The 57,671-nt window shown below is 61.6% G+C and carries 41 protein-coding genes (2 of these 41 cut by a window edge); 16 read left to right on the top strand and 25 right to left on the bottom strand.

Annotation, left to right across the window (positions count from 1 at the left end; translation table 11 throughout):
• From B195_RS08980 to B195_RS08995, 4 genes are all read left to right on the top strand, one after another.
• A protein-coding gene (locus B195_RS08980) for an amidohydrolase (protein ID WP_003447483.1) crosses the window boundary here: on the top strand, positions 1 to 927 show its 3' portion. Its footprint begins 915 nt before the window's first position; the window shows 927 of its 1,842 coding nt (coding positions 916-1,842); its start codon lies off the left edge, out of view; it ends in the stop codon at positions 925 to 927.
• Between the two features lie 66 nt (positions 928 to 993).
• Positions 994 to 2,400 carry a cytosine permease gene (locus B195_RS08985; RefSeq protein WP_003447489.1) on the top strand — a complete coding sequence of 469 codons (1,407 nt, stop codon included), beginning with the start codon at positions 994 to 996 and terminating at the stop codon, positions 2,398 to 2,400.
• Positions 2,401 to 2,583: 183 nt separating this feature from the next.
• Complete coding sequence (locus B195_RS08990) at positions 2,584 to 3,333, top strand: hypothetical protein (protein ID WP_238143954.1); 750 nt, start codon at positions 2,584 to 2,586, stop codon at positions 3,331 to 3,333.
• Positions 3,334 to 3,356: 23 nt separating this feature from the next.
• Positions 3,357 to 4,415 carry a linear amide C-N hydrolase gene (locus tag B195_RS08995; RefSeq protein ID WP_003447493.1) on the top strand — a complete coding sequence of 353 codons (1,059 nt, stop codon included), beginning with the start codon at positions 3,357 to 3,359 and terminating at the stop codon, positions 4,413 to 4,415.
• A 730-nt stretch (positions 4,416 to 5,145) separates the two neighbouring features.
• On the opposite strand, the gene B195_RS09000 is transcribed toward B195_RS08995, so the two are convergent.
• The 4 genes from B195_RS09000 to araD1 form a co-directional block, all read right to left on the bottom strand.
• A complete protein-coding gene (locus tag B195_RS09000; RefSeq protein WP_003447495.1) occupies positions 5,146 to 6,705 on the bottom strand; it encodes an aldehyde dehydrogenase (NADP(+)) in 1,560 nt (519 codons plus the stop codon).
• A 46-nt stretch (positions 6,706 to 6,751) separates the two neighbouring features.
• On the bottom strand, positions 6,752 to 8,308 hold the full coding sequence (locus B195_RS09005) for a UxaA family hydrolase (protein WP_003447496.1): 1,557 nt from the start codon (positions 8,306 to 8,308) through the stop codon (positions 6,752 to 6,754).
• A gap of 28 nt (positions 8,309 to 8,336) precedes the next feature.
• On the bottom strand, positions 8,337 to 9,656 hold the full coding sequence (locus B195_RS09010) for an MFS transporter (protein WP_003447498.1): 1,320 nt from the start codon (positions 9,654 to 9,656) through the stop codon (positions 8,337 to 8,339).
• 65 nt (positions 9,657 to 9,721) lie between these two features.
• Positions 9,722 to 10,720 carry an AraD1 family protein gene (gene araD1 / locus B195_RS09015; RefSeq protein WP_003447509.1) on the bottom strand — a complete coding sequence of 333 codons (999 nt, stop codon included), beginning with the start codon at positions 10,718 to 10,720 and terminating at the stop codon, positions 9,722 to 9,724.
• Positions 10,721 to 10,848: 128 nt separating this feature from the next.
• On the opposite strand from araD1, the gene B195_RS09020 reads away from it, so the two are divergent.
• A complete protein-coding gene (locus tag B195_RS09020; protein ID WP_003447511.1) occupies positions 10,849 to 11,766 on the top strand; it encodes a LysR family transcriptional regulator in 918 nt (305 codons plus the stop codon).
• A gap of 256 nt (positions 11,767 to 12,022) precedes the next feature.
• Here B195_RS09020 and B195_RS09025 read toward each other — a convergent pair whose 3' ends face one another.
• On the bottom strand, positions 12,023 to 12,646 hold the full coding sequence (locus B195_RS09025) for a TetR/AcrR family transcriptional regulator (protein ID WP_003447513.1): 624 nt from the start codon (positions 12,644 to 12,646) through the stop codon (positions 12,023 to 12,025).
• 119 nt (positions 12,647 to 12,765) lie between these two features.
• Here B195_RS09025 and B195_RS09030 point away from each other — a divergent pair, with 119 nt between their 5' ends.
• A complete protein-coding gene (locus tag B195_RS09030) occupies positions 12,766 to 13,962 on the top strand; it encodes an MFS transporter (protein ID WP_037001980.1) in 1,197 nt (398 codons plus the stop codon).
• A gap of 180 nt (positions 13,963 to 14,142) precedes the next feature.
• Here B195_RS09030 and B195_RS09035 read toward each other — a convergent pair whose 3' ends face one another.
• Positions 14,143 to 15,003, bottom strand: a complete 861-nt coding sequence (locus tag B195_RS09035; protein ID WP_238143955.1) for an IclR family transcriptional regulator — start codon at positions 15,001 to 15,003, stop codon at positions 14,143 to 14,145.
• Positions 15,004 to 15,482: 479 nt separating this feature from the next.
• Between B195_RS09035 and B195_RS09040 the strand changes: the two genes are divergently transcribed.
• The 6 genes from B195_RS09040 (at position 15,483) to B195_RS09065 (ending at position 23,298) form a co-directional block, all read left to right on the top strand.
• Positions 15,483 to 16,535 carry an NADP(H)-dependent aldo-keto reductase gene (locus B195_RS09040; protein ID WP_003447519.1) on the top strand — a complete coding sequence of 351 codons (1,053 nt, stop codon included), beginning with the start codon at positions 15,483 to 15,485 and terminating at the stop codon, positions 16,533 to 16,535.
• A gap of 281 nt (positions 16,536 to 16,816) precedes the next feature.
• Positions 16,817 to 18,502, top strand: a complete 1,686-nt coding sequence (locus B195_RS09045; protein ID WP_003447521.1) for an ABC transporter substrate-binding protein — start codon at positions 16,817 to 16,819, stop codon at positions 18,500 to 18,502.
• A gap of 13 nt (positions 18,503 to 18,515) precedes the next feature.
• Positions 18,516 to 19,496 carry an ABC transporter permease gene (locus B195_RS09050; RefSeq protein ID WP_003447522.1) on the top strand — a complete coding sequence of 327 codons (981 nt, stop codon included), beginning with the start codon at positions 18,516 to 18,518 and terminating at the stop codon, positions 19,494 to 19,496.
• Positions 19,493 to 20,356, top strand: coding sequence for an ABC transporter permease (locus tag B195_RS09055; RefSeq protein WP_003447523.1), 864 nt, complete (start codon positions 19,493 to 19,495; stop codon positions 20,354 to 20,356). The genes B195_RS09050 and B195_RS09055 overlap by 4 nt, the downstream gene beginning before the upstream one ends.
• Positions 20,353 to 22,065: an ABC transporter ATP-binding protein gene (locus B195_RS09060; protein WP_003447525.1), complete on the top strand. Its 1,713-nt coding sequence runs from the start codon at positions 20,353 to 20,355 to the stop codon at positions 22,063 to 22,065. Before B195_RS09055 ends, B195_RS09060 begins: the two co-directional genes overlap by 4 nt.
• A 24-nt stretch (positions 22,066 to 22,089) precedes the next feature.
• The gene (locus B195_RS09065) at positions 22,090 to 23,298 is read left to right on the top strand and encodes an acyl-CoA dehydrogenase family protein (protein ID WP_003447527.1); all 1,209 of its coding nucleotides are present in this window, start codon (positions 22,090 to 22,092) and stop codon (positions 23,296 to 23,298) included.
• A gap of 58 nt (positions 23,299 to 23,356) precedes the next feature.
• Here the strand turns inward: B195_RS09065 and B195_RS09070 are convergent, their stop codons facing one another.
• The 3 genes from B195_RS09070 to B195_RS09080 are packed head-to-tail and all read right to left on the bottom strand — an operon-like array spanning position 23,357 to position 29,130.
• Positions 23,357 to 24,769 carry an efflux transporter outer membrane subunit gene (locus B195_RS09070; RefSeq protein ID WP_003447530.1) on the bottom strand — a complete coding sequence of 471 codons (1,413 nt, stop codon included), beginning with the start codon at positions 24,767 to 24,769 and terminating at the stop codon, positions 23,357 to 23,359.
• Positions 24,753 to 25,919, bottom strand: a complete 1,167-nt coding sequence (locus B195_RS09075; protein WP_003447532.1) for an efflux RND transporter periplasmic adaptor subunit — start codon at positions 25,917 to 25,919, stop codon at positions 24,753 to 24,755. The genes B195_RS09070 and B195_RS09075 overlap by 17 nt, the downstream gene beginning before the upstream one ends.
• Entirely contained in the window at positions 25,909 to 29,130 is a 3,222-nt protein-coding gene (locus tag B195_RS09080; protein ID WP_003447534.1) for an efflux RND transporter permease subunit, read from the bottom strand. The genes B195_RS09075 and B195_RS09080 overlap by 11 nt, the downstream gene beginning before the upstream one ends.
• A 217-nt stretch (positions 29,131 to 29,347) precedes the next feature.
• Here B195_RS09080 and B195_RS09085 point away from each other — a divergent pair, with 217 nt between their 5' ends.
• Positions 29,348 to 29,758 carry a hypothetical protein gene (locus B195_RS09085; protein ID WP_003447536.1) on the top strand — a complete coding sequence of 137 codons (411 nt, stop codon included), beginning with the start codon at positions 29,348 to 29,350 and terminating at the stop codon, positions 29,756 to 29,758.
• 531 nt (positions 29,759 to 30,289) lie between these two features.
• Here B195_RS09085 and mapR read toward each other — a convergent pair.
• From mapR to B195_RS22985, 4 genes are all read right to left on the bottom strand, one after another.
• Positions 30,290 to 31,699, bottom strand: a complete 1,410-nt coding sequence (gene mapR / locus B195_RS09090) for a GntR family transcriptional regulator MpaR (RefSeq protein WP_003447539.1) — start codon at positions 31,697 to 31,699, stop codon at positions 30,290 to 30,292.
• 118 nt (positions 31,700 to 31,817) lie between these two features.
• Complete coding sequence (gene ccoG / locus B195_RS09095) at positions 31,818 to 33,239, bottom strand: cytochrome c oxidase accessory protein CcoG (RefSeq protein WP_003447541.1); 1,422 nt, start codon at positions 33,237 to 33,239, stop codon at positions 31,818 to 31,820.
• Positions 33,240 to 33,504: 265 nt separating this feature from the next.
• Entirely contained in the window at positions 33,505 to 33,741 is a 237-nt protein-coding gene (locus B195_RS09100; RefSeq protein WP_003447543.1) for a DUF3203 family protein, read from the bottom strand.
• A 157-nt stretch (positions 33,742 to 33,898) separates the two neighbouring features.
• Positions 33,899 to 34,057, bottom strand: coding sequence for a hypothetical protein (locus B195_RS22985; RefSeq protein WP_003447545.1), 159 nt, complete (start codon positions 34,055 to 34,057; stop codon positions 33,899 to 33,901).
• Between the two features lie 214 nt (positions 34,058 to 34,271).
• Between B195_RS22985 and B195_RS09105 the strand changes: the two genes are divergently transcribed.
• From B195_RS09105 to glgB, 3 genes are read left to right on the top strand one after another with little or no spacing between them, the layout of a single operon-like run.
• Positions 34,272 to 36,269, top strand: coding sequence for an alpha-1,4-glucan--maltose-1-phosphate maltosyltransferase (locus B195_RS09105; RefSeq protein WP_003447547.1), 1,998 nt, complete (start codon positions 34,272 to 34,274; stop codon positions 36,267 to 36,269).
• Positions 36,270 to 36,329: 60 nt separating this feature from the next.
• On the top strand, positions 36,330 to 39,677 hold the full coding sequence (gene treS, locus B195_RS09110) for a maltose alpha-D-glucosyltransferase (protein WP_003447554.1): 3,348 nt from the start codon (positions 36,330 to 36,332) through the stop codon (positions 39,675 to 39,677).
• A complete protein-coding gene (glgB, locus tag B195_RS09115; RefSeq protein WP_003447556.1) occupies positions 39,677 to 41,902 on the top strand; it encodes a 1,4-alpha-glucan branching protein GlgB in 2,226 nt (741 codons plus the stop codon). The genes treS and glgB overlap by 1 nt, the downstream gene beginning before the upstream one ends.
• Positions 41,903 to 42,137: 235 nt before the next feature.
• On the opposite strand, the gene B195_RS09120 is transcribed toward glgB, so the two are convergent.
• The 12 genes from B195_RS09120 to B195_RS09175 all read right to left on the bottom strand — a co-directional run.
• Positions 42,138 to 42,938: an endonuclease/exonuclease/phosphatase family protein gene (locus B195_RS09120; protein WP_003447558.1), complete on the bottom strand. Its 801-nt coding sequence runs from the start codon at positions 42,936 to 42,938 to the stop codon at positions 42,138 to 42,140.
• Positions 42,939 to 42,999: 61 nt separating this feature from the next.
• Positions 43,000 to 43,701 carry a glycosyltransferase family 2 protein gene (locus B195_RS09125; protein ID WP_003447560.1) on the bottom strand — a complete coding sequence of 234 codons (702 nt, stop codon included), beginning with the start codon at positions 43,699 to 43,701 and terminating at the stop codon, positions 43,000 to 43,002.
• Positions 43,698 to 44,297 carry a class I SAM-dependent methyltransferase gene (locus tag B195_RS09130; protein WP_003447562.1) on the bottom strand — a complete coding sequence of 200 codons (600 nt, stop codon included), beginning with the start codon at positions 44,295 to 44,297 and terminating at the stop codon, positions 43,698 to 43,700. The genes B195_RS09125 and B195_RS09130 overlap by 4 nt, the downstream gene beginning before the upstream one ends.
• Positions 44,298 to 44,300: 3 nt before the next feature.
• Complete coding sequence (locus B195_RS09135) at positions 44,301 to 45,065, bottom strand: PIG-L deacetylase family protein (RefSeq protein WP_003447564.1); 765 nt, start codon at positions 45,063 to 45,065, stop codon at positions 44,301 to 44,303.
• Positions 45,062 to 46,063 carry an acyl-CoA dehydrogenase family protein gene (locus B195_RS09140; RefSeq protein WP_003447566.1) on the bottom strand — a complete coding sequence of 334 codons (1,002 nt, stop codon included), beginning with the start codon at positions 46,061 to 46,063 and terminating at the stop codon, positions 45,062 to 45,064. Before B195_RS09140 ends, B195_RS09135 begins: the two co-directional genes overlap by 4 nt.
• 2 nt (positions 46,064 to 46,065) lie before the next feature.
• On the bottom strand, positions 46,066 to 48,228 hold the full coding sequence (glgX, locus tag B195_RS09145) for a glycogen debranching protein GlgX (protein ID WP_003447568.1): 2,163 nt from the start codon (positions 48,226 to 48,228) through the stop codon (positions 46,066 to 46,068).
• 164 nt (positions 48,229 to 48,392) lie between these two features.
• Positions 48,393 to 48,644 (bottom strand): DUF2934 domain-containing protein, encoded by a 252-nt coding sequence (locus B195_RS09150; protein ID WP_003447570.1) that lies wholly within the window; start codon positions 48,642 to 48,644, stop codon positions 48,393 to 48,395.
• Between the two features lie 16 nt (positions 48,645 to 48,660).
• Positions 48,661 to 51,429, bottom strand: coding sequence for a malto-oligosyltrehalose synthase (locus B195_RS09155; protein WP_003447572.1), 2,769 nt, complete (start codon positions 51,427 to 51,429; stop codon positions 48,661 to 48,663).
• Entirely contained in the window at positions 51,426 to 53,507 is a 2,082-nt protein-coding gene (malQ, locus tag B195_RS09160; RefSeq protein ID WP_003447574.1) for a 4-alpha-glucanotransferase, read from the bottom strand. Before malQ ends, B195_RS09155 begins: the two co-directional genes overlap by 4 nt.
• On the bottom strand, positions 53,500 to 55,311 hold the full coding sequence (gene treZ, locus B195_RS09165; protein WP_003447577.1) for a malto-oligosyltrehalose trehalohydrolase: 1,812 nt from the start codon (positions 55,309 to 55,311) through the stop codon (positions 53,500 to 53,502). Before treZ ends, malQ begins: the two co-directional genes overlap by 8 nt.
• Before the next feature lie 14 nt (positions 55,312 to 55,325).
• Positions 55,326 to 56,894 (bottom strand): glycogen synthase GlgA, encoded by a 1,569-nt coding sequence (glgA, locus tag B195_RS09170; protein ID WP_003447579.1) that lies wholly within the window; start codon positions 56,892 to 56,894, stop codon positions 55,326 to 55,328.
• A gap of 397 nt (positions 56,895 to 57,291) precedes the next feature.
• A protein-coding gene (locus B195_RS09175; protein ID WP_003447581.1) for a DUF411 domain-containing protein crosses the window boundary here: on the bottom strand, positions 57,292 to 57,671 show its 3' portion. It continues 67 nt past the right edge of the window; only the last 380 of its 447 coding nucleotides appear in the window; its start codon lies beyond the right edge, outside the window; the stop codon is at positions 57,292 to 57,294.

Raw genomic sequence — 57,671 nt, forward strand, 5'->3', positions numbered from 1 at the left:
TACGATCAGGGTGAAACCAAAGTGACGCCGGGGGTGAGCCTGCGTCATGTCAAACTGTTCATGGATGGCATCATCAACGCTCCCGCAGACACCGGTGCCTTGCTGACCCCTTACTTGCATAACGCCGGCTCCGATACGGCACCAGAATGGACACCCGGTAAAAACCTGGGGGAACTGTACTTCCCCAGGCAAGTGCTCGACCCCTTACTGTTGCAGGCGGCCCGGGCCGGCCTCGACCCGCACTTGCATGCCACTGGCGAGCGCGCCGTACGTGAGGCTCTGAACAGTCTCCAGTACGTGCGCCAGCAGTTGCCGGACAATGCTTTCAGGCCCGCTATCGCCCACGCCGAGACGGTGGATCCTGCGGACTACCCGCGTTTCAAGGCGCTCGACGTGACGGCCACCATGTCTTTGCAGTGGGCCCAGCAGTCGCCGTCGGTGCTCGACAGTACCGGCGATCATCTGGGCCCCGAGCGTCTGGAACGCATGGAGCCCTTCGGCAGTATCCATAATGCCGGCGGGCGTATTGCCTACGGCAGTGACTGGCCGGTAGACCCTCTCGATCCGTTCCTGGCACTCAAGGTCGGGGTCACCCGCTCGGGTGATCCGCTGAACCCCCACAGTTTCGGTCCCGAATACGCGGGCAAGTTAAACGCTGAGCCGGCGCTGTCCCGCGCCGAGGTGATTCGCGCCATTACCTTCAACGCCGCTCAACAGTTGAATCTGGACAAGGTCCTGGGTTCGCTCGAGGTGGGAAAATTCGCCGACCTGATCGTACTGGACAAAAACTTCATGCAAGTGCCCGAGCAGGAGCTGGCGCGTAATCAAGTGCTGATGACCGTTGTCGGCGGCCAGGTGGTGTGGCGCAAGGAACATGCGTCCGGCCTTGATCCGAAAGGGTTGTCCCGGGCTGCACTTGCCCCGTGAGGGCAGCGCCCGGGCGCAGAACATGCAACAAGCGTTTCCAATAAAAAAAATAAAGGAAGTACCCTGATGAGCAATCCCAGTGTCAGTCATCAGCGAAGTCCGCTGATTGAAACCCGCTCGATCAATTTCATTCCCGAGGCCGAGCGCCATGGCAGCCTCTATAGCCAGTTCACCCTCTGGCTCGGCGCCAACCTGCAGATCACCGCAATAGTCACCGGGGCTCTGGCCGTAGTACTCGGCGGGGATGTGTTCTGGTCGTTGATCGGCTTGTTTATCGGTCAGCTGTTTGGCGGAGCCGTGGTTGCTTTGCATGCCGCTCAAGGACCCAGACTGGGCTTGCCACAGATGATCTCCAGCCGGGTGCAGTTCGGGGTCTACGGAGCTGCCATCCCGATAGTGCTGGTGTGCCTGATGTACCTGGGCTTCAGCGCCACTGGCGCGGTACTGTCCGGGCAGGCCATTGCCCAGTTGATCGATGTCAGTGACAGCGCCGGGATCCTGATCTTTTCGGCCTGTATCGCGTTTCTGACCATTTTCGGTTATCGCGTCATCCACATCGTTGGCAAGGTGGCCAGCGTGCTGGGGATCATTGCCTTCGCCTATCTGTTTACCCGGCTGATGACGCTGCACGATATCGGCCTGTTGCTGGAAAATCGCCACTTCAGCTGGGGATCTTTCCTGCTGGCGGTGTCACTTTCGGCCTCCTGGCAGATCGCTTTCGGTCCCTATGTGGCGGACTACTCGCGCTACCTGCCGAGCGCCACGTCGTCCTGGAAAACCTTTGCTGCCGTGGGCCTGGGCACTGTAGTGGGGGCCCAGGCTTCGATGGTGCTCGGCGTGTTCGCCGCAGCACTGGCGGGCAGCAACTTTCGTGGTCATGAAGTGGCCACTATTGTCGGACTGGGCAGTAGCGGTTTGATGGCTTCATTGCTGTACCTGAGCATCGTTTTCGGCAAGGTCACGGTGTCGACTCTCAACGCCTACGGCAGCTTCATGTGCATCGCCACCATCATCAGCGGCTGGCGCAGCCACCTGGAAATAACTGCCCGCCAGCGCATGCTGTTTGTGCTGGTGATTGTCGCGGCGTCGACCACCCTCGCGTTGCTGGGGCAGGACTCGTTTTTAAATACCTTCAAGTACTTCATCCTGTTCCTGCTGACCTTTTTTACCCCCTGGAGCGCCATCAACCTGGTGGATTACTACTTCATCAACAAGGGGCGCTACGACCTCAAGGCGTTGTCCGACCCGCGGGGCCGCTATGGTCGCTGGAACGTTTTGGGCATCAGCGTGTATGTGGCAGGTGTCTTGATCCAGCTGCCCTTTGTCGACAGTCACTTCTACTCGGGGCCGATGGTTGCGCAGCTGGGCGGGGTGGATATTTCCTGGATCGTAGGGCTGGTGGTGCCAGGCATTCTCTATTACCTGCTGGCCAGAACTTCCGTGCGCGCCGTGCCTGCGGTGATCCCTCAATAGCGTCTCTGCCAGCCCCCCGCAGCCCTTGACGCAGGGCACAGGCTGCAGTGAGTTTCTTTGCTATACCTATTGATCAATTCGCTAGCGGGTCAATCGGGACGACAGGCAATGAGGCTCAAACCTTTGACAAGACAGACATTCAAGTCTGCATCAGTGGCTGTGCCGCTGTTGGCTTGCATGCACATGGCCCATGGTGAAGGCCCGGCGGCGACAGCCGCCGGGCCAGAGTGGCTGCTGCTGGCAAGTCCGTTTGTGTGGGCGCCGTCCATGCACGGGCAGGCGGCACTGGGCGGGGTCAACAGCAGGGTCGATGTACCGTTCTCAGAGGTCGTGCACAACCTCAGCTCAGTATTCATGGGCAACCTGGAACTGACCAATCGCACCCTGGGGTTCTACCTTGATGGTGTGTATGCCAAAACCGATCAGTCCGAGAGGGTCTACGGGCGCAAGGTCGGGCTGGCGATCACCCAGACCACCCTTGCCGGCGGTGTGTACTACCGGGTGTATGAACACGCGCTGGGGGGCGCAACGGTCTTTTCCGAGCCGCGCACCTGGCGCCTGGAACCCACTGTCGGCCTGCGCTGGACCAAGCTCTCGACAAAGCTGGACGTCAACGCCCTGGGGTTCAGTATCAGCAAAAAAACCGAGTGGACGGATCCATTTGTGGGCTTGCGCACTCAGGTCGACCTGACTGATCGCTGGGTCCTTTCCGGTGAGGCCGACATCGGCGGCATGGATACAGCCTCGAAGAAAACCTGGAACGCCCAGGGATATCTGGGCTACCGAATGTACGTTGCTGATCACCCCGCCATCATTCGCGTCGGTTACCGGGTGCTGTCCCAGGAGTACCGGACCACCGACTTCACCGGCAACAAGTTCAAATACGATGTGACCCAGCGCGGACCGGTGCTGGGCCTGTCCATGCGGTTTTAGTCCATCTTCAAGGAGGCCAAGGAATGCAGTTGCTCAAACAAACCCGATACCTGGCGCTGGCACTGGCAGGCTTTAGCCTGGCGCTACCGGTGGCCGATGCCTGCACCCGCCTGGTGTACCTGGGCGATAACCAGAATGTGATTACGGCACGCTCCATGGACTGGAAAACCGATGTGGCGACCAATCTGTGGATCTTCCCGCAAGGCATGCAGCGAACTGGAGAAGTGGGCGCCGGCTCACTGAAATGGACCTCTAAATACGGCAGTGTGATTGCCACCGGCTATGACATTTCCACCACCGACGGGGTGAACGAAGCCGGGCTCTCGGCCAACCTGCTGTGGCTGGTGGAGTCCGAGTATCCGCCGGTGCATAAAGGCAAACCCGGGCTGAGCATTGCGGCCTGGGCGCAGTATGTTCTGGATAATTTCAGCAGTGTTGCCGAAGCGGTCGCGGTGCTGGAAACCGAGCCCTTCACCGTGGTCACTGCGCAGGTGCCGGGTGAAAGTCGTCTGGCCACCCTGCATCTTTCGATGTCTGACGCCTCGGGTGACAGTGCAATCATTGAATACATCGATGGCAAGCAGGTGATCCACCATGACCGACGCTATCAAGTGATGACCAACTCTCCAGCATTCGATGCGCAACTGGCAATGAATGCGTACTGGCAAGCCATTGGCGGCACGGTAATGCTCCCCGGCACCAACCGTTCGGCCGACCGTTTTGCGCGGGCATCCTTTTATGTCAATGCCGTGCCCAAATCCGAAGACCCGCGCTCCTCACTGGCCAGCGTATTCAGTGTGATCAGGAACGTTTCGGTGCCTTACGGCATTACCACGCCCGGCGAGCCGAACATCTCGTCGACCCGCTGGCGATCGGTGATCGACCACAAGCGCGGGTTGTACTTCTTTGAATCGGCGATCAGCCCCAACACGTTCTGGGTCGACCTGAACCGGATTGATTTTTCGAAAGCCACGGGAGCGGTAAAAAAACTGGACCTGGGGCCGGACCAGAGCACGATTTACTCGGGTGAAGTTTCAAACCGGTTTCAAGTGACCCCGGCCTTCAAGTTCGAAGGGGCCTGAGGACACCTGACCCTGTAGGAGCGAGCTTGCTCGCGAGCTTTTTATCGAGCCGATATTGATGCCATGTGAACGCGGCAATCTTGAGAAGCTCGCGAGCAAGCTCGCTCCTACAGGAATTTGTGGTGGCCGGCGGATCTTATGGGAGCTGGCTTGCCAGCGATGACATCACTGCGGTCTGTCTGAACGAGCGAGGTGCCAGCGGCTCCGCGAGCAAGCTCGCTCCTACAGGGGTTTGTGGTGGTTGGCAGATCTTGTGGAAGCTGGCTTGCCAGCGATGGCATCTCTGCGGTTTGGCGGAACGACCGAGGTGCCAGTGGATCGCGAGCAAGCTCGCTCCTACAGGGATTTGTGGTGGTTGGCAGCAATCTTGTGGGAGCTGGCTTGCCAGCGATGGCATCACTGCGGTCTGGCGGAACGACCGAGGTGCCAATGGATCGCGAGCAAGCTCGCTCCTACAGGGGTTTGTGGTGGTTGGCGGATCTTGTGGGAGCTGGCTTGCCAGCGATGACATCACTGCGGTCTGGCTGAGCGAGCGAGGTGCCAATGGCTCGCGAGCAAGCTCGCTCCTACAGGGGTTTGTGGTGGCCGGCGGCAATCTTGTGGGAGCTGGCTTGCCAGCGATGGCATCACTGCGGTCTGTCTGAACGAGCGAGGTGCTAGCGGATCGCCAGCAAGCTCGCTCCTGCAAAAAACATCCCTCCCTCAGGTAGCCAGCGGGTTTCGGCTGCTTTCACCGTTGACCAGACTGCTGGATACCCAATGGGTTGGCGTTTTTCAACGCGTCCGGCAGCAGGCTGTCGGGGTAGTTCTGGTAGCACACCGGGCGCAGAAAACGGTCAATGGCCAGGGTGCCGACCGAGGTGCCGCGGGCATCGGAGGTCGCCGGGTACGGCCCGCCGTGGACCATCGCGTCACAGACTTCGACGCCGGTCGGGTAGCCGTTGAGCAGCAGGCGTCCGGCCTTCTGCTCCAGCACCGGCACCACCTCGGCGAACGCCTGCAGGTCCGCAGGTTCGGCAATCAGTGTCGCAGTCAGTTGGCCATGCAGGCTATGCAACGCCTGCAGCAACTGGGCCTTGTCTGCCACTTCGACAATTACGGTGGTCGGTCCGAACACTTCTTCCTGCAACACCTCGGCGCCGTCGATCAACAGGCTGGCATCGGCCTGGAACAGCTGCGGGCTGGCCTGATTGCCGTGTTGCCCGGAGCCTGCGAGATGACGGATGCCAGCCACTTCTGCCAGGCGCTTGATGCCTTTGCTGTAGCTGTGCAAACCGCCTGCATTGAGTAGGGTTTGCGCAGGCTGGTTGGTGAAAAACTGGCTGAGTGCTTCGACAAAGCCACTGAACTCGGGGGAACGGATACCCAGCACCAGACCCGGGCTGGTACAGAACTGGCCGGCACCCTGCATCACGGAAGCGCCCAGCTCCAGGGCCAGTTTCTCGCCGCGTGCAGCCAGGGCCCGGGGCAGCATCAACACCGGGTTGATGCTCGACATCTCGGCAAATACCGGGATTGGCTGCGGCCTGGCCGCTGCCATGTCACACAGGGCACGTCCGCCCGCCAGCGACCCGGTAAAGCCGACGGCCTGAATCGCCGGATGCTTGACCAGGGTGGCGCCGACACCGGCGCCGTAGATCATGTTGAATACCCCGGCCGGCATGTCGGTGCGGGTGGCTGCGCGCTCAATGGCCTGGGCCACCAGATCGGCAGTCGCCATATGCCCGCTGTGGGCCTTGAACACCACCGGGCAACCGGCTGCGAGGGCCGATGCGGTATCGCCGCCGGCAGTGGAGAATGCCAGCGGAAAATTGCTGGCGCCAAACACGGCTACCGGGCCGACCCCGATGCGCCACTGGCGCAGATCTGCCCGGGGCAGGGGCTGGCGGTCGGGCAGGGCCTGATCGATACGGGCACCGTAAAAATCCCCCCGGCGCAGTACGCTGGCGAACAGGCGCATTTGCCCGCTGGTGCGGCCACGCTCGCCCTGGATACGCCCGGCAGGCAAGGCGGTTTCACGACACACGATGGCCACGAAATCATCCCCCAGGGCGTCGATTTCATCGGCGACGGCTTCCAGAAACTCGGCCCGGCGGCTTGCCGGTAAACCACGGAACGCCGGGAATGCGGCGCTGGCAGCCATGGCTGCGGCATCGACTTCGGCCTCGGTGGCCTGGATAAAGGTATAGGGCAATGCTTCGCCGGTGCTGGCATCAAGGCTTTGCAAATGTACGGTGCCGGCAGCGCAGCGCTGCCCGGCGATAAAATTTTGACCGCTGATGTGTGTCATCTGTGTGTCCTCAATAGAATCGGTGAAACCTGTAGGGGGTGTGTACTCAGGTAATAGCCCCGATCTGCCAGGGTACAAATTCGTTCTGACCGTACCCGTGCTGCTCGCTTTTGCTGCGCTCGCCCGAAGCAATGCGCAGCATCATGCGGTAGATGTATTCGCCGCGTTCTTCGATGGTCATGCTGCCATCGGCTATGCCGCCGCAGTTCACGTCCATGTCTTCTTCCTGGGTTTCCCAGAGCCGGGTATTGGTCGCCAGCTTGATCGAAGGCGAGGGCGCACAGCCGTATGCCGAGCCCCGGCCTGTGGTAAAGGCGATCAGGTTGGCGCCGCCAGCGACTTGCCCGGTGGCCGAAATCGGGTCGTAGCCCGGGGTGTCCATAAACACCAGGCCGTGGGCGCGGACTGTTTCGGCATATTCATAAACATCCACCAGATCACTGGAGCCTGCCTTGGCCACCGCACCCAGGGATTTTTCCAGAATGGTGGTCAACCCTCCGGCCTTGTTGCCCGCCGACGGATTGTTGTTGAGCTCGGCGTTCATCCGCTTGCAGTAGTCCTCCCACCAGTGGATGCGCTTGATCAGCTTTTCGCCCACCTCCTGGCTGACGGCGCGGCGGGTGAGCAAATGCTCGGCGCCATAGACTTCCGGGGTTTCGGACAGGATGGCGGTACCGCCTGCCGCCACCAGCCGGTCGACCGCATTGCCCAGCGCCGGGTTGGCGGTGATGCCCGAGTAGCCATCCGAGCCGCCGCATTGCAGGCCGATAATCAAGTGGCTGGCGCTGACGGGCTGGCGTTCTACCTGGTTGGCCCGGGCCAGCAGGGACTTGACCTGCTCGATGCCGCTGGCGATGGTTTTCGAGGTGCCGCCCGTGCCCTGGATGGTAAAGGCGCGCAGGAACTCGCCTTTTTCCAGGCCCTGGGCCGTCAGCAAATCGGCGATCTGGTTGGTTTCGCAACCCAGGCCGATCATCAGCACCGATGCGAAATTGGGGTGCACCGCATAACCGCCCAGGGTGCGGCGCAACATGGCCAGGGCTTCGCCGCCCGGGTCCACGGCACAGCCGAAGCTGTGGGTCAGGGCAACCACCCCGTCAACATTGGGGTAGTCGATCAGGGCCTGGGGATTGATATCACGACGGAAATGATCGGCAATGGCCTTGGCCACGGTTGCCGAGCAGTTAACCGAAGTCAGGATGCCGATGTAGTTGCGGGTGGCGACCCGGCCATCGGCCCGCACTATGCCCATGAAGGTGTCGCTGGTCTGGGGCCCGACCCCGCGCGCGTCGACGCCAAAAGCGTAATCGCGGGAGAAGTCGCCCATCACCAGGTTGTGCACATGCACATGCTCCCCGGCCTTGATCCGCTGGCTGGCGAAGCCAATGATCTGGCCGTAGCGGCGCAGCGGCTGGCCGGGTTCGATAGTGCGGGTCGCAATCTTGTGCCCGGAAGGAATCGGGTTCAACGCCACCAGCCCTTCAGCTTCCAGCACCAGGCCCTGTGGAATGGGCTGCCGGGCAATCAGTACATCGTCCAGCGGATTGAGGCGGATCACGGCATTGGCAGCATTTTCGCTGCCTGTTTTAGTTATCAGTTGCATCACGGTTACCCCAATGGAGCGCAGTGGCTCAGGCCAGTCCGCGTTCACGGTAGTCAATGAGGGAAGAAAACAGCATCAGGCCGAACGCCATGACCACAAAGAAGATCAGCGCCAGGAAATACGAACCGGTGAACTGCACGATCAGGCCGATCAGGATGGGCACGATAACCCCGACCATATTGCCGCAGAAGTTCATGCTGCCACCCAGTACTCCGGCTTTGGATTTGCCCCCCAGAATGGCCGGCAGGCACCAGTACATACCGCACCAGCGGATAAAAAACAGCGCCACACAGAGCAGGGAAATGACGGTGACGGCGTCCGGGGTGTAAGCCACCAGCAGGATGCACAGCGCGGCAATGGCCGCCGAACCGCCGAACATGCAACGCATCACCTTGTTGGGCGCGCCGCCTGCGTCTTTCCATTTGTCCGCCAGCCAGCCGCCAAAGATTTCACCGATAAAACCGCACATGAAAATCAGGAACGTGGCGCCGCCCATGGCCTTGATATCCAGGTTGTGGGCCTTGTGCAGATAGCTCGGCATCCAGGTCAACAGGCCGTAGAACACGCTGTTGTAGCAGGCATACCCGGCAAACATGGCCAGCACCGAGCGGCTTTTGAGCAGGTCCTTGAGAATGGCCTTGCGTTCGCCGTGGGTGCGGGCCGCTTCGGCATTGGCGTCGGTGATGTAAGCCAGTTCGGCCGCGTTGACCTTGGGGTGCTCGGCCGGGCTGTTGCGGATGTACCACCAGGCCCAGACGCCGACGATCATGGTGCCGACCCCGGCAATCACGAACGCAATCCGCCAGGAGTCAAACCAGGTAATCAGCCCGGCGATGATGATGGCGCCGAACGCGGTTCCCAGGGGGGCTCCGCCGTCCACCAGGGTCGCGCCGCGTCCACGTTCGTTAGGCGTTAGCCAAGCGCCGTTCAACTTGGCGCCGGCGGGCATGATCGGTGATTCGGCAACGCCCAGGCCGATACTGGTGGCCAGTAGCGTGATCCAGCTGTGGGCACCACCGGCAATGGCTTGAAAAAAGCCCCAGCCCACGGTGGCAACACCGACGATATTGCGCACTTGAAAGCGGTCCAGCAGCATCCCGCCGGGGATCTGCATTAATGCGTACGACCAAAAAAACGCACTGAGCATCAAGCCTTCCAGGGCCGGCGTCATTTCAAACTCGGCGGAAATCAGCGGCATCGCCACCGACAGCGAAGCGCGGTCGATGTAGTTGATCGCCGACAACAGCAGCAGGATCAGGAATATGCGCCAGCGCACGGTGGTTGGACGCGACGCATCCGCGTGATCGGCCAGCGTGGACGACGCAGGCGCTGAAGTTTTGAGGTTCATACGTGTCTCGATTTTTATATTTTTTATCAAGCGAGGCGGGTCTTTTGGCAGACCCGCAAAGCGATTTACAGTGGTTTTACCTTGCCGGCGGGCAGCTCGGCAGCACCGGCCTGGATACCATTGACCAAAGGCTCGCCAAACTCGGCCATGCTAATTTCGAACCGGTCGCCTTCACGGGTCTGAATCTGGTCGGCAAAGGACAGGGTGGCGGTACCGAAGAAGTGCACATGCACATCGCCGGGGCGCAGGAATTGCGCATATTTGAAGTGATGGTATTCAAGGTTTTCAAGGCTGTGGCACATGTTGTCCTCACCGCTCAGAAACTCTTTTTCCCAGATCACCTCATCGCCCCGCAGGATGCGGCTCATCCCGCTCAGATGACGTGGCAGCTCACCGACCCGCAGTTCCGGGCCGTAGCTGCAGTTACGCAACTTGGAGTGGGCCAGGTACAGGTAATTGCGGCGCTCCATGACGTGGTCGGAAAATTCGTTGCCCAGGGCAAAACCGACGCGGTACGGCTTGGCGTCTTCGCCGATCACATACAGGCCGGTCAACTCGGGCTCTTCGCCGGCATCCTCGGCGAATGGCGGCGTGTCAAAGGCCGCGCCGGGGCGAACCACAATAGATCCGTCGCCCTTGTAGAACCACTCGGGCTGGACCCCCGGGGTGCCCGCAGGCGGGCGTCCGCCTTCGATGCCCCACTGGAAAATCCGTGCGGTATCGGTCATGGCGGCCTGCTCGCCGGCGTTTTTCTGGTGCATTTTGTCGCGGGTCGAAGCGCTGCCCAGATGGGTCAGGCCCGTGCCGCTGACCAGGCAATGGGCCGGGTCCTGGTGATCGAGCGGCGGCAAGACCCGGCCTTCGAGCAAGGTCTGGCGATAACTGTGGGGACTTGGCTCGGTGCCGCGCTCCAGCACCTCTTCCACCAGGCCGTGGCCCTTGGCAATGGCGCTGAGCGCCAGCTCCCGGGTAGTGTCGGTGGCGCGCACCACATGGATTTCATCGCCTTCAATAACACCGACCTGTCGTGTGCCACGGGTGGTTTCAAACTGGATTAAACGCATGGAGTGAGCTCTTCGCAGGTTATTTTTATGGCGAGCCGTAACGGCTCTTCTGGGGCTCACTTTAATTTTTGTCAGAGATGCTGCCTAATGACAGATGCTGATTGAGCGATAACCATTAGTCATCCCCTATGCTGCCATCCCTCACCACCATCATTTCCCGCCTGCGCCTCAAGCAACTGCGTTTGCTGATTGCCCTGGACGAACACGGCTCCCTGCACAAGGCGGCCGAATCCGTGGCGATCACCCAGCCCGGTGCGACCAAGGCGTTGCATGAAATCGAATCGACCCTGGGTTCAACCCTGTTCGAGCGCACGACCAAAGGTCTGACCCCCAACGACCTTGGGCGCTGCGTGATTCGTTATGCGCGGCTGATCCACACTGACGTGGCGCATTTGCGTGAAGAAATGCTCGGCATCATGCAGGGCCACGGGGGTCGCCTGTCGGTGGGGGTGATCATGGGCGCAGTGCCGGCACTGGTGGAGTGCCTGGCGCGTTTGCGGGCCAAACAGCCGCAGCTGTCGGTGGAGATTGTCGAAGACACCAGCGCCCGCTTGCTGCTACTGCTGGATGAAGGGCGGCTGGATCTTGCCCTTTGTCGCACCAGCGTCAGCCGGCACCCGGCGGCATATGACTGCCACCTGCGGGATCAGGAACCGCTGGTGGTGGTCGCCAGCCCCCGCCATCGGTTTGCCGGTCGCGCATCCCTGGAGTTGAGTGATCTGGCTGATTCGGCGTGGGTGGTGTTCCCGGTCAACATGCCGATGCGCCTGACCCTGGAGCGCGAGTTCAGAGAGGCGGGGCTGAACTTCCCGACCTACCCGATTGAAACCTCATCCACCTTCACCACGCTCTCGTTATTGCTGCAAGACCCGGATCTGGTCGCCGTGATGCCGGTGGATGTGGCGCAGATGGCGGTTACCCACGGCATGCTGGTGCATTTGCCGCTAGAGCTGAAATCCCGCAGCGAGCCTTACGAAATCGTCACCCGCCACGGCATCTCGCTCACGCCGGCAGCTCAGTTGCTGGTGGACCAGTTGGCCTTGTAGGAGCGCCATCTGCAGACCAGCCCTGTAGGAGCGAGCTTGCCTCGCGATAGAGCAATGTCAGCGCCGGATGCATAGACTGACTCACCGCCATCGCTGGCAAGCCAGCTCCCACAGGGTGGTAGCGGTTGCATCCCACCCATCCCACCGTAGGAGCGAGCTTGCTCGCGAGCTGTTGGCGATTCGAAATACCGCACTGAAAAGCTCGCGAGCAAGCTCGCTCCTACAGGGTGTCCGGGCCAGAGATGAGCGAGCCCTTTCAATCCGCCATGTCGCTGCGCATGGCATCCCAGGCGCTCATTACCTGAGTAATGGCAGCCTCCATCACGCCATGGGCTACGCCATCTCTGGCCAGGGTTGTAAGCCCCAGCAAAAAGCTTTCAAACACCGTGGCCAGGGCGACGGGACTGGTTTGTGCCAGCAACTCGCCCGAGGCAATGCCGCGCTCCACACAGGCAACAAACCCGGCCCGGTTGCGCGCCCGGGCTGCGGCGAGCGGGGCGCAAATGGCGATGGCTTCAGCCGAGCTGGCACTCATAAGTCCCAACGCCACCAGACAACCTCGGGGGTGGCCATCCTCGCATTGCATTCTGGCGGAACCACGCAATGTTCTTTCAATTGCCTCGCGGGCAGGCAACTGCAGGTCAAACAGGCATTCGGTGACCTGGCCATGGGTGTTCAGGTAGCGCTCCATGACTTCCTTGAACAAGGCTTCCTTGGAGCCGAAGGCCGCGTAAAAACTGGGCGCGGAGATGCCGGAGCCGATGCTCGCCTTGAGCTGGCTGAGTGAAGTCGAGTCGTAGCCGTGCTCCCAGAACAGGTGCATGGCCTGGGTGATTGCCGCATCCCGGTCAAACGTACGCGGGCGTCCCATCTGTGCCATTGGAGTCTCCTCGGTAACAGGACTTAAATACTATTCGATACAAAAGTCGTTGACCATTGTTCTTTCCCGTGACTACATATGTACTCATCGATACATAACTAACAAGGCTGGAACAAGCGATGGCGGCAGCACAACACACCACTGAACGATTACCCATGGGGGCACTGCTCGCGCTGGCCATGACCGGCTTCATTTGTATCGTGACCGAGACCTTGCCAGCGGGTTTGCTGGCACAAATCAGCAGCGGTCTGCAGGTTTCATCTTCTCTGGCAGGGCAGATGGTCACGGTGTATGCGCTGGGATCCCTGCTGGCCGCCATCCCGCTGACCATTGCTACCCAGGGCTGGCATCGGCGCAATGTGCTGCTGTTGACGATTGTCGGCTTTTTGCTGTTCAACTCGATTACCGCCTGGTCTTCCAGCTATGGCGTGACCCTGGTTGCGCGCTTTTTTGCCGGTGCCTCTGCAGGTCTGGCCTGGAGCCTGCTGGCGGGGTATGCCCGGCGCATGGTGGCACCGCACCTGCAGGGGCGGGCGATGGCAGTGGCCATGGTCGGCACGCCGATCGCGCTCTCGCTCGGCGTGCCGTTGGGCACATGGTTGGGGGCAATGGTGGGCTGGCGCACGGCCTTTGGCCTGATGTCGGGTCTGACCCTGGTGCTGATGGTCTGGGTTCTGGTCAAGGTGCCCGATTATCCGGGGCAGTCGGCATCGCAGCGCACCGGTCTGCGGCAGGTGCTGCTGACGCCGGGGGTGCGCTCCGTGCTTGGGGTGGTGATGACCTGGATGCTGGCGCACAACATTCTCTACACCTACATCGCACCTTTCGTGGCGCCGGCAGGTCTGGGCAATGACGTCGATATCGTGCTGCTGGTATTCGGTCTTGCGGCGCTGGTGGGGATCTGGCTCACCGGCAGGCTGGTGGATCGGCACTTGCGCAAAGCGGTGCTGGCAAGCCTTGGAACATTCGCTGCGATCGCGCTGGTATTTGGTTTTTTTGCTCAATCAGTGGCGGTGATATACACCGGCGTGCTGGTGTGGGGCTTATCGTTTGGCGGTGCTGCCACCTTGCTGCAAACCGCATTGGCGGACTCTGCAGGCGAGGGTGCCGATGTTGCGCTGTCATTGAACGTGGTGGTCTGGAACAGCGCCATTGCGATCGGCGCACTGACCGGTGGCGTGTTGCTGGATCAGGTCGGGGTTGGCATCTTTCCCTGGGTATTGCTGGTGCTGTTGCTGGCGGGACTGTGGATTGTATTCAGCGCCCGTAACCACGGCTTTCCCGAAGGTCAGCGGCAATTGCCAGACTTATCGTAGCCCTCCGATGATAATCGCTGCGTGACCGGACGCAGCCTGCGCCAACTGCTACAAAATGCGCGGATTGTGTAGTCGCTGACCATGAACCAGGCTGTGATAAGGGCCCCAGGGCCCTCAGTTGCGGGGCCTGCTGCGCAGTCCATCGCCGCCCCGTGCCTGGTCAGCGACCTCAAGCCCCGATCAGTAAATCCCCAGCATGCCCTCGATGCTGCGCACCATCGATACCAGCCTTGGCCCGATATCGTTTTTAAGTTGCCCCTCATTCAACATAAAGGCCGAAACCCCGCAGTTGAATACCAGGATTTCGCCATCCGGCATGGGCCGCATCGGCACCGCAACCGCATGGATCTCACGCCGTAGATCACCATAGGACACGCAAAATCCGCGCTGGTTATATTCCTGCACACTCTCTTCGATGCGGGTCTGGAACATCTTCCAGTCGTCAGGGGTTTTGACTTTGATTTCGTTGAGCAATGCCGTGCGCTCTTCCCGTGAAGAGGCAGCAATCAATGCCCGCCCCATGGCCGTGCGCACAATCGGATAGCTCAAGCCAACATCCGGTGGATGGCTCATGGGCGCCGCACTGCGGCTGCTCTCCAGATACACCACACTGAGCCGGTCACGCATGCCAAGGGAAACCGAACCGCGAATATGATCGGCCATCTCTTTCATGAAAGGCCGGGCGATTTGCCGGATGTTGAGGCTGGCGAGCAACGGATAGCCCAGGGATAAAACAGCCGAACCCAACTGGTATTTATTGTTCAGCCGATTGATCCGCAAATAGCCTAGGCGCACCAGGGTGTAGGTGAAACGCGAGATTGTCGCTTTCGCCATACCGGTGCGTGACGCCAGTTCGGCATTGCCCAGTTGCGTGTCCCGCGGGGTAAAGCAATGCAGGATCTCCAGGCCGCGGGCCAGGGTCGCGGCAAATTGCCGGTCATCCGCGAACTCATCCGCCACGTTGGTGTATGGCGCGTGCCGCCATCGTCCTCTGCTCAATGGCACCCCGGTGACAGCCCCCGGGGTGCTGGCGGTTGCCACGGTGACAGGAGTTTCGTTGCTGGCCTGTATGGTCGGGGTGACTTCAATGCTGGCGGGTTACCCACCGTAGGAGCGAGCTGGCCTCGCGATAGAGCAATGTCAGCGCCGGATGCATTGACTGACTCACCGCCATCGCTGGCAAGCCAGCTCCCACAGGGTGGTAGCGGTTGCATCCCACCCACCCCACCGTAGGAGCGAGCTTGCCTCGCGATAGAGCAATGTCAGCGCCGGATGCATTGACTGACTCACCGCCATCGCTGGCAAGCCAGCTCCCACAGGGTGGTAGCGGTTGTCCTGAATATCCCGCCGCTCCTCCGTAGGAGCGAGCTTGCTCGCGAGCTGTTGATGTTTAAAAAGCTATCTGTCCGGCCTTCAACCATCCTGGGCGTTCATTGGGCCCGGGGACACGGGCTTGTGCTACGTGGCATGCTAGCTGCAAGGATCCGCCTGCGTTTTAAACCTCAATCAAAGGATTACCCATGCGTTATCGCCAACTGGGCAGAAGTGACATCAAGGTCAGCGTCATCGGGCTTGGGACCATGACCTGGGGCCATCAAAACAGCGAAAGCGATGCCCACCAACAGATAGAGCTGGCGCTGGCTGAAGGCGTCAATCTGATCGACACCGCCGAGATGTATCCCACCCCGACCCATGCCGATACCTGGCGCACCACTGAACGCTACATCGGCAGCTGGCTGGCCCGCAGCGGCCGTCGCGACGATGTGGTCCTGGCGAGTAAAATTGCCGGCCCGGCCCGTGAACCCGGCGGGCAGTTGCACATTCGTGACGGCCTGACCCGGCACGACAGGCGCAATATTGTCGAAGCGCTGGACGGTAGTCTCAAGCGTCTGAACACCGACTATCTGGACCTCTATCAACTGCACTGGCCGGACCGGGCGACCAATTTTTTCGGCCAGCGTGAATACCCCTATGCCGAAGACAACCAGAGCGTGGCCATTGAAGAAACCCTGTCGGTGCTGGCCGAGCAGGTCAAGGCCGGCAAGATCCGCCACATTGGCGTGTCCAATGAAACCCCCTGGGGTGTGGCCGAGTTCATCAAGCAGAGCGAGCGTCTGGGCTTGCCGCGTATTGTCAGCGTGCAAAACCCCTACAGCTTGCTCAGCCGCCTGTATGAGGGCGGGCTCTCGGAGTTCAGCCATCGCGAAGGCGTAGGGCTGCTGGCGTATTCGCCCCTGGCCTTCGGTTCGCTGACCGGCAAATACCTGGGCGGTGCGCGTCCCGAGGGCTCGCGCCTGGCAGCGGTGTACCGCACCTTCAACCGCTATGACGGCCCGGCGGTGGACCAGGCCGTCAATGGCTACCTTGAGATCGCCAGACAACACAACCTGAGCCCGGCGCAACTGGCCCTGGCTTACGTCATCAACAAACCTTTTGTGGCCAGTGCACTGACCGGCCAGACCAGCCTGGCCCAGTTGCGCGAAAACCTCGGCGCGCTGCACCTGACCCTCGATCCAGACATCCTGGCCCAGATCGAGGCCGTCCATCAGCGCACACCCAACCCGGCGCCTTAGAAGTACGGCACCTGCGATGGACAGCGCCGCAGGCCCCATGGATGAAGGGCCTGCGGCCCTTATCGCAGCCTCGTGCGTCGTCAGCGACTGCACAAGAGATATAGGCTTTTCCTGGCCGTTGCCGCAGGTGACGTCCGGCAACTGTTGGCCCACCAACAGTGACCGCACACAGTGTTGGTTTTTACCCCGCATCCCCCCGCGCATTACCCCTGTTTACTGGCCGAAAAACCCGGCATGCCTTGTGCAATAGCCCTGTTCCCGGACTTTAGGCAGTAAGCCCCATGCTCGAACGCTCACCCCATCTGCGATCTCAAGGCAGACGATCCAGGTCGCTGCTCAAATGCACACCCCTCATCGGTTTTGCTGCACTGTGCAGTCTGCTGGTCGGCTGCGGCCCGGATACCTCCACGGTCGCGCGCAGTGACAAGCCGGTCAGCGGCGGCACGCTGGTGTACGCCACTGACCGCGAACCCACTTGTCTGGACCCCCATGTCAGCGGGGACATGCCTCAGGTGTTTATCGGCCAGCAGTATCTCGACTCGCTGGTATCGATGGACGAGCAGGGGCAAATAGGTCCGTGGCTGGCCAAGGGCTGGGAGGTGTCGGCCGACGGCCTGGTGTACACCTTCCATCTGCGCAATGACGTGCACTTCACCGACGGCACGCCGTTCAACGCGGCAGCGGTCAAGGCCAACCTGGACCACATGGCCAATCCGAAAACCCAGTCCAGTACCGCCGGTGGTTATATCCGCCAGTACCGCAGCACCGAGGTGCTCGATGACTACACGGCAGTGGTGCATCTGGCCACACCTTATGCCGCGTTTCTGGAGGTGCTGGCCCAAGGCTTTCTGGGCATTGAATCGCCTACGGCATTGCTGCGCTCCCGTGACCAGAACTGTGAAAGCCCGGTGGGCAGCGGCCCGTTCAAGATCGTCAAATGGGACCGCCAGAGCCAGGTCGAACTGGTACGCAACCCGGATTACAACTGGGCGCCACCCACCGCCAGGCATCAGGGCCCGGCATGGCTGGAGCGCATTGTGTGGAAGTTCATCCAGGAGCCATCGGTGCGTTTTGCCTCGTTGCAGGCAGGCGAGGTCGACGTGATCGAGGCGCTGCCGCCCGAGTCCCACGAGGCGGCGCGGCGCAATCCGGACCTGACCATGCTGGTCGCCCTGCGTCCGGGCAACCCCACCAACGGCACGCTGAATATCACCCGCGCACCCTTCGATAACCTGAAGGTGCGTGAAGCCTTTGTGCGCAGCGCCGATGTCGAGGGCGCGCTGAAAAGCGTTTACTTCAATGAATTCCCCCGGGCCGGTGGCGCGCTGAGTTCGGCCACGCGCTTTTACAGTCCGGACTTCGAACATGCCCAGGATTACGATCAGGGCCGGGCCGCGCAGCTGCTGGATGAAAGTGGCTGGACCGGGCGCGACGCCGAGGGTTATCGCACCCGTGACGGCAAGCGCCTGCAGGTGCATGTGGTGATTGGCAACCGCACGCCACCCTCGGAACTGACGCTGTGGGAGCAGGTCCAGGCCACCACACGCAAGGCCGGGTTCGAGTTGCTGGTGGAGCAGATGAGCGATGTCCAGGCCACCCAGCGTCAGGCCGACTGGGACTACGACATCCGGGTGGGCTACTGGAACACCAACAGCGCAGACGTGCTGCGCATTGTGTTCGGCTCGGAGTTCGTGCAGCCGGCAGGCGTCGGTGGCTACCACCAGAACACCGCAGGGTTCTCCAGCCCGGAGTTTGACGCAATCAACCAGCAAGCCCTGGCCACCCAGGACCCCGAGCAGCGTCGAGCCCTGTACTACCAGACCCAGCAGATTGCTTCGCAGCAATACCTGCAACTGACCACCTACCCGCAAAGCTCGCGTCTGGGGATCTACAAGACCACCCAGGGCGTGCGCCTGGAGCCTTCGCTGGCGGTGACTTACCTGTATGACGCCTGGGTGAACAAATGAGAGGGGTAAACCAATGAGCGCAATCACATACTCCAATGCGCGGCACGAACGTCTGGCCCGGCTGGCCCGTCGCGCAACATGGCGTCTGGCAGGCGGGGTGCTGGTGCTGTGGGCCGTCGCGACCCTGACCTTCTTCGCCTTGCACCTGATGCCGGGTGATCCGGTGCTGGCCATTCTTGGCGGCGCCAGTGGCAACCCGACCGCAGAGACCATTGCTCAAGCCACCCGTGAGTTTGGTCTGGACAAGCCGTTGGCGGTTCAATATGCGCTGTACCTGGGGCGTCTGTTGCAAGGCGACCTGGGGATGTCCTACTCCCAGCACTTACCGGTCACGCAGGTGCTCGCCGAGCAATCCTGGGCGACCTTGCAGCTTACCTTCAGCGCCCTGGCGCTGGCCTGGCTGCTGGTCCTGGCGCTGACCGTGCTCACCGCCGGCCGTGGCCGCTGGGTGTCCAGCCTGGCCTCGCTGGCCGAAACCCTGGCCGCTGCCTTGCCGCACTTCTGGCTGGGTATTTTGCTGCTGGCGGTGTTCGCCTTCGGCCTGCGCTGGTTCCCCCCGGCCGGTAGCGATGGCTGGCGCACCCTGGTATTGCCGGCGGTGGCACTGGCCATTCCGCTGGCCGGTTTTATCGCCCAGGTCACCCGTGAATCCCTTGAACTGACACTGGAACAACCCTTTGTCCTGACTGCCCGCACCCGGGGTCTGAGCGACACCGCCGTGCGCTTCAAGCACGCCCTGCGCCATGCGGTGTTGCCCGGTATTTCATTGTCTGGCTGGGCCATCGGCGCGCTGATCAGCGGCGCGGTGGTGATTGAAGTGATCTTTTCGCGCAAGGGCCTGGGCCGCCAGTTGTATCAGGCAGTGCAGGCGCAGGACTTGCCGCTGACCATCGGCATCAGTCTGGCGGTGGCCGCCGTCTATGTGCTGGCCAACATTGTGATCGATCTGCTGTACCTGTGGATCGATCCCCGGCAACAGGGGAAAACAGCATGAGTGAACTGACTTTCGAAACCACGCTGCCCGCTGTCCGGGTTCAGCGCACAGCGTCCCGGCTGCGTCCCGGCCCCTTGCTGGCCGTAACCTTCCTGGCCTTTCTGATCATCGCGGCGCTGGCGCCGCAACTGTTTGCCCACAGCGATCCATTGGCGATTGTTCCCCACGATGCCTTTCACCCGCCGGGCTGGGCGCACTGGTTCGGCACCGATCAATCGGGGCGGGATATTTTCTCGCGGGTTATCTACGGCACCCGCCAGTCCTTGTTCATCGGCCTGGCCGCCACGGCACTGGCCATGGGCATTGCGATTGTCCTGGGTTTGCTGGGTGGCCTGGGCGGCGCCTATCTGGATCGCGGTGTCGGCTGGCTGCTGGAGATTCTGTTTGCCTTCCCCAGTCTGGTGCTGGCGCTGCTGTTCGTGGCGATCTTTGGCAGTGGCGTCGGTCCGTTGATCGTCGCCACCGGGCTGGGCGGGGCACCGGGCTATGCGCGCATGGTGCGCGGTCAAGTACTGGCGGTGCGTAACGCCGGCTACATCGAAGCCGCCGTGGCCCTGGGGCATCCGACACGGCGGATCATCCTGCGCCAGCTGTTGCCCAATGCCATGCGCCCACTGATCGTGACCCTGACCATGGGCGTCGGTCAGGCCATTGTCTGGGCCTCGGCCCTGAGCTTTCTGGGGCTGGGCGCGCCGCCGCCCGCGCCGGAGTGGGGGACCATGCTGTCGATGGGGCGTGACTTTGTTGCCAATGCCTGGTGGCTGACCTTCTTCCCCGGGCTGTTCATCGTACTGACCACGCTCTCGACCACGGTCGCGGGCCGCTATCTGCAACAACGTCTGGAGGGACGCCTGTCATGAGTGACAAACACTTGATCGTTGAAGGCCTGTCCATCGAATTCGACGGCCAGACCGTGGTGCACAACCTGTCGTTTACCCTGGCCCCGGGCAAGACCCTGGCCCTGGTCGGTGAGTCCGGTTCCGGCAAGAGCGTGACTGCCCGCAGCCTGATTGGCCTGGCGGGCGCCGGTGCGCGGGTGACTGCGCGCACTCTGAGTTATGGCGGGCAGGATCTGCTGGGGTTGTCCGAGCGCGGCTGGCGTCGACTGCGGGGCAAGGGCATCGGTTTCGTGCTGCAGGATGCGCTGGTGTCCCTTGACCCCTTGCGGCCAGTGGGCAAGGAAATCCTTGAAGTGCTCAAGGCCCACAACTGGGGCGATCGTCGCAGCCGCGCCGAGCGGGTGATCGAGTTGCTGGATAAAGTCGGAGTGCCGCAGCCCCGGTTGCGTGCCCGGCAACGTCCCGATCAACTGTCCGGTGGCCTGCGTCAGCGGGCGCTGATTGCCAGTGCGCTGGCGCTGAGTCCGGGGCTGGTAATCGCCGATGAACCGACCACCGCACTGGATGCCACGGTGCAGGCGCAGATCCTTGAAGTGCTGCAGGAAATCAAGGCCCGGGGCGACTCGTTGCTGATCATCAGCCATGACCTTGCGGTGGTGGCGCAGCTGGCGGATGAAGTGCTGGTGCTGCGCCACGGCGTAACGGTGGAGCAGGGGCCAATGCAGCAGGTGTTGCGCAACCCGCGCCACCCTTACACCCGCGCCTTGCTGGATGCGGTACCTGCCGAACATGCGCGGGGTACGCGCCTGTCGCCGGGGCAGCCGGCAGTGGGCGGGCAGCCCCGTCCGGCGGCTGACTCGCCGTTGCTGCTCAGGGCCAGCGGGCTGGGCAAGGCTTATGTCGGCCCCGATCATCAATCGCGGCAAGTGGTTGATGGCGTCAGTTTTGAACTGCGGGCCGGGCGTACTCTGGGCATCGTCGGCGAGTCCGGCTCGGGCAAGACCACTGTCGCACGCATGGTGCTGGGCCTGCTGGAACCGGATGCGGGACGGGTCGAGTTTCTCGGTCAGCCGTGGACGGCGGCGGGCAGCCAGCGGGTCACGGAAAAACAGCGGCGCCTGCATCGACGGGATATCAGCGTCATTTATCAGGACCCCCTCAGCTCGTTCGACCCGCGCTGGAGTGTTGCCCGGATCCTTGCCGACGCCCTGGATGTAGCAGGGTACGAGGCCGGGCAACAGGCTGTGCGCATCCGCCAGTTGCTGGAGCAGGTGCGCTTGCCGGCCGACCTGGCCACCCGCCGCCCGTTGCAATTGTCGGGTGGTCAGCGCCAGCGGGTGGCGATCGCCCGGGCCATTGCCAGCAACCCGAAAGTGATTATCTGCGATGAACCGGTATCGGCCCTGGACGTATCGGTACAGGCCCAGGTGCTCGACCTGCTGGCGGACCTGCAGGCCAGCCTGGGGCTGGCGTATCTGTTTATCTCCCACGACCTGGGGGTGATCCGCCATGTCAGCGACGAAGTGCTGGTGATGCGTCACGGCAAGGTCGTGGAAAGCGCCCCAGTCGAGGCGCTGTTTGACAACCCGCAGCATGAATACACCCGTCGCCTGCTGGGGGCCGTACCGCGTCTGCCCGGTGCCCAGGTGCAACTGGTGGTGCCGCCGCTGGAAGCAGAGAACAGCGCGTGGCTGTTTGATGAATCACAGCTTTGGAAAATCGCCATTTAAGCGTCATCAACCCAAGGAATTGCCATGAGTAAGCTGTTTGCTGTAACCGAACGTCCCGTTGCTACGGTGGCAGAACTCAATGCCCGTGCCGACCGCCTGTTGCCGGAGATCGGCCAGGGCGCGGCGTTGCGCGACCGCGACCGGCTGCTGCCGTTTGAGGCGGTGGCGCAGATTGCCAAAGCCGGCTTTTTTAGCGCCAGAATTCCGGTCCGCTATGGCGGCAGTGGCGGCTCGGTGAAAGAGGTCATCGGTTTATTGATCCGTATCGCGGCGGTGGACTCCAACGTTGCCCAGGCATTGCGTCCCGGCTTCGGTTTTGTCGAAGGGTTGCTGGCGTCCCGGGCGGATGATGCCGAAGGCGAGCGCGAACGCTGGTTCGAGCGCTACCTGCAGGGCGCGGTGATCGGCAATGCGGGCTGGGAAGTCGGTGGCGCCAACGGCTCGATCAGCGCCCGGATAGTGCGTGACGGCGAGCATTACCGGGCCACGGGCAACAAGTACTACAGCACCGGTTCGTTGTATGCCGACTGGGTCAGCGCGGTGGCGCTGGACGAAAACGATCAGCCGGTGTCGTTCATCTTGCCGCGTAACCGTCAGGGGCTTGAGCTGCTGGACGATTTTGACGCCATGGGCCAGCGCCTGACGGCCAGCGGTACTACCCGCCTGAACAACGTACAGGTGCTGGCGCAAGAGATTCGCACCCGGACCGTGGAGGAGGGCAAGCGCACCATCGTCACGCCATTTTTGCAATTGTTCCTGGCGGCCGTGCAGGCGGGTATTGCGCGCAATGCCTTGAATGATGCGGTGGCGTTTGCCAATGAGCATGCGCGGCCGATCAAGCACAGCAGCGCCAACCGTTCGGTGGACGACCCTTACGTGGAGCTGAGCGTGGGGGACATCTCGGCCCGGGCATTCACGGCCGAGGCGGTGGTGCTGCGTGCGGCTGAGGCCATAGACCGGGCGTGGGCAGGGGATCTTGATCCGCTGTTGGTAGACCGGGCGGCGGTGGACGTGGCGCAGGCGCAATATATTGCTGCGGAGTCTGCGCTCAAGGCGGCGGAGCTGGTATTCGACGTGGGCGGGGCCTCGACCACGGGGCGGGCGCACAACCTTGACCGGCACTGGCGCAATGCCCGCACTGTGGCCAACCACAACCCCCGGCAGTGGAAAGCCGCGGCGGTGGGGGCCTGGCAACTCAAAGGCACCCCACCCCCGACCTCCGGGTTGTTCTGATCAAGGTCTGTGGGCAGGGCCGTGGGCTGTTACGCCGACTGCGTCGTCGAGCGCAGGCTCAGCCTGCCCAGCCCCCTCCCAGTGCCGTCAACAATCCCACGCTGGCCTGCAACTGCCGGGTGCGCAGGGCTTGTACCGCGCGCTGGGCCTGCAACGCCGCGGTCTGCGCCGTGACTACATCCAGGTAACTCACGGCTCCGGCTTCATAACTGTTGGTGGCCAGCGCCCGGGTGTGCTCGGCGGCATTGGCCGCCGCCTGTTGGTCCAGACCTTGCTGCCTCAGGTCGCGCAACTGCGCCAGGTTGTCTTCGACCTCGCGCACCGCATGCAGCACCTGGCTGCGGTAGTGTGCCGAGGCTTCTTCGAATTCGGACCTGGCCTGGCGCTCCTCGGCATTCAGTCGCCCGCCATCAAAAATCGGCAGGTTGACCAGCGGCCCCAAGGCCCAGAAACGATTGCTCGCGGCCAGTAAATTACCGCTGCCCTGGGTTTGCCCACCCAGTAGTCCAGTCAGGCTGAAGTCAGGGTACCAGGCGGCTTTGGCCACGCCGATTTGCGCATTGGCGGCAAACATCCGCCGTTCCGCCGCGGCGATATCGGGCCGGCGCTGCAACAGGGTGCTGGGCAAGACGCCAGGTTGCGCCGGCAGGCTCAGGGTCTGCTTGCCGGCCGGCAATTCAAAGTTGCTGGCCGGTTCGCCCAGCAGTTCGCCAATGGCGTGTTCGGTGAGGTTGCGCTGGCCGCGCACATCGTCCAGTTGGGCCTCGGCTTCGGCCAGCTGGCTCTGGGCGCGGGTCAGGTCAAGCTCGGATGAAATCTGCCCCTGATAGCGGGCGCGGGTCAGTTGCAGGGCCTGGCTGTAATCATCCAGCGAACTGGAGAGAATGCGCTGCTGCGCATCCAGCCCGTCAAGCTGCACATACAGGCTGGCAAGCTGGCGCTGCAAGCTCAGGCGAGCCACGGCCAGGTCATCTGCCGAGGCCTGAGCCCGGGCATCGCCCGCCGCCACCTGGTTGCGGATTTTACCCCACAGGTCGAGATCGAAATTCAGCGCAAAGCCTGCGGTATTGCTGTTGTATACCGCTGGCTGGTCGGAACCGCGCAGAGGCCGACTGTCCGACTGGCGCTGGCGCAGCGGTTGCCCGCTGGCGGTTATTTGCGGCAATAGCCCGGCATGCAGCTGGCTGGCATAGGCCTGGGCACCCTGGTAATGGGCCAGGGCTGCCGCCAGGTCCGGGTTGGTCTTGAGCAGGCGCTGCTGCAGTGCATTCAGGCGCTCGTCGTGATACAGCCGCCACCACTGGGGTGACAGTTGATCGGCCGGTTGCGCGCAGTGCCACGGGTTGTCGCTGCTCTGTTCGCGATAGTGCTGTGGCAGGTTCAGTTGCGGCGGCCTGTAGGCCGGTGCCAGCGAGCAGCCCTGCAACGCCAGGGCCAGCAACAGAGCGCCGCGTTTAAGCTTTGGCTGCATGGGTGGCTCCTGCATCGGCAAGTTTCACCGGGTCACCTTCGCGCAGGGCGTCGGGCGGGTTGTCGATCACGGTGTCGGCAGGTTTGAGCCCTTGATCAATCACCAGCCGGTCACCCAGATCCAGGCCGATATGGATGTTTTGCATATGCACATGCCGGGCGCTGTCGAGCACCGCCACCTGGGTGCCCTGGGCACGGAAGATCAAGGCACTGGCCGGAATGCTGACGCCATGGGTGTCGGGCGGGATCGCCAGGGTTGCCTCGGCGTAATCCCCGGGCATCAGCACATCGCCGGGGTTTGGCGCGACAAACTGTGCCATCAGGGTGCCCGAGCGCTGATCAATGGCGGCCGAATTGCCGATCAGTTTCGCGCTGAAAGTCTGCCCCGGATGCTCCGGCACGCTGAGCTGCACCGGCATGCCCGGACGAATCACGCTGGCGTAGTTCTGTGGCACCGGCACGTACAGGCGCAGCTGATGGGTATCGGCGATGTCGAACAGCTCGGTGTCGCTGTCGGTATCGGCCTTGATCAGTTGGCCGATGTCGGTATGGCGCGCGGTGATGGTCCCGGCAAAGGGCGCGCGAATGGTCTTGTAGGCTTCCAGGCTGGACAGGCGCGCGTAGTCGGCTTCGGCGGCCTGGGCACTGGCCCTGGCGGCGGCAGCGTTGGAGGTTTTCTCGTCCGCCTCCTGGCGTGAGACCGAGTGGCTGGCCAGCAGGTTTTGCCAGCGCGACGCGGTGGTGGCAGCCAGTCTGGCATTGGCCTGCTCTTGCAGCATGTGGGCCCGGGTCTGCGCCAGTTGCTGATCCAGGTCGGGGCTATCAATGACCGCCAGCACCTGTCCGGCGGTGACCTTGCTGCCAATATCGGTGTGCCAGCTTTTCAGGTAGCCGCTGACCCGGGCATGGATCGAGGCCTTGCTCCAGGCTTCCAGATGCGCGGGCAAACGCAGGGTGTCGCCATGGGCGTTCTGCAGCGGCTGGAACACGCTGACCACTGGCAGGGCGGCGACTTCGGTCCAGTTGGCAACCTCATGCTCGTGGCGGCTGCGGGCCGCCAGACCATTGGCCACCAGCAACGCGGCCAGGGTCAGGCCACCGATACCCAGGTACATCAAGCGCTTGGGCGAAGGTTTTGGATCAGACGACATGGGTGGTTTCTCCAGCTGCAGAGCGATTTTTTTCACGACCGTGCACCAGGCTGAACACCACGGGCACGAACAACAAAGTGGCAACAGTGGCCAGCATCAGCCCGCCAATCACAGCGCGGCCCAGCGGGGCGTTCTGTTCTTCGGAGAGGGCCAGCGGCAGCATGCCGATCATCATTGCCAGGGCAGTCATGCACACCGGTCGGAACCGGGTGTAGCCCGCTTCGAGCGCAGCCTTGAGGGCGTCGCCATGTTCCGCCAGGCGCTCGCGGCAGAAACTCACCACCAGAATCGAGTTGGCAGTGGCCACCCCCATGCACAGGATGGCCCCGGTCAGGGCCGGCACCGATAAGGAGGTGCCACTGAGGAACAGCATCCAGACGATCCCGGCCAGGGCGGCGGGCAGAGCGGTGATGATCACGAACGGGTCCAGCCACGACTGGAAGTTGACCACGATCAGCAGGTAGATCAGCACCACCGCCCCCAGCAGGCCCAGGCTCAAACCGCTGAAGGCTTCATGCAGCGCGTCGATCTGGCCGTGCAGGGTGATGGTGGCGCCTTTGGGCCGCAGGTCCGAGGCGCCATCAATCACTTTTTGCACATCGGCGGCCACCGAGCCCAAATCGCGGCCCTGAATGTTGGCGTACAGATCCAGGGTTGGCTCGATGTTGTAATGGGTGACCACCGCCGGGCTCTCGCCCCGGGTGATGGTCGCCAGCCCGCCAAGGATTTGTGACTGGCCGCTGCTGCCGGTGACCGGCAAGGCTTCCAGCGAGGGCAGGCTGTCCAGCCGGTATTGCGGGGTCGCGGCCACTACCCCGTAAGACACGCCGTTCTGCGGGTTGAGCCAGAAAGTCGGTGCCACCTGGGAACTGCCCGCCAGTGAGGCCACCATGCTGTTGGTAACGTCACGTTCGGTGATCCCCAGGCCATTGGCCCGTAGCCGGTCGACCTTGACTTGCAGGGACGGGTAGCCGACCGATTGCTGAATCCGCAGATCGGCTATCCCCGGCACATGTTGCAGGCGCCGTTGCAGCTCCAGGGCATAGGTGCGATTGGCGGCGTCGTCGCGGCCGGAGATTTTCACGTCCAGCGCAGCCGGAGCACCGAAGTTGAGGATCTGGGTGCTGATATCGGCCGGCATAAAGGCAAACTGGCTGCCGGGGAAACTCTCGGGCAGGGCTTCACGCAAGCGTTTCACATAGTCGGCGGTCGGGCTGTGGTCGGCTTTGAGGGTGACTTGAATATCGCCATCCTGGGGGCCGATGGTGCCGCTGCTGCTGTAGGCCATGTCGATGCCGCTCAACGGAATCCCGATGTTGTCGATGATGGTGTCCAGCTGGTCGGCGGGGATGATTTCACGAATGCGCGATTCGATCCGGTCGAAGGCCGCCGCGCTTTCTTCAATGCGCGTACCCAGCGGCAGGCGCACATGCAGGGCCAGTGCCCCGGCATCGGTGGCCGGGAAGAAGTCCTGGCCCAGACTCGGCAGCAACACGAATGACGCCAGCACACAGGCCATGAAACCGGACAAAAAGCCTTTGCGATGGGCCAAAGCCAATTCCAGCACGCCGTAGTACCCATCGCGCACGGCCGAGAAGCGCCGTTCGAACCCTTGCTGAAAACTCAGCAGCGCCCGCACCGCTGCGCAATGTTGTGGGGTGTGTCGGTCGCCCTCGTGATGGTTGATGTAGCCATCTTCGGGGTGATGGCCCGGGCCTTGCTCCGCAACATGGGGTTTGAGCAGGAACATCGCCAGGGTTGGCACCAGGGTGCGCGACAGAATGAAGGACGAGCCCATGGCGAAAATCACCGACAGCGCCATCGGCCGGAACAGGTAGCCGGCAATTCCCTGCAACATGAACATCGGCACAAACACGATGCAGATACACAGCAGCGAAACAAATGCCGGGCCGACGATCTGCCTGGCGCCATCGAGAATCGCATCACGTACCGACTTGCCTTGTTCAAGGTGCCAGTTGATGTTCTCGATGGTCACCGTGGCATCGTCCACCAGAATCCCCACCGCCAACGCCAGCCCCCCGAGGGTCATGACGTTCAGGGTTTGCCCGCTGAGGGCCAGCAGGGCAATGGCCGAGAGCACCGCCAGCGGGATCGACACGGCAATGATCAGGGTCGAGCGCCAGCTGCCGAGGAACAGCAGAATCATCGCACTGGTGAGCAGGGCGGCGATGATCCCTTCCTGGGCCACACTGCCCACCGACTGTTTGACGAATACCGAAGCATCGCCCAGCAGGGATGTCTTGAGTGAAGGTGGCAAGGTTTCGTTGATTCGCGGCAGCATCGAGCGGATGCCGTCGACAATCGACAGGGTCGAGATATTGCCGTTCTTCAAGGCCGGCATCAGTACTGCCCGTTGCCCGTCCACCCGCACGATGTTGGTTTGTGGCGGCGAACCGTCACGCACGTGGGCCACCTGGCCGATGGTAATCAGGGCGCCATTGACGGTCTTGATCGGCAAGTCATTGAGTTCGTCGATGGCTTTGGGGCTGTTGTTCAGCAACACCGTGTATTCATAGGTGCCGAGCTTGGCGGTGCCCACCGGGATGATCTGGTTCTGCGCCGCCAGTGCGTTGCCCACGTCCTGGGCCGACAAGCCCTTGGCTGCCAGAGCCTGGGGGTCGAGGTCGAGGGTGATCTGCCGCTGTTTACCGCCCATGGGGGTCGGCATGGCCAGACCGGGCAGTGAGCTCAGGGGCAGGCGGATGTTGTTCTGCACCAGATCGCGGATTTTGGCTTCCGAGAGCGTGGAGCTGGAAAACGCCAATTGCAGGATCGGTACCGTGGAGGCGCTGTAGTTCAGAATCAGCGGCGGGGTGATCCCCGGCGGCATCTGTTTGAGTACGGTTTGAGATACCGCGGTCACCTGGGCATTGGCGGTGCGGATATCGACGCCGGGCTGGAAGAAAATCTTCACGATGCCCATGCCGGGCAAAGACTGCGACTCGATGTGTTCGATGTCGTTGACCGTGGTACTGAGCGAGCGCTCGTAGGTGTAAATCACCCGGCCGGCCATATCTGCCGGAGCCAGGCCGGTGTATTGCCAGACGACGGCGACCACCGGAATACCAATGTCGGGAAATACATCAGTGGGCGTGCGCAGAGCTGCCAGCGGCCCGATGATGCAGATGAAAATCGCCAGCACGATAAACGTGTAGGGCTTGTGCAGTGCGGTCTTTACCAGCCCGAGCATGCCTGAACCTCCGAGGAGTGGAATTGCAAACCTCGGCAGTCTTACCGCCGGATCTTAACGATCCGCTTTCAGCCAGGTGAAGGATCCTTTATGAAAGAGCTGAAAATCCCTTCACTTTCATTCATTTGGCGCAACACACGCTGAGTCGCAAGCTTGAGGCCTGTTCGACGGGTCAGTCTGTCGTCCCTTTTTCAACTTTGTGCGAGGCGTACTTGCGATGACTCTTAAACCGCTGTTGCTGGTTCCGTCCCTGGGCCTGGTGTTGTTGCTGTCGGCCTGTGCCGGACCGATGCCCAAACAAGACCCGGGTGAAGCCTGGATCGGTCTTAAGGAAGAGGGCAACAGTGACCTGATGGCCGAGCGGGTAGACGGCAAGAACATCAATGATGGTCGCTATTTTGAAGTCACCCCTGGAGCTCACCGGCTGGACGTGACCTTGTTTGAGGGGGCCACCGGTGATGAAAACCAGGTCGATTGCCAGGGCAAGGTCAATTACCGGCAATTCAAGGCCGGAGAGCGTTACCAACTGATCGAGTCGAGCCTGGGGCCTGAAGTCAGCGCGACGCTGGTGGACTCCCACGGCAAGGAAGTGGCGCACACCGCGGACTTCACCTGCATGCCGGGCTGAGATCCCCGGACCCACAGCCTCTGCAGGAGCGAGCCGTTGCGAATTGCGCCGAAAAGCTCGCGAGGCAAGCTCGCTCCTACAGAGGGGGGAGGCGTACTGCGGGATACGATTTCACTGACACCCCGCAACACCTGTAGGAGCGAGCTTGTCTCGCGAGCTGTTGCGATTTTCGCCGAAAAGCTCGCTCCTACAGAGGGAGAAGGTGTACCGCGGGTTACGATTTCACTGACACCCCGCACACCTGTAGGAGCGAGCTTGTCTCGCGAGATGTTGCGATTTTCGCCGAAAAGCTCGCTCCTACAGAGGGAGAAGGTGTACTGCGGGTTACGATTTCACCGACACCCCGCAACACCTGTAGGAGCGAGCTTGCCTCGCGAGCCGTTGCGAGTCGCGCCGAAAAGCCCTTGTACTGCGGGATACGATTTCACTGACACCCCGCACACCTGTAGGAGCGAGCTTGTCTCGCGAGATGTTGCGATTTTCGCCGAAAAGCTCGCGAGCAAGCTCGCTCCTACAGGTGTTTCGGGGGCTTTAGAATGAGCGGACGATCTTGCCCAGGGTCTCCATGGCCTTTTCACTGGCTTCGTTCCACGGGCTGCCGTAGTTCAGGCGGATGCAGTTGCGAAAGCGCTGGGTGGCCGAAAAAATGGGCCCCGGGGCAATGCTGATGCCTTGGGCCAAGGCCATCTGGAACAACTTGAGAGAGTCCATTTGCTCGGGCAGTTCCAGCCACAGAAAATATCCGCCCGACGGCTGGCTGACCCGGGTTTGCGCCGGGAAGTAGCGGGCTATCGCCGCCAGCATCGCGCTCTGTTGTTCTTCCAGGGCATAGCGCAGTTTGCGCAGGTGGCGATCGTAGCCGCCATGTTGCAGGTAGTCGGCAATCGCGGCCTGGGCCGGCATCGAGGCGCACAGCGAGGTCATCAGTTTGAGACGCTCTATTTTCTGCGCATATCGACCCGCCGCCACCCAGCCGATGCGATAGCCCGGGGCCAGGCTTTTGGCAAATGAGCCGCAATGCATCACCAACCCTTCGCTATCAAAGGCCTTGGCCGGTTTGGGCGCGTGCTGGCCGTAATACAGCTCGGCGTACACGTCATCTTCAATCAACGGCACCTGGTGGCCGCGCAACAGTTCCACCAGCGCCTGTTTTTTTGCCTCGGGCATGGTCGCGCCAATCGGGTTCTGAAAACTGGTCATGCACCACACCGCCTTGATCGGATGGCGCTCCAGGGTTTGCGCCAGCACCCCCAGGTCGATGCCGTCACGGGGATGCACCGGGATTTCCACGGCTTTGAGTTTGAGCCGCTCCAGCACTTGCAGGCAGGCATAGAACGCCGGCGCTTCGATGGCCACCAGGTCGCCGGGCTCGGTGACGGCCTGCAGGCACAGGTTCAAGGCTTCCAGGGCACCATTGGTGATCAGCAGCTCTTCCATGGGCAGCATCAGCCCCCCGACCATATACCTCAGGGCAATCTGGCGCCGCAGTTGCGGGTTGCCCGGGGACATGTCGGTGACCACCATGCGCGGGTCCATTTCACGGCTGGCGGTGGCCATGGAGCGGGCCAGCCGCTGTAGCGGGAATAAGGTCGGGCTGGGGAACGCCGAACCGAAGGGCACGGTGTGCGGGTCTTTCATCGAGTCCAGCACCGAGAACACCAGAGCACTGACATCCACTTCGGTGGACTCGGTTACATGGCTGCTGAATACCGGCTCGGAAAACGGACTCGGCGCATGCACATTGACGAAGTAGCCGGAACGCGGCTTGGCCCGGATCAGGCCACGGCGTTCCAGCAGGTAATAGGCTTGAAACACGGTGGAGGGGCTAACCCCGTAGGTCTGGCTGGCATAACGTACCGAGGGCACGCGCTGGCCGGGGCCGAGCACCCCGCTGCGAATCAGTTCAGCAATATCGTCGGCGAATTTTTCGTAGCGTTTCATTAATAAGGCTCGGCTAATCCTGCAGGAGCGAGCGTGCTCGCGATGGCTCACTCCGGTCAGTCTGATTGACCGTGCTGATGCTATCGCGAGCACGCCCGCTGCCACAGGGATTTATCGTTTATCGATTCAACGGTGCCACAAAACGGCTCTTGGCCACACTGCGTACGCTCGGTTGATCTGTGTCGGTGACCACAAACCCGATGGTTTGCGAACTGCTTTTCGGGCGTTCGGCCAACAGCGCGACCGATACCGGTACATCGACAATTTCGCCGGGGGCCAGGGTCAGCTCGGTCTTGCCCTGCAGGCGGAAGTCCTGGTTGTCTTGCAGCGATACCCGGTAATGCTGCGGCTCCTGGGTCTTGTTGATGATTTTGAGGCTGTAGATGTTCTCGATCTGGCCCTGACTGTTTTCGCGAAACAGCCCCCGGTCCTTGATCACATCCAGTGACACCATTGAGCGCTGGTCAAGCGCCACCACCAGGGCCCCGATCATCAGCACCAGCACCGCTGCGTAGCCAATCAGGCGCGGGCGCAGCAAATGGGTGGTGCCGCCCTGTAACTGGTGTTCGGAGGTGTAGCGCACCAGCCCGCGGGCGTAGCCCATTTTGTCCATCACCGTATCGCAGGCGTCGATACAGGCCGCGCAGCCGATGCATTCCATCTGCAGGCCATCGCGAATGTCGATGCCGGTGGGGCAGACCTGCACGCACATCTGGCAGTCGATGCAATCGCCCAGACCTGCCTGCGCCGGTTCGACCCCGCGTTTGCGCGGGCCGCGGCTTTCGCCACGGTTCACGTCATAGGAAATGGCGAGGGTGTCCTTGTCGAACATCACGCTCTGGAACCGCGCGTAAGGGCACATGTGCATGCACACCGCCTCCCGCAGCCAGCCGGCATTGATATAGGTGGCGCCGGTGAAAAACAGCACCCAGAACAGACTGATGCCGGCCATTTCCAGGGTCAGTAGCTCAGTGGCCAGGGGCCGGATCGGGGTGAAATAACCGACAAAGGTCAGCGCCGTCATCACGCTGATTGCCATCCACAGCGCGTGCTTGGCAGTGCGGCGCAGGATCTTGTTCAGGCGCCAGGGTGCGGCCTGGAGTTTTATGCGCTGATTCCTGTCACCTTCGGTGATCTTCTCGCACCACATAAACAGCCAGGTCCAGGTACTTTGTGGGCAGGTGTAACCACACCACACCCGGCCAGCGAATACCGTGATCGCAAACAGGCCGAAGGCGGCAATGATCAGCAACGCCGACAACAGGATGAAATCCTGCGGCCAGAACGTCGCCCCGAAAATATGGAACTTGCTTTCGGACAGGTCCCAGAGGACGGCTTGTCGACCGTCCCAATTGAGCCAGACCGTGCCAAAGAACAGCAAAAACAGAAAGCCGGCACCGACTATGCGCAAGGTTCGGAACAGACCGGTGAAACTGCGGGTGTGGATCAGGTTGTCGCTGGAGCGGCTTTTGTTTTTTGCGGCCCTGGGTCGCGAAGCCTCGAATGTTTCAAGTATCTGGACGGGAATTTGTTCGCTCATGGTCTTTCGCTCATCAGCCTCCATCAGGCCTGAGCACTATCCCCTGCGAACTGTTTGCATAACAGACTCAGTTATTTGATTAAAAACCGGATCAGATGTGTTTTCAGGGTGACCTGCGACAACTTGCTGCACCCCGGTCGCGGCCACGTGCAGCAGGGGCCGGGCGCCTTTAACCCAGGCGCCGGCGGGTAATCCTGATCGGGGTCAATTAAATCACCGAATCACCCAGGATGAGCCCATGCTGGGGCTCATCAGTCCTGCAGCTTCAGATAATCGACTCACTGCCCCCGGCCCGCAGCAACTCGCGGCTGTCCTTGGCGCCCGCCGCAACCAGGGCTTCGGCTTCGTCCGAGGTAATGGCAATGCGCAGGCCGTTCATCAGCGCCATGCACATTCTCGAGGCGTGATCTGTGATGACTTCTACCCGCTCGGCCGGGGAGTGCTCCGAGCCTTCGGGTGATTCATACCAGCAGCTTTTGTCGGCATCGATTGTGATAGTCATCAGCATGGTCCTTTTATGGGGGTTAAAGGTTAGTGCGTGGAAAACCGGCCGGGTTCGATCGAATGGATTGGTGGTCATCGGCTGCGGGTTGCGCCCGCTGCGCCCCCGATCGCAACCGTCAGCGACCGGGCAGGTCAAACAGCGCTCAAGACGGGCATCAGATTCTCATCGGCGCATCTTCGCAGGGAGGATCGCCAATCGGGTCGGGGTCCTTGAGCGGCGGATCTTCTTCCGGAACCGGGTCGGCATCACCGGGCGGTAACACCGGGTCGTCAATATTGGGATCGGGGGTTTCTGCGGGAATGGGGATATTCATGGACATGGCCTCATTGCTGCATGGAAAGGATTACAGCCGGTCGACCTCATTGAAGGCCGCTCGGTTCCCCGGCCAATGACCAACGGAGTATCGGCAATTAGTCTGAACTTTTAATTCTTTCCCCCGCTCCCAACCAGGTGCCCGGTGATCGATGCCGGGAATGGCTTTGATACGACCACCCATAAACGTCTGCGGGCGTGAGGAGTGCTGCTCGATGACTGCTGATTTCCCGCAAGACCCTGATTCCACTGTGACGTTGCCCTTATCCCAGGCATTGCTGTTGCCGCGCATTGTTATTGAAGCCACGTCCCCGGTGCTCGAAAACGGTGAGTTCGCGGTCAAGGCGACTGCGGGGCAGCAGGTCGACGTGCTCAGTAAAGTGTTTGTTGACGGTCACGAGCAGCTGGCAGTCATGCTGCACTGGCGCCTGGCCAGTTCCGCGCACTGGTCGGCAACGCCTATGCATTTTTTAGGCAATGACAGCTGGAACGCACAGTTCCCGGTGCCCGAAGTGGGGCGCTATCTGTTTTGCATCGAGGCCTGGATTGATCGCTATGCCAGCTTTTGCCATGAGCTGGAGAAAAAGCATCAGGCAGGCATTGCCGTCAGTCTGGAGTTGCAGGAAGGGCGGATTCTGGTACAGCACGCCATCGAGCTCAGTCAGGGTGAACGGCGCGAACAGTTGCAGGCGTTGCTCGGGCAACTGTCTGGTCTGCTGGAGACCGAGCAGGTGGCGCTGTTCATGCACGAACACAGTGCGCAATTGATGGCCGAGGCACAAAACCACGCGTATTTGAGCCTGAGCCCCGAGTACCCGGTGGAGGTTGAACGGCCATTGGCGCAGTTCGCCAGCTGGTACGAGCTGTTCCCCCGTTCGGTCACTGACGATCCTGCCCGCCACGGCACTTTCAATGATGTACACCAGCGCCTGCCGATGATTCACGACATGGGCTTTGACGTGCTGTATTTCCCGCCGATCCATCCCATTGGCCGCCGACATCGCAAGGGCCCCAATAACGCGTTGCAGGCCGGGCCGGACGATCCGGGCAGCCCCTATGCCATCGGCAGCGAAGAGGGAGGGCATGACGCGATCCATCCGCAACTGGGCAGCCGTGACGACTTCCGGCGCCTGGTGGCCGCTGCCGCGGACCACGGTCTGGAAATCGCTCTGGATTTTGCCATTCAGTGTTCTCAGGACCACCCGTGGCTCAAGCAGCACCCCGGATGGTTTAACTGGCGCCCCGACGGCAGCATTCGCTACGCGGAAAACCCGCCGAAAAAGTATCAGGACATCGTCAATGTCGATTTCTATGCCCCGGATGCGATTCCCGGCCTGTGGCTGGAGTTGCGCGACATCGTGCTGGGCTGGGTGGACGAGGGGGTAAAAATCTTCCGCGTCGACAACCCGCACACCAAGCCTCTGCCGTTCTGGCAATGGCTGATCGCGGATGTACGTGCCCAGAACCCTGAGGTGATATTCCTCGCCGAGGCGTTCACCACCCCGGCCATGATGGCGCGCCTGGGCAAGGTCGGTTACACCCAGAGCTACACCTATTTCACCTGGCGCAACACCAAGGCCGAGCTGGCAGCCTATTTCACTGAGCTTAATCAAAGCCCGTTGCGTGAGTGCTTCCGGCCCAACTTCTTCGTTAATACCCCGGACATCAACCCCGGCTTCCTGCATGACTCGGGGCGCCCCGGCTTTTTGATCAGGGCCGCGTTGGCAACCATGGGCTCGGGCCTGTGGGGCATGTACAGCGGCTTCGAGCTTTGCGAGTCGGCGGCGGTGCCGGGCAAAGAGGAATATCTGGACTCGGAGAAGTATCAGATCCGCCCCCGTGATTTCAGTGCGCCGGGCAATATCGTGGCCGAAATTGCCCAGCTCAATCGCATCCGCCGCCAGAACCCGGCCTTGCACAGCCACCTGGGCCTGACCCTGTACAACGCCTGGAATGACAACATTTTGTACTTCGGCAAACGCAGCGCCGATGGCAGCAATTTTGTGCTGGTGGCTATCAGTCTCGATCCCCATAACGCCCAGGAAGCTCATTTCGAGTTGCCGTTGTGGGAAATGGGCCTGGCCGATGACGCCTGGACCTCGGGGGAAGATTTGATGAACGGCCATCGCTGGACCTGGTATGGCAAAACCCAATGGATGCGCATCGAGCCCTGGCATCAGCCGTTCGGCATCTGGCGGATCAAACCCCTTTAAGCCCCTCTTGCCGGGCGGCTTCACTGGCCCCGGGCAACCGAATCAGCAGGTATTTCCCTTATGGCAAACCAACCCGCATCGGCCAGCTTTATCAAGGACCCGCTCTGGTACAAGGACGCGGTGATCTACCAGGTGCATATCAAGTCATTTTTCGATTCCAATAACGACGGTATCGGCGACTTTCCCGGCCTGATCAGCAAGCTGGATTACATCGCCGAGCTGGGGGTCAACACCCTGTGGCTGCTGCCGTTCTATCCCTCGCCACGGCGCGATGATGGCTACGATATTGCCGATTATCGAGGCGTGCATCCGGACTACGGCACCCTGGCCGACGTCAAACGCTTTATCGCCCAGGCCCACAAGCGCGGTCTGCGGGTAATCACTGAACTGGTGATCAACCACACCTCGGATCAACACCCCTGGTTTCAAAAGGCCCGCCGTGCCAAGGCCGGCTCCAGGGCTCGGGATTACTACGTGTGGTCGGATACCGATGAAAAATACGACGGCACCCGGATCATTTTTCTCGACACCGAAACCTCGAACTGGACCTGGGACCCGGTCGCCGGCCAGTACTTCTGGCACCGCTTTTACTCCCACCAGCCGGACCTGAATTTCGACAACCCGCAGGTGATGAAAGAAGTGCTGGCGGTGATGCGCTACTGGCTGGACATGGGCATCGACGGCCTGCGCCTGGATGCCATTCCTTACCTGATCGAGCGCGATGGCACCAATAACGAAAACCTGCCCGAGACCCATCAGATCCTCAAGCAGATCCGCGCCGAAATCGATGCCCATTACCCCGACCGCATGCTGCTGGCAGAGGCCAATCAATGGCCCGAAGACACCCAGCAGTATTTTGGCGACAGCGATGGCATCAATGGTGATGAGTGCCACATGGCCTTCCACTTTCCGTTGATGCCGCGCATGTACATGGCCTTGGCCCAGGAAGACCGCTTCCCGATCACCGATATCCTGCGCCAGACCCCGGAAATTCCGGCGAACTGCCAATGGGCAATTTTCCTGCGCAACCATGATGAGTTGACCCTGGAAATGGTCACCGACAAGGAACGCGATTACCTGTGGAACTACTACGCCGCCGACAAGCGGGCGCGGATTAACCTGGGGATTCGTCGGCGTCTGGCGCCGTTGATGGAACGTGATCGCCGGCGCATCGAGCTGCTCAACAGCCTGTTGTTATCGATGCCGGGCACGCCGACCCTGTATTACGGCGATGAAATTGGCATGGGGGACAATATTTACCTCGGCGACCGCGACGGGGTGCGTACGCCGATGCAGTGGTCGATTGACCGTAACGGCGGATTCTCGCGGGCCAACCCGGCGAGCCTGGTGTTACCGCCGATCATGGATCCGCTGTATGGCTATCAATCGGTGAACGTTGAGGCCCAATCCGGCGATCCGCATTCATTGCTCAACTGGACCCGGCGCCTGCTGTCCGTGCGCCAGCAGCAACAAGCCTTTGGTCGCGGCACCTTGAAAATGCTGTCCCCCAGCAACCGGCGGATTCTGGCGTACATTCGCGAATACACCGACGGCGACGGCAAGACTGAAACCATCCTCTGCGTGGCCAACGTGTCGCGCAGCGCCCAGGCGGCAGAGCTGGAGCTGTCCGAGTTCGCCGGGCGGGTACCGGTGGAGATGCTGGGGGGCAATGCCTTTCCGCCCATTGGCCAGATGGACTTCATGCTGACCCTGGCGCCCTACGGTTTTTACTGGTTTTTGCTGGCTACCGAGAGTCAGATGCCGAGCTGGCACGCAGAACCGGCGCAAAGCCTGCCCGAACTGCTGACCCTGGTGCTCAAACAGCGCCTTGAAGAGTTGCTCGATACCCCGCCGCGGACCACTCTGGAAAACGTGATCCTGCCGGCGTGGTTACCCAAACGCCGCTGGTTCGGGCAAAAAAATGCACCGGTCGAGCAGGTCAAAATTCTCCACGGCACCCGTTTTGGCGATGCCTTGCACCCCATGTTGCTGACCGAGGTACAAGTCACCAGCGGCGGCGAACAACACCATTATCAAGTGCCCCTTGGGGTATTGGGCGAGGATCAGGCAAGCGGCACGTTGGCCCAGCAATCGGTGCTGTCGCGGCTGCGGCGTGGCCCTCAGGTCGGTTTCATGACCGATGCTTTTGCTCTTGAAGCCTTTGTCAGGGCCGTACTGGCGGGCATGCAAAGCGGCGAGACAATCAGCAGCAGCGCCGGCACTATCAGTTTTACCGCGACCGCGCAGCTGGCGGCCCTGGGGCTCAACGAACAGAGTGAAGTGCGTTATCTCACGGCCGAACAATCAAATAGCTCGGTGGTGATCGGCGGCGCCATGGTGCTTAAGCTGATCCGCAAAATCAGCAGTGGTCAGCATCCGGAGCTGGAGCTGGGTGCCTACCTGACCGATGCCGGGTATCAGCATATTTCTCCGCTGCTGGGGGCAGTGGTGCGCCATGGAACCGGGGGCGAAGAGACCTTGCTGATGATTGCCCAGGGCTATTTGAGTAACCAGGGCGATGCCTGGACCTGGACCCAGAACAACCTGGAGCGGGCCATTCGCGACGAAATGGCCGACGCCATGTCCGAGCACGAACAGCATTACAACGCCCTGGCCGAACTGGCAGATTTTGCCGGTTTGCTCGGCCAGCGTCTGGGGGAGATGCACGGGGTGCTGGCGCAAGCCAGCGACAACCCTGACTTTGCCCCTCAGACCACGTCCGAGGCCGATACCCGGCAGTGGGCAAGCCATATCAACGGGCAATTGAAGCAGGCCTTGAAGCTGCTCAAACAACATCTGCCCGAGCTTGGCGAGCCTGAGCAAAAACAGGTGAAAAAACTGCTGGCGCAACAAGGCGCGATCACCGCCCATGTCCAGCAACTGGCCAAGAGAACCCAGGGTGGCCTGAAGATCCGGGTGCATGGCGACCTGCATCTGGGGCAGGTGCTGGTGGTCAAGGGCGATGCCTACTTCATCGACTTTGAAGGTGAGCCTGCGCGCCCGCTGTCAGCCCGGCGCAGCAAGCACAGCCCCTATAAAGACCTGAGCGGGGTATTGCGCTCCTTCGATTACGCAGCGGCCATGGCGGTCAGCAACGTGCAACAGTCGGATCACTCGGATCAGGCTGACGATGCACGGCAACGGGTGGTTGAACGCTATTTGCAAGAAGCCCGGACAGCATTGGTCGATGCATACCGGCAAGCAACAGCTAGCCTTGCCCATGACTGGAAAGTGGCCGGGGGCGAGGATGCCGCACTGGCGCTGTTCAGTCTGGAAAAGGCGGCCTATGAAATTATCTATGAAGCGGCAAATCGGCCTGCCTGGTTGCGGGTTCCCTTGCAGGGTTTAAGCGATTTGCTCACCCACTTGCCAAGTACGGCCAAGCCTTTACCGGATGGAGAGAAGTGATGAGTTCAAACAAGGTTCCTGGCCCGGGGAAAATGGCTGTGCTGCCCGCGCGCGACGACATCGAAGCACTGATCAACACTCGGCACCGGGACCCTTTTGCGGTGTTGGGGCCGCACCCGGACGGTGTGGGCGGGCAAGTGATACGGGCATTTTTGCCCGGTGCCCTGAGCGTCAAGGTAGTGGCCCGCGACTCGGACGAGGTGATTGGCACGCTGGACAGCAGCGAGGTCCCGGGCCTGTTTGCCGGGCATTTTGCCGATGTCCGCGGCTATCGGCTATGTATCAGTTGGGCCGGTGGCGAGCAGACCAGTGAAGATCCTTACAGCTTTGGGCCTTTGCTGGGGGAAATGGACCTGTATCTGTTTGCAGAGGGTAATCACCGGGACTTGAGCAGTTGTTTCGGCGCCCAGGTCATGAGCGTCGATGGCGTTCCCGGTGTGCGTTTTGCGGTGTGGGCGCCGAATGCGCGGCGAGTGTCGGTGGTGGGGGATTTCAATATCTGGGATGGCCGCAGGCACCCCATGCGCCTGCGCCATCCAAGCGGGGTCTGGGAGCTGTTTATCCCGCGTCTTGCGCCAGGTGAAGCCTACAAGTACGAAATTCTTGGGGCCAACGGTATCTTGCCGCTCAAGGCTGATCCGGTGGCGCTGGCCACCCAGTTGCCGCCCGATACGGCCTCCCGGGTGGCCTCGCCGCTGCAGGTGGACTGGCAGGACGCGGCCTGGATGCAGAGTCGCGCTGAACATCAGAAGCCGGACGCGCCATTGTCCATTTATGAATTGCACGCCGGCTCCTGGCAGTGCGAGGTCGACGATATCGGCGAAGTTGCGCGCCTGTATAACTGGCATGAACTGGCAGAGCGCCTGATCCCTTACGTACAGAAACTGGGGTTCACCCATATCGAGCTGATGCCGATCATGGAACACCCGTTTGGCGGTTCGTGGGGCTATCAGCCCTTGTCCCAGTTTGCGCCGAGTGCCCGGTACGGTTCGCCGGATGATTTCGCAGCCTTCGTCAATGCCTGTCATGTGGCCGGGATCGGGGTGATTCTGGACTGGGTGCCCGCGCATTTTCCCAACGATACCCATGGCCTGGCGCAATTTGACGGCACGGCGCTGTATGAATATGCCAACCCGCTGGAGGGCTATCACCAGGACTGGAACACCTTGATCTACAACCTGGGGCGCACCGAAGTCCATGGCTTCATGCTGGCCTCGGCGTTGCACTGGCTCAAGCATTTCCATATCGACGGCCTGCGGGTGGATGCGGTGGCCTCGATGCTGTATCGCGATTACTCGCGCAAAGCGGGCGAGTGGGTGCCGAACATCCATGGGGGCCGGGAAAACCTCGAAGCCATTGAGTTCTTGCGCCATCTCAACGACGTGGTGGCCCTGGAAGCCCCCGGCGCCCTGATGATTGCCGAAGAGTCCACCGCGTGGCCGGGGGTCAGTCAGAGTACCCAGCAGGGCGGTCTGGGATTTGCCTACAAATGGAACATGGGCTGGATGCATGATTCGCTGCACTACATCCAGCAGGACCCGATGTACCGTGCCCATCATCACAACGAGTTGAGCTTTGGCCTGGTGTACGCCTGGAGCGAGCGCTTCATCCTGCCGATTTCCCACGATGAAGTGGTGCACGGCAAGCATTCACTGATCGACAAGATGCCCGGGGATCGCTGGCAAAAATTCGCCAACCTGCGGGCCTATCTGAGTTTTATGTGGGCGCATCCGGGCAAGAAGTTGCTGTTTATGGGCTGTGAGTTCGGACAGTGGCGCGAGTGGAACCACGATCAGCAACTGGACTGGTACTTGCTGCAATACCATGACCACCAGGGGGTGCAGAAGCTGGTGGGTGATTTGAATCGCCTGTACCGCGAAGAACCGGCGCTGCATGACCAGGACGATGTGGCGCAAGGCTTTCAATGGCTGATCGGGGATGATGCGACCAACAGTGTCTATGCCTGGCTGCGCTGGAGCAAGGCGGGCAAACCGCTGCTGGTGGTCGCCAACTTCACCCCGGTGCCTCGTCCGGGATATCGCATTGGCGTGCCGTTTTCCGGTACCTGGCAAGAGGTGCTCAACAGTGATGCGGATACTTATGCTGGTTCCAACTATGGCAATGGCGGGGGAGTGATGACCCAGGCCTTGCCAAGTCATGGCCAGGAGGTTTCGCTGGCATTGAATCTGCCGCCGCTGGGGGTTCTGATTTTACAGCCGACGTGATGCCTGGTGGTATGCCCCGGTGCTTTTCCTTTTCAGCCTGCCGGGGCAGATTTTTCCGGGTAGTCGCTGACGAGCAACGAGGCTGCGACAAGGGGCAGCAGGCCCTTCAGTTGCGGGGGCCTGCTACGCAGTCCATCGCAGCCTCGTCAGCGACTACCGGTGAAAGGCCCCACAAGTGTGACGGTCCCAGGGCAACCGGGCGCAGCCTTCGGCAACTGCCGCTACCAACGATTGTTCACAGATGCACCTCCACCGCCAACGGCAGGTGATCCGATAGATGGGGCCACGGTTTGTGGCCCAGGATGGTCGGGTGATGACTGGAGGCATTGCGCAGGTAAATCCGGTCCAGACGCAGCAGCGGCCAGCGCGCCGGGTAGGTCCTGGCCAGTTTGCCGTGGTGACGTTCAAATACTTCGTGCAGGTCGTCACGCTGGGAAAGCATGGCATTGCCTTGCTCTTTCCAGTCATTGAAATCACCGGCAATGATCACCGGATCTTCAGGCGGCAAGGACTTGAGCAACTGATTGAGCAGCACGATCTGCAACTGTCTGTGGCTTTCCAGCAGGCTCAAGTGGACGCATATCGCATGCACGTTCTCGTGCCCCGGGACATCCAGCACGCAGTGCAGCAGGCCACGCCGTTCCGGGCCGGTGATGGATACATCGAGGTTGCGGTATGACTTGATCGGGTACTTGGACAACACCGCATTGCCGTGATGACCGTCGGGGTATACCGCATTGCGCCCGTAGGCGTAGTCGGTCCACATGCTGTCAGCCAGGAATTCATATTGCGATACCTGTGGCCAGGCGTCGTAGCGCGATGCGTGCTTCTCATGTTCGCCCAGCACTTCCTGCAGAAAAACCAGGTCGGCCGATGTACTGCGTACGGCGTCGCGCAGTTCGGGCAGGATGAAACGGCGATTGAAGGCGGTGAAGCCCTTGTGCATGTTGACCGTGAGCACCTTCATTCGGTGTACATCAGGCACTGCGCCCGGGGCGGGTGACTCAATGTCGTTACCGGCAATATCAAGGGTCATGGTTTCTCCTGGGTTGTCAGGGTCCGACCCGGTGCGAGCCTGGCCGTTCAACACAGGCTATTTATAGCGCACCGGGCCGTGGGTCCGGTTGATGTTGATCAGCTGCCGGGGCGATCAGCAGTGACTTCAGGTAATCGCCGAAGCCACCCCTGGCGCGACAGTCCAGCCGGGCACTGGTGGTCACCCTGGGCCGGTGGCTCCAGGCGATGGAGGCACCACTGGCCTGCAGCCGCTTCACCAGATGCACATCTTCATGGCACGCCAACGGCTCAAAACCTCCAGCATCGCGATATGCCCGGGCACTGAAGCCCAGGTTGGCGCCATGAATGTGCCGATGCCCGTCCCGGGCCTCATAGGCCGCCAGATATCGGGCGCGGGCAGGGGCATCGACCAGGGGGCCCCAGTCATCGATCCGCACGGTGCCGCATACGGCATCGGTATTGAGCGCCAGTTGCGCCACCAGCCAGTCATCGGCTACCAGGCTGTCTGCGTCGGTGCAGGAGATCCATCGCGCCCCCTGCTCAAGCAGCCACTGTGCACCGGTGCCCCGGGCGACTCCGACATTGCGGGCCTTGATGTGCAGCACCTTGATGTCGTACTTGGCGGCTATGTCTGCCGAACCATCGCTGCAACTGTCGAGCACCAGCGTCACCTTGACCGCCTCGCCGTTGAGTTCGGGGTGCCGGGCTGCCGTGAGCGCAGCTTGCAGGCATTGCGCGAGCAGATCTTGCTCGTTGTGAGCAGGTATCAGAATGCCGATCATCGCAGGCCCTCCTGGCTTGCCACTGACATAGGGTCGAGGCCCCAGACTTCAAGTACAAAATCATCTTCCAGGTGCTGCGCGAGCCGGCTCAGCCCCAGGCCGGCATGCAGCAGGCCATGCACTTGATCCCCGGTCAGGGCGCAGCCCTCGATGGCCGGGCGCCAGTGACAGGCCAGTACCTGTCCCTGCTCTGCAAGGCTGCCCGCGATCCGCTCAATCAAGGGCTGCAACTCGTTGGCATCCAGGTAGTAGCCCAGTTCACTGAGTACGATCAGGTCAAAACGGCCACTGGCCCAATCGGCCGGTAACCGGCTCTGGCGAACTTCAACGTTCGGGCAGTGGCTCAGGCGTTGCTGTGCCAGTTCGACCGCCCTGGCGGCTGCGTCGCAACACAACAGGCGGTCAGTGCGCTGGGCCAGGCCTGCACTTAACTCGCCATTGGCACAGCCCAACTCATAGATCGACCCATAATGCTGACGCGGCAAGCTGGCCAGGGTCAGTGCGCGTTTGCGCTGTTCGTACCAGCGCTCGCGAAAAGCCCACGGGTCCGGGTTCTGCTCATACAGCTGATCAAAAAAAGCCGTGGAAACACCCATGTTTCACTCCTGTACAAAGACTATTTCGTAGGGGCGCAGCAGGCGCTCGAGTGCCAGGGCCGGCAAAATCGGGCCTGAGCCAGTACTCGGGTCGTCCTGCAACTGACTGCTGAACGCACTGGCCGCATAGCGTTTACGCGCCATGGCACTGGGGCTGAGGTTGATTTTGTACGCGCGGGCCCAAGGCACCCGGGCATCGTCATCGCGGGCCCAGTGCCAGGTCCAGATCGGCAGTTCATGCAGGGTCGCGCCCACCGCTTTGGCGGCAGTGCTGCTGGCGCGGCCGACCGCATCGTGATCGCTGTGGCCGTCCTCGCGCCAGGTCGCGAACAGCACATCACCGGGGCGTAACTGCTGCTCGATAAACACTGCCACCGCGGCTTCCCGGGTGGCGACCTGACTGTCCTCAAACCCTGCCCGTAGCCATTGCCACTGCGGTAGCGCGAGCCCCAGGCGGCGCAGCGCTTCTTCGGACTCCTGAACGCGCAACGCGCCCAGCTGCTGCGCGGGCCACCGGGTTGACCCCGGGTGGCTGGCAGTGCCGTCGGTGACCGAGATAAGCAGCAACTCACGGCCGGACGCGCCGATCATCTGCAGCAAGCCACCGCTGCCCAGTATTTCGTCATCCGGGTGCGGGGCAATGATCACCGCGCGGGCACCTTCGGGTACCAGGTCCGACAGCTGTATTTCCGGCAACCCGGCCAGGCGCCGGGATTCGCTCCAGTGCTCCAGCGAGGTACCGGCCCCTACGATCAGATTGGTTTTCATAGCGGCCACCGGGTGTCAGGTTGCAGAGCCACCAGTTTGCCCAGGGCTTGCAGGTCGCGTTCGGCATGGCTTTGGCGCAGGTACACCGGCAGGTCGGCGCTGAGGCGGGCAAAGTGCGGATTCTGGCAATAAGGGCCCGCGCCCAGTGCCCGGCCCACATGCTGAATCACCTGTTCGGCGCAGGCTTCAATGTGCGCCCGGGCCTGACGTGCCAGCAGTTGCGCGTCGGCCTCTGGGTTCTCATCGACCCGCCGGGCGCACTCGCGCAAAACGCAGGAGGCGCTGTACAGCGCAGCATTCACCGCGCCCAGATGGGCCTGGGCGTGGGGCTCTTCGCGCTGGCTGCAGTGCTGTTGCAAGTAACTGCCCAGCCGGCTGGCTGCAGCGTGCCAGCAGGCGGCGATACCGATGGCGCCGTGCCAGAAACCCGGGCGCTGCAAGTAGTCGCCGGGGCGGCCGATACAGGTGGCGGGCGCCTGCTCGAAGGTCACCTCGACACTGGCGGTGGCGCGCATGCCAACCGCTTCCCAGCCATGTGACGAGACGCTGATGTGTGGCTGGTGCATGTCCACCGCGACCAGTTGCACCGCGCCTTGCTCATCCCGTGCGGTGAGCAGGCCATGACTGACCACCGCCGCGCCCGAACACCAGGCCTTGCGGCCGGTGAGGATGGCCTGGCCATCGACCAAATGCACATCGACCCGGGCATCCGGCGGTTCTGCCGCCCACAATCCCCAGGTGCTGCCCGGTGCAGGCCGGGGGGCACCCAGTTCGTGGAGGGTGGCCAGGGCATCGGTATGGCCTTCATAAAGCTTGCACAGGCCCAGGTCCTGGCCGGCGACCCGCCCCAGTCGCTGCCAGCGCTCCAGGGTCTGGCCGCTGCCCGGCATCGGCAGTTGATCGAGGCCGGCCTGCACCATTTGCCGCAGGCAATCGCCCAGCGCCTGAGGGGTGTCCAGGCGCGGCGCGTGGATTTCAAAAAATGCGTGCAGATCCATGTTCAGGTCCCTTGTTCACGCATCAGCTCGAACAGCGCCATCGAACGTCCATTGACGCAATAGGTGCTGTTGAATGCCAGGACATCCTGGCCCTTGATGTCCGGGTCGAAGGTGTCGAATTTACAAATCCAGCCGGTGCCCTCGGGCACTTCGGGCAGGGTGAAATCGACCCCGTCATGGTGCGCGTTGACGGCAATCAGCAGTGTGGCGTCGGCACCGGCCCGTTGTACCCCCGAGACCCGGGCCCGGCCGTCCAGCAGCATGCCCAGACTGCGGCCATTGGCGTCCTGCCACTGCTCGATACTCATTTCATTGCCGTCGGCGGCCAGCCAGGTCACGTCCTTGACCCCCAGTTCTTCGTTGTAGTGGCCGACCAGAAACAGGTTGCGACGCAGGATCGGATAGCTCATGCGCAGTTTGATCAGGCGCTTGACGAACTTGAGCAGCGACTTGCCGTCTTCGTCCAGGTCCCAGTTGATCCAGCCAATTTCGCTGTCCTGGCAATAGGCGTTGTTATTGCCGTGCTGGGTACGGGCGAATTCGTCACCGGCGACGATCATGGGTGTGCCCTGGGCCAGCAGCAGGGTGGCAAAGAAGTTGCGCATCTGGCGCAGACGCAGGCCGTTGATTTCGGGATCGTCGACAGGGCCTTCAGCCCCGTGGTTCCACGACAGGTTGTTGTTGCTGCCGTCCTGGTTGTCCTCGTCGTTGGCCTCGTTGTGCTTGTCGTTGTAGGACACCAGATCGTGCAGGGTGAAACCGTCGTGTGCGGTAATGAAGTTGACCGAGGCATAGGGCCTGCGCCCACGCTGATTGAACAGCTCGCCGGAAGCGGTCATGCGCGCGGCGAAATCGGCCAGTTGGCCCTCGTCGCCTTTCCAGAAGGCCCGTACGGTATCGCGAAAGCGGTCGTTCCACTCCGCCCAGCCCGGCGGGAAACCGCCCACTTGATAGCCCCCGGGGCCGCAGTCCCAGGGTTCGGCAATCATCTTCACCTGACGCAGCAACGGGTCCTGGCGGCAGGCCACCAGGAAGCTGTGCCGCTCGCTGAAGCCTTCGTGATAACGCCCCAGAATGGTCGCCAGATCGAAGCGAAAACCGTCCACGTGCATTTCATGGGCCCAGTACCGCAACGAGTCGGTGACCATCTGCAGCACGCAGGGGTGGCTCAGGTCCAGGGTGTTGCCGGTGCCGGAATCATTGATGTAGTAGCGATTGTCATCGGGCATCAGCCGGTAGTAGGAGGCGTTGTCGATCCCGCGCATCGACAGGGTGGGGCCTTGCTCGTTGCCTTCGGCGGTGTGGTTGTAGACCACGTCGAGAATGACTTCCAGACCGGCCTCGTGCAGGTGCGCGACCATCTCCTTGAACTCGGCGATTTTGCCGCTGGCCAGGTAGCGCGGGTCGGGGGCAAAAAACGCGATGCTGTTGTAGCCCCAGTAGTTGGTCATGCCTTTTTGCAGCAAGTGCTGGTCGTTGACGAACGCATGCACCGGCAGTAGTTCGACGCTGGTGACCCCCAGCTTGCGGATGTGCTCGATCACTTCGTCAACCATCAGCCCGGCAAAGGTGCCGCGCACATCTTCGGGTACCGCCGGATGGCGCATGCTGATCCCGCGAACATGGGTTTCGTAGAAAATCGTACGGTCCCAGGGCACTTGCACCCTATGGTCGTGGCCCCAGGTGTGGGCGGGGTCTATGACTTTGCATTTGGGCACGAAGGGCGCGCTGTCACGTTCGTCGAAACTCAGGTCGGCGTCGGGATGGCCGATGGTGTAGCCAAACAGCGCTTCAGACCATTTAAGCTCGCCGACCAATTGTTTGGCATAGGGATCGATCAAGAGTTTGTGGTGATTGAAGCGGTGGCCATTTTCCGGGTCATAGGGGCCATAGACTCGGTAGCCGTAGATTTGCCCCGGGTGGGCATCGGGCAAGTAGCCGTGGAAGGTTTCGTCGGTGTACTCGGGCAGTTCAATGCGCTCAAGCTCGATTTCGCCGCTGGGATCGAACAGGCACAGTTCGACTTTGGTGGCGTTGGCTGAAAACAATGCAAAGTTGACCCCCAGCCCGTCCCAGGTGGCGCCGAGCGGAAAGGGCAGGCCTTCACGAATGCGCGAGGGTTCAACGTCCGGAGTTGCAGGGGGGGGCGACTTGGGCTTGGTCATGACTGCTCCTGGGTAATGGGTTAAATCCTGAACGTTGATTCGCAGCGCGACTGGCGAAGGCAGCGTGTTTTCAGGGCATAGCTTTGCCGTCAGGCATTACTGGCCTGCTAAAAACTGATTAAAGATTCAGTGCGCAGACAAGTCTGCGCACTGCAAAAACCGGGTTAGGGTTTTGCCGGCTTGCGGGTTGCCTTGGGCTTTTTCGCCACGGGCTCTTTCGCAACCGGCCTGGCCGCCGCGCCAGGGTCTGGTTTGGCCCGGGCCTTGCGAGGTTCGGACTGGGACGGGGCGAGTGCTTCGGCCTGCGCCAGTTTGTGCGCCATCTCCCAATGCCGGGCTTCCTGGCCCTCGGGCTGGCCTTCGGATTCCCAGATCTGGTAAGCAAACTCACGGATGCGTTTTTCGTTGTTACTCATCGCAAAGCTCCTGAACTCAAGGGTTGATCATGAGATTGACGGGGAAGGTATCGAGAGCATCGCAGACCCGCAGCGTCTTACTTTTAGTGACTACCGGTGTTTCAAAAAGTCCCTTTAATTTGAGGTTTAATCCGTCAAACGGTAAATCGATGCAGGTATCTGCCCAAATGGACTTTGAACTAAAGACGGGCGCCTGTTTTTGCAGGTCGGCGGCGCTCAAGCGTGGCACCACGATCACCGCCAGTTGATCCTGCCAGCGACGGGCAAATGCGAGTACTTGGGTGGCCCGCGGACCGCTTACCGTCAGCGGGATATAGCTGCCGCGACTGAACAGCTGCGGGTGGCGCGCGCGCAGATGCAGGGTGCGGGCAATCAATGCCTGTTTGATCGCACCACTGCGCCACTGCAGCAGCAGTTGGTCTTCACTCAAAGGGCTGGCAAGCAGTTGCTGGCGCTGTTCGAAGTCCACGGGCCGGCGGTTGTCCGGGTCCACCAGGCTCAGGTCCCAGAGGTCGGTGCCCTGATAGATGTCGGGAACCCCGGGGGTGGTCAGTTTCAACAGACATTGCGCCAGCCCGTTGACGGCCCCGGCACTGGCGATGTCTTCACAGGCCTGAAACAGTTCGGTGCGTAAAGCGAGCCCGGCCGGTTGCAGCAGCAGTCGGGCAACAAAGGTTTTGACCCCTTGCTCATAGGCTTCGTCAGGGGCGTCCCACTGGCTCTCGAGCTTGGCTTCGCGCAAGGCCTTGAGTTGCCACTGCCAGATTCTGTCGTGGTATTGCTGCAGGCCCGGAGCATCGTCAAGCCGCAGATCCAGCGGCCAGGTACTGAGGATGATTTGATACAGGATCAACTCATCGCCGGGCGTCGGGCCACTGGCGTCTGCCCGCAGTGCCTGGGCCAGGGGTTGCCAGCGCTGCACGCACTGCACGTACCAGGCACTGCGCTCACTGAGTACGGCAAGGCGCGCGCGGCTGTCTTCGCCGCGCTTGTGATCATGGCTGGCGGTGGCCAGCAGGTTGTCCGGCAAGTGCTTTGAACGCTGCTCGCAGACGCGGTGAAAGTCTTCGCTCGGGGCACTGATACGTTCGGTACTGAAGCCGACATCGTTGCGCGACAACAATCGTCCATAGCGATAGAGCGCCGTGTCTTCCACGGCTTTGGCGGCAGTGGGCGAGGTCAGTTGCTGAAAACGCACACAGGCATGCTTGAGGCGTTTGCGTGAAAAGCCTGCAGGCCAGTTGCGCCAGGCAGCGCCCCCCAGCCACTGTTGCAAATTGGCCAGCACGGGCCAGTCGGCTTCACCCAGCTGCTCCCGGGCGCCAGCCATTGCCTGTTCAAAGAAGACCTCATCGGCCGCGCTGCGGCCGTTCGCGCCGATATAGATGCGGTACACCGGAAAATGCATCACCAGCGCTTCCAGAGCCCGGCGTATGGCGCCCAGGGTCAGGTCGCGGCTCATGATGTCGTCGCGGGCAACGTCCAGCAATGCCTGGGCCACGCTTGAAAAATCACCGGCAAGGGAACCGTTGAGGATCTGTTGGCGTGCCAGCAAGGCTTCGGCGTGAAAGTCGGCTGGTCGCTGGCTGAGGCCGGACCATAACTGCGCCAGGGGTTGCTCACCCTCAGGTTGATGCTGAAGCAGTGACACCTGATCCATGAATTCATAGCCGGTGGTGCCGTCGACACACCAGTCGCCGGGCAGCAGCTCGTCCATGGCGAGGATCTTTTCGACATAGATGGGTATATGCCGGCCCGGGCTCAGGCTATCTACCCGGCGGCGCAATTTGCGGCAATACCCGCGCGGGTTGGCCAGGCCGTCAATGTGATCGATACGCAGCCCGTCCACCAGGCCCTGTTCAATCAGCTGAAATATTTTGCCGTGGGTGGCATCGAAGACTCTGGAGCGCTCAACGCGCAAACCCGCGAGTTCGTTGACATCAAAGAAGCGGCGCCAGTTGATGTCGTCGGCGGCAGTACGCCAGCTGGCCAGTCGGTAGGCCTGACGCTCGAGCAACTGGTGCAGGCGGGCAAAACCCTGGGCGTGGCGTGAATCGAAGTGTGACAACAGCTGCTGTATGGCGTCATCAGCGCCGGGCGACTGGCTGAATACGGCCAGTTGCTGTTGCAGCGCCAGGGCCTGTTCCCGGGGGCTATCACTGTCTTTGAGAGCCGAAAATTGCTCTGCCAGTACCTGCAAGGACTGCTGCGGGCTGTTGCCGAGGAGGGTGGCGTAGTGCAGCGGGCAAATGGGGAAATGATGGGTGCCATACTCTGCGTGAAAAGCGCCCGTGTCGGCATTGAAGCGCAAACGGATACTGCCTTCTTGCAGGCTTGCACCGTAGTCATTGCCCAGAAATGGCAGCAACAGCTGACCCTTTAGCAAGGGGTCGGAGGAGTGCCACTGGATGTCAAAAAACTCGGCGTACGGGCTGGCCCGGCCCCAGGCCAGAAGGTCTTGCCACCAGGCATTGTCAGACCCGCCCACGGCCATGTGATTGGGCACGATATCGAGGATCAGGCCCATGTCGTGGGCCCGCAGTTCGGCCACCAGACGCCGCAGCGCCGGTTCGCCGCCCAGCGCCGGGCTGACGTGGGCCGGGTCCACCACATCGTAACCATGCATCGAGCCTGCGCGGGCGGTGAGCAAGGGCGAGGCATATAGATGGCTGATGCCCAGGCGCGCGAAGTAGGGCACCTGAAGCCGCGCATCATCCAGGGTGAAACTGGCATGCAATTGCACGCGCTGGGTCGCGCGCACGGGCACTGGCGGCTGCACGTTCATTGATCGCGCTCCTGGGCTTGCAGTCGTGCGCAGGCGAGCAGTTCCAGGCGTCGGGCAACGTCTGCTGAATCAAGCAGGGTGTCGCAGTCTGCGGGAAGGCGTCGGCACCAGTTGGGGTGGCTGCTGATGGTCCCGGGCAGATTGGCCTGTTCTTGCAGGCCCAGGGCATCTTCGATGGGCAGCAGCACCAGCGGCGCGCGGGTATGTCCAAGGAAGCGGGCGCTGGCGTCGAGCACCTGGTCGGCCCCGGTGGATTCCTCCAGAAAATTCTGCCGGTCCTGACTCAGCGCCCGGTGCAGGCCATTACGTTCATGTTGGCGGTTTTCCCGCCAGTGGGCCTCGGTTGCCTGATCCACCATGCCCAGCCGGGCATTCCAGTCAATGTCGCGCTCCAGCCACCAGCCATTGAGGGTTGGCAGATCATGGGTGCTGGTGGTGGCCAGTGCGTTATCCGGCCAGTCCAGAATGGGCCGGAAATGGGCCCCGTAATCCTGTTCAAACAACAGCACGCGCATGCCCAGAATCGAGCGCTCGCTGAGTTTTTCGCGCAAGCCGTCGGGCACGGTGCCCAGGTCTTCGCCCAGGACAATGGCTTGATGGCGTACGGATTCCAGCGCCAGCAAGCGCAGCATGTCTTCGACCGGGTAGTACAGGTAGGCCCCTTCATGGGCCGGCGCGCCCAAGGGGATGACCCACAGGCGTTGCAGGCCCATTACATGGTCGATACGCAAGCCGCCGGCGTGGGCGAAGTTGGCCCGCAGCATCTCGATAAAGGCGCGGAAGCCGTTGCGCTTGAGGCCATCGGGGGAAAATGCGGAGATGCCCCAGCCCTGGCCCTGACGATTGAGCAAGTCCGGTGGAGCACCGACGGTGAGGTGCGCCAGCAGTTCATCCTGACGGCACCAGGCCTGGCTGCCGCCGCCATCGGCGCCCACCGCGAGGTCGGCGATCAGGCCAACCGCCATGCCGCTGTCGCGGGCGGCCTTTTGCGCCTGAGCCAGGCACCGGGCAATCAGCCACTGGCAAAAGGCGTAATAGCCGATGTTGTGGGCTTGTTCTTCGGCAAATATCAGCAGTGCCGGGCTGTCGGGATCGCGCCACTGTTCGGGCCACTGCCGCCAGTCCAGGCTTTGCTGCTCGGCCACATGCTGCGCCTGCAGGGCTTCGAACCGGCAGTGGTTTTCCAGGGCTTCACCGCCTTCGTCGCGAAACTGCAGGAAGTCGTCCAGCAGCGGCTGTTCACCGAGCAGGAAGTCTTCGTAGAGCTGGCGCAGCAGGGTTTGTTTGGCCAGGGTTGCCGCTGGCCAGTCAATCAGCGGCAGTTGCTCCAGCCGGTGCAGTTCGGGGGCAAGACCGCAGGTCTCGATGGCCCGTTGCACCGGGACCTCACCCAGTACAGTGGCGGGGGCGGCGTACAGGCTGTTGAGAAACAGCCGGCTGGAGGGCGAGTAGGGGCTGTAGCGATACGGGTCGCAGCTGAACATGGCGTGCATCGGGCTGATCGCCAGGGCATCGGCGCCACGCTCGCCGGCGGCCTGGGCAAAGTGCGCCAGGGCCCGGGTGTCGCCAAAACCGCCATCGCCCTGGCGTTTCAGGGCGTACAGTTGCGTGCTCAAACCCCAGGCCCGGGGTGTGGCACTGTTGACGGCGTCCGCCATGCTGTAGCACCGGGCCGGAGCTACGGCGAGGATGAAGTGCTGATCTTCGACCTGGGCCCGGTGATAACCCACCCCGATCATGCCGGGAAGCCAGGCGTCGGCGTCCAGTTGAATGTCCAGGGTGCCGCCGGTTTCCAGATGGATGACGCACTGGCTATGGGGGTTGAAATACCGCGCCAGGTTCAGGCTTTTACCCACGTCGGCAGTCAGCAGCGGCGGCAGGTGTTTGTTTTGCTGTTCCAGCTGCAGGTTAAGCAGGCTGGTTTCTATGGCTTCGGCCGTATCGGCAGGCAGACCGAGCCCGGCCAGTACCGCTCTCAGTGCGTGGGCCGGTACATGCTGGGGCGTCCCGTTGGCATCTACCCAGTCCACGGCCAGGCCGGCACGACTGGCCAGTATTTCAAGTTGCGCTTCACTCATGGGCGCTCTCCGATGGGGGCGATTGACGGGGGGCGGCAAGCAGGCTGACCAACGCGCAATAGGGGGCCAGCAGATGCTGCTCGTGGAGTTGCGAGGCCACTTGGGGCTGGCTTTGAAACAAGATTTCGGTAGCAGGCGCCGGGGTGTGGGGCACCGCGCGGGAACTCAGATTGAGGGTGATGTTCAGCACGCTGCCGTCACCCATGCGCCAGTGAGCGGCCACGGCGCCTGCCGCCAGTACATGGGCCCCCAGGGATTGGGTTCCGGGCAGGCGCGCAATGATCGATTGATGGCGTATGCGCAGCAATTCTTGATAGAGCGCCAGCATGTTATTGCGCTGCCCGTCATCGACCCCGGGCACTGACGGGCGGGCATGGCTAAAGGTCGATAACAGATTGGGATCGGGAATTTCCGGCCCCTGGCTTATCGAGTTGAAGCTGCTGAAGTCGGCGAATTCCTTGCGTCGGCCCTCGGTGACGGCCTGGGCCAGTTCGCCGGTGTAGTCGGTGAAAAACAGAAAGGGCTCGGGCGCTGCACTTTCTTCGCCCATGAACAGCAACGGAATCATCGGCGATAACAGCAGCAAGGTGGTCGCGGCGCGCAAGGCCTGGGGCGGGCAAAGCTGATGCAGGCGATCACCCAGGGCGCGATTGCCGACCTGATCGTGATTTTGCAAGAACAGGACGAAGGCGGTGGGCGGCAAATGGCTGCTGGATTCACCCCGGGCATTGCCGTGGCGATCGTTCTGGCCTTGAAAGACAAAGCCCTGACTCAAGCAACGAGCCAGCTTTTGGGTGTTGTTTTCGACAAACTCGGAATAATAGGCGTCGGTTTCTGCCGTCAGCAGTACATGCAAGACGTTGTGCCCGTCGTCATTCCACTGTGCGTCGTAGTCTTTTTCCAGGAGAAAGGCCTGATTGGCCTCGTTTTCCAGGGTCAGCCACAGCTGTCGTTCCGGGCCTGCGCGCTGGCGTACATGCTGCGCCAGTTCATGCATAAAACCCGGGTGATTGATTGCATGCACTGCATCCAGGCGCAGCCCGTCGCAGCGATATTCAAGCAACCACATCAGCGCGTTGCCGATGAAAAAGTCACGTACCTCACGGCGTTCGTAATTGATGCCGGCCCCCCAGGGGGTGTGGGCCTGCTCGTTGAAAAACGGGTTGGCATAGGTGGGCAAGTAATTGCCTTGCGGCCCGAAATGGTTGTAGACAACGTCCACTATGACCATCAGGCCCAGGCCATGGGCCTGGTCAATCAACTGCTTGAGTGCCTGGGGTGAGCCGTAGGTGTCATGGGGCGCGTACAGCAGGGCGCCGTCATAGCCCCAATTGCGTTCGCCGCTGAACTGCGCCAAAGGCATCAGTTCGATGCCGGTGACGCCCATTTGTGCCAGGCGCGGCAACAGCTTGGCCACTTCGGCATAGCCACCGAGCACGCCGACATGCAGTTCATAAATCACCGCTTCATGCCAGGGCCGGCCTTGCCAGTGGCGGTTGCGCCAGTGGTAATCATTGGGGTCGAGTACCACGCTGTAACCCTCGAGCCCGCCGTCCTGCGCCCGGGAGGCCGGGTCCGGCACCGTAAATTCGCCATTGATGCAGTAGCGATAACGGGTGCCCTTGGGGCAGGGGGCATCCAGCACAAACCAGCCCTGCGCCCGGGCCGGCATTGGCAGCGACCGGCCGTTATCCAGCTCAAGGCTGACCGAATGCGCATCCGGGGCCCAGAGGGTGAAGCGTGTGTGTTGCGCGTCCAGCAGGTGGGCGCCATGGGGCCAGGTTTGCAATGTCTGTGAAGGCATCGACTAAGGCCTCTTTAAAATTTGCCGGCGTTGCTCAGAGACGTGCTGACCAATTGTTCATAGAGTTCGGCGTAGGGTTCCACGGCCTTGCACCAGTTGAACGGCGCAGTCATGGCGCGGCATCGCATGGCATTGAGCAGGCCCGGGTAGGCAAACACCTTGAACGCCCGGCACAGGGCCTGCTGGTAGCTTTCGACAGTGGATTCATCGAACAAGAAACCGGTCACGCCATCGTCAATGGTGTCAGCCAGGCCGCCGGTATTGCGCGCCACGGGCAGCGAGCCGAAGCGTTGCGAGTACATCTGGCTCAAGCCACAAGGTTCATAGCGCGAGGGCATCAATAAGAAGTCGCTGCCGGCGAACATGCGGCGGGCGTCGGTTTCGTTGAATCCGATGCGCACGCCGACCTGTCCGGGAAAGCGCAGGGCCAGGTCGCGCATGGCCTGTTCTGCTTCGGGTTCGCCGCGCCCGATGATGCAAATCTGCCCGCCCGAGGCGACGATATACGCCGCCACGGCCTCGGTCAGGTCCAGCCCTTTCTGGTACACCAGACGCGACACCACGGCGAACAAGGGGCCTTTGGATGGTGTGAGGCCAAACAGGTTGCGCACGTGATCGGCGTTCAGGGCCTTGCCCTTCCAGTCGCCAATGCTGAACGGCGCGACCAGATGCGGATCGGTAGATGCTTCCCAGCTTTCATCAATGCCGTTGGGGATTCCGCTGAGCAGGCCCTGTTGGGTTTTGCTGGCCAGGAAACCATCAAGCCCGCAACCAAAGCTGGGGGTGGTGATTTCGGCGGCATAGGTGGCACTGACGGTGGTGATATGGCTCGAATAGGCCATCCCGGCCTTGAGAAATGACAATTTGCCATAAAACTCCATGCCGTCCTGTTGCAGGGCATGGTCCGGAATGGCCAGCTCGGGGCAGCAGGCCCGGCTGAATACACCCTGATAGGCCAGGTTGTGGATGGTGAACAGGGTGGGGGTGCGCTGTCCGCGCCAATGCATATACGCCGGTGTCAGCCCGGCCGGCCAGTCATGGGCATGCACCAGATCGGGCTGCCAGTGAATTTGTGCCAGATTGGCCGCAATATCGGCCGCAGCCAGGCCCAGGCGGGCAAAGCGGATATGGTTGTCCGGCCAGTCACGGCCATTGTTGGCACCATATGGGCTGCCTTCGCGCTCATACAGTTCGGGGCAGATCAGTACATAGATGACCAGCCCGTCCTTGAGGTCCATGCGCCCGATCTTGCATGGGGGCAAGGCTGCGTGACCGCTGAGTTCGCCGATGATATGGATCGGATTGTCGCTGTTGAGCACCTGGCGGTAGCCCGGAATCAGGACCCGCACATCATGCAGGTGGCGCATGGCCCGGGGCAGTGCGGCGGACACATCCCCAAGGCCGCCGGTTTTAACCAGATCGGCCAGTTCCGATGTGACAAACAGCACCTTCTTTTTATTGGGGTTGGCATTTCCTGCCGGCAGTACTGCCTTCCCTGCAGGGCCTGAATCTGACAGTGAAATCAGATTGGAGGCCTGCGGGTCAAGCCGATCATCTTGTTGGGAAGCAGCAGCACTGATCATGACTCTCTCCCTTTGTACTTATAGGTTCACTTTGTCTGTCCGGCAGGGAAACAATCATTTCCTCAGGGGCGACATTCAACTCCAGATTGTTAAGCGGTTGACCACCGAAGCCATGGGCGCGCAGTCGGCTGACAGATCGCTGCAAGGAATGCACCACAAAGGGTGACTTGCCTTTAACTTGACCTGTAGCCAATGCAGAAGGTTCGGTTTATTTAAGCGCGAAAATCAAGCGTCGCAATTGCGACAGCCTCAAGTGTAGGAGGGATGCCGGGAGGCTGTGGGACAGGTGCCTGAAATAAGCGCCATAAGGTGGGGATTCGGCTGAGCGGTAAGTCCTGGCAGCCAGGCGGTCTTGTCCGCAAACGCACCTGTTCGGTGCGTTTGCGCAGGCAGGGGGTCAGTTGCCCGGATATTGCGCAATGACCTCATCACTGCCGTCGTTCCGCAGGCCTATCACCTGGTAGGCATCCTTGCGGTCGCCCATTTCCATGCCCGGGGAACCCACCGGCATGCCCGGCACGGCAATACCCTTGAGGTCGTTGCGTTTGCTCAGGGCGACCACTTGATCGGCCGGCACATGACCTTCCACGAACTTGCCGTTGATCATGCCGGTGTGGCAAGAAGCCAGTCGCGGCTCTACGCCAGCCTGCTGTTTAAAGCTGCTCATGTCCGCTTCAACATGGTCATTTACCTTGAAACCATTGGCTTGCAGGTGGGAGATCCAGGTTTTGCAGCAGCCACAATTGGCATCGCGGTGAACATCGATGGTCAGTTGCT

It is taken from the genome of Pseudomonas sp. Lz4W (assembly GCF_000346225.2).
Classification (GTDB): domain Bacteria; phylum Pseudomonadota; class Gammaproteobacteria; order Pseudomonadales; family Pseudomonadaceae; genus Aquipseudomonas; species Aquipseudomonas paraversuta.

Coding starts and splice junctions, on each gene's coding strand:
- B195_RS08985 (WP_003447489.1), top strand. CDS start 994: ATGAGCAATCCCAGTGTCAGTCATCAGCGAAGTCCGCTGATTGAAACC.
- B195_RS08990 (WP_238143954.1), top strand. CDS start 2,584: ATGGCCCATGGTGAAGGCCCGGCGGCGACAGCCGCCGGGCCAGAGTGG.
- B195_RS08995 (WP_003447493.1), top strand. CDS start 3,357: ATGCAGTTGCTCAAACAAACCCGATACCTGGCGCTGGCACTGGCAGGC.
- B195_RS09000 (WP_003447495.1), bottom strand. CDS start 6,705: ATGACACACATCAGCGGTCAAAATTTTATCGCCGGGCAGCGCTGCGCT.
- B195_RS09005 (WP_003447496.1), bottom strand. CDS start 8,308: ATGCAACTGATAACTAAAACAGGCAGCGAAAATGCTGCCAATGCCGTG.
- B195_RS09010 (WP_003447498.1), bottom strand. CDS start 9,656: ATGAACCTCAAAACTTCAGCGCCTGCGTCGTCCACGCTGGCCGATCAC.
- araD1 (WP_003447509.1), bottom strand. CDS start 10,720: ATGCGTTTAATCCAGTTTGAAACCACCCGTGGCACACGACAGGTCGGT.
- B195_RS09020 (WP_003447511.1), top strand. CDS start 10,849: ATGCTGCCATCCCTCACCACCATCATTTCCCGCCTGCGCCTCAAGCAA.
- B195_RS09025 (WP_003447513.1), bottom strand. CDS start 12,646: ATGGCACAGATGGGACGCCCGCGTACGTTTGACCGGGATGCGGCAATC.
- B195_RS09030 (WP_037001980.1), top strand. CDS start 12,766: ATGGCGGCAGCACAACACACCACTGAACGATTACCCATGGGGGCACTG.
- B195_RS09040 (WP_003447519.1), top strand. CDS start 15,483: ATGCGTTATCGCCAACTGGGCAGAAGTGACATCAAGGTCAGCGTCATC.
- B195_RS09045 (WP_003447521.1), top strand. CDS start 16,817: ATGCTCGAACGCTCACCCCATCTGCGATCTCAAGGCAGACGATCCAGG.
- B195_RS09050 (WP_003447522.1), top strand. CDS start 18,516: ATGAGCGCAATCACATACTCCAATGCGCGGCACGAACGTCTGGCCCGG.
- B195_RS09055 (WP_003447523.1), top strand. CDS start 19,493: ATGAGTGAACTGACTTTCGAAACCACGCTGCCCGCTGTCCGGGTTCAG.
- B195_RS09060 (WP_003447525.1), top strand. CDS start 20,353: ATGAGTGACAAACACTTGATCGTTGAAGGCCTGTCCATCGAATTCGAC.
- B195_RS09065 (WP_003447527.1), top strand. CDS start 22,090: ATGAGTAAGCTGTTTGCTGTAACCGAACGTCCCGTTGCTACGGTGGCA.
- B195_RS09070 (WP_003447530.1), bottom strand. CDS start 24,769: ATGCAGCCAAAGCTTAAACGCGGCGCTCTGTTGCTGGCCCTGGCGTTG.
- B195_RS09075 (WP_003447532.1), bottom strand. CDS start 25,919: ATGTCGTCTGATCCAAAACCTTCGCCCAAGCGCTTGATGTACCTGGGT.
- B195_RS09080 (WP_003447534.1), bottom strand. CDS start 29,130: ATGCTCGGGCTGGTAAAGACCGCACTGCACAAGCCCTACACGTTTATC.
- B195_RS09085 (WP_003447536.1), top strand. CDS start 29,348: ATGACTCTTAAACCGCTGTTGCTGGTTCCGTCCCTGGGCCTGGTGTTG.
- mapR (WP_003447539.1), bottom strand. CDS start 31,699: ATGAAACGCTACGAAAAATTCGCCGACGATATTGCTGAACTGATTCGC.
- ccoG (WP_003447541.1), bottom strand. CDS start 33,239: ATGAGCGAACAAATTCCCGTCCAGATACTTGAAACATTCGAGGCTTCG.
- B195_RS09100 (WP_003447543.1), bottom strand. CDS start 33,741: ATGACTATCACAATCGATGCCGACAAAAGCTGCTGGTATGAATCACCC.
- B195_RS22985 (WP_003447545.1), bottom strand. CDS start 34,057: ATGAATATCCCCATTCCCGCAGAAACCCCCGATCCCAATATTGACGAC.
- B195_RS09105 (WP_003447547.1), top strand. CDS start 34,272: ATGACTGCTGATTTCCCGCAAGACCCTGATTCCACTGTGACGTTGCCC.
- treS (WP_003447554.1), top strand. CDS start 36,330: ATGGCAAACCAACCCGCATCGGCCAGCTTTATCAAGGACCCGCTCTGG.
- glgB (WP_003447556.1), top strand. CDS start 39,677: ATGAGTTCAAACAAGGTTCCTGGCCCGGGGAAAATGGCTGTGCTGCCC.
- B195_RS09120 (WP_003447558.1), bottom strand. CDS start 42,938: ATGACCCTTGATATTGCCGGTAACGACATTGAGTCACCCGCCCCGGGC.
- B195_RS09125 (WP_003447560.1), bottom strand. CDS start 43,701: ATGATCGGCATTCTGATACCTGCTCACAACGAGCAAGATCTGCTCGCG.
- B195_RS09130 (WP_003447562.1), bottom strand. CDS start 44,297: ATGGGTGTTTCCACGGCTTTTTTTGATCAGCTGTATGAGCAGAACCCG.
- B195_RS09135 (WP_003447564.1), bottom strand. CDS start 45,065: ATGAAAACCAATCTGATCGTAGGGGCCGGTACCTCGCTGGAGCACTGG.
- B195_RS09140 (WP_003447566.1), bottom strand. CDS start 46,063: ATGGATCTGCACGCATTTTTTGAAATCCACGCGCCGCGCCTGGACACC.
- glgX (WP_003447568.1), bottom strand. CDS start 48,228: ATGACCAAGCCCAAGTCGCCCCCCCCTGCAACTCCGGACGTTGAACCC.
- B195_RS09150 (WP_003447570.1), bottom strand. CDS start 48,644: ATGAGTAACAACGAAAAACGCATCCGTGAGTTTGCTTACCAGATCTGG.
- B195_RS09155 (WP_003447572.1), bottom strand. CDS start 51,429: ATGAACGTGCAGCCGCCAGTGCCCGTGCGCGCGACCCAGCGCGTGCAA.
- malQ (WP_003447574.1), bottom strand. CDS start 53,507: ATGAGTGAAGCGCAACTTGAAATACTGGCCAGTCGTGCCGGCCTGGCC.
- treZ (WP_003447577.1), bottom strand. CDS start 55,311: ATGCCTTCACAGACATTGCAAACCTGGCCCCATGGCGCCCACCTGCTG.
- glgA (WP_003447579.1), bottom strand. CDS start 56,894: ATGATCAGTGCTGCTGCTTCCCAACAAGATGATCGGCTTGACCCGCAG.